We start from the raw sequence: 53,377 nt of genomic DNA on the forward strand, positions 1-53,377 counted from the left end.
ATAGGGCAGAGGTGGAAGCGTAGTAATACGTGAAGCTGACTGTTACTAATCGGTCGAGGGCTTAACCAAAAGGTTATGGTTAAGGATAGGTAAGAGGAAGTTATTTCCTAAAAGGATGAAAGATAGAAGTAGAAGAAATTCAGTGTGCAGTTTTGAAGGTATATAAAGAAGACCGTTGTACAGAAATGTACGACGGTTTTTTGTGTAATAGGAAATTTCTTGGAATTCCCTATTACACAAAAATGCACTAACGTGCCAATGATGCGCACTCGCGCGAAGCAGAAACATGTCGCAAGCGACCGCGCTCAGCGTGAGAATGTGCCAAGGTACATTTTTTGCCAAGATTATATGAGTTCTGAACCAGAAATTTAAGGATGCGTCATGCTGCTCATGCAGCGAGAAGACGGTAACATCCGATGAAAAGAATAGATTTTTCGATTTTTTTGAAAAAGTAGTTGACATTTAAAATATAATCGGTTATACTTATCTACGTTGTTGGAAAGCAATATTCCTCGATAGCTCAGTCGGTAGAGCACGCGGCTGTTAACCGCGCTGTCGTAGGTTCGAGTCCTACTCGGGGAGTTTTTTGATCCATATACTTTATGGACCTTTAGCTCAGTTGGTTAGAGCAACCGGCTCATAACCGGTCGGTCCCGGGTTCGAGTCCCCGAAGGTCCACTCTACCCAATATGAGGTAAATAAATAATTTAATATTTGGCCCGGTGGCTCAGCTGGTTAGAGCGCCGCCCTGTCACGGCGGAGGTCGTGGGTTCGAACCCCATCCGGGTCGTTTTGATACGACTGTTATAAATTGGTTCGCGTAAGCGGATTGAGGGACAGAGTATCGTAATGGGGTCTTAGCTCAGCTGGGAGAGCATCTGCCTTACAAGCAGAGGGTCACAGGTTCGAGCCCTGTAGGCCCCATTTCATTGTTGGAAAGTAAGAAGAATTTCTGGTTGTTATATCGATATAATTTGAAATGAATCAACAATAAAAGAAATTTAAAAAAATCTAAAAAACAGTTGACATTATTCAGAATGAGTTGTATAATATGACTTGTTCGTTAAGAATAAAAAGTATGTGTGTGTAGCTCAGCTGGATAGAGCACTTGGCTACGGACCAAGGTGTCGGGAGTTCGAATCTTCTCACGCACGTCGATTTCTCTGGTTGTCAGAGAGCAAAAAGCATCCTTTTGAGGGTGCTTTTTTTGTATAATAGGGAATTCCAAGGAATTTCCTATTACACAAAAATGCACTAACGTGCCAATGACGTGCACTTGCGCGAAGATGCAGGTTGTCGCAAGCGACGCGCTCGGCGCGAGAATGTGTCAAGGCAGCAACTGTTCACAGGTAGGAATTTTCTGAACTGAAAATTCCGTACGATACAGTTCTGGCAGCAGATTTTGTCGATTTAGAATGTGCAGTATCGGCAAAATCCCGTTGATGGGCACACGTGTGCGAACCGTAACCCTGAGCACATTCTTTATTCCGTTTACGACAGCCCGGAATTGACTTTTTACCGCATGACCGATATAATAATAGGGCTGTCCCTATCAAGGCAGATAGCTTTGCGGTTTCTATGAAAGACCGCGTGGAGGAATTATGAAAACAGAATATCTGATAAAAATTGGTTCTGTCGCTAAATGGCTGGTGCCGTTTTTTGCAGCGGTGGCGCTGCTGAACGCGTAGGTTTTAAGTGGGCAGAATAAAATAGAAAGGCTGGGAAGAAGCTGGGAGATGCATCACGGATTCTGACACAGCGGAAAGGAGAAGAGATGCAGTTAGTTCAGTTAGATATGAAGCAGATATCGAGCGAGGCAGAGATTTACGACTGCCTGGTCGGTCAGATGAATTTTACCAATGCCGATGAAAAACCGGAATGGATGAATGTGATTGAGATGAACGAGCGGGATCCGTATGAGATGGATACAGAAGAACAGCCGGAGGATCCGGAGTTTAAGAAAATTCTGGAGACACCGGAGAAGACATTGGATGGTCTGGTACAGATGCTGGCTGCCCGCCTGGCAGATGATTACTGCCTGGAAGTAATCCGGGATGAAGCGGCGGATGATGAGAAGAAAGAACTGGAAAAACGTCTGGAACGCGCACTGGAAGATGCGGCGCGCACAATCGATGAAAGAGACGGGAAATTGTATGCAATACTTGAGGATACAAAACCCATGGCATTCTCCGTTATCTGATGAGCCGGAAGAAGGATTGATTCCATGTGAGGTGGTTCGGTCTTCCCGGAAGACGATCGCCATCCAGATCACGGCGGAAGGACGCCTGGTACTCCGGATTCCGAGGAGGGCTTCGGTGCAGGCTGCGATGCGGTTTGCCGAGGAGCACCGCGACTGGATAGAAGTCCATTATAAAGAAGCGGTGGAACGCCAGAGGAACCGGAAAACATATGGAGCGGAAGAAATCCGAAATTTCACAGAAAAGCTGCGCCCGGTGCTCATGCACCGGGTTGCTTTATATGCGGCGTGCATGGGCGTAACCTATGGAAAAATCACAATCCGGAACCAGAAAACGCGTTGGGGAAGCTGCAGCGCAGCTGGAAACCTAAATTTTAACTGGCGGCTGGCACTTTTGCCGGAGGATCTGATGAATTATGTGATTGTCCATGAGCTGGCACACCGGCTGGAAATGAACCATTCCGCGCGTTTCTGGACGCAGGTGGAGAATATACTGCCGGACTGGCGGGAACGGCGCAGGCGGCTTAGGGAGTATGTGATATAGAAAAGAAGCACAGACATAGATGTACTCTCGGAATTTTTCTGTGCTTGATTTTGTGAGATGATTTTTTGTCAGTTGTGCCCAAATTTCTGAGGCGTTGGCGTTGCGTCCGCCTCTGAAATTCGGGTGCGGCTGGCGGAAAATCAGCCACAAAAGCAAGTGCAAAAAAGACTCCGAGAGTACATCTAGATAATAGGAGGAACAAAATGGCAGAAGAAGTCTGGATGCTTCAGACCAAGAAAGCAGATTTTAAGCAGATCGGGGCGCGGTTTCGGATCGATCCGGTTACGGCGCGTATTATCCGGAATCGTGGGATCGAAGGAGAGGCGGCGATCGACCGCTATTTAAATGGCACGCTGGATGATCTGTATGATCCGATGCTGTTAAAAGATATGGAGCATGCCGTTTCCATCCTGTGCGAGGCTGTGGATACTGGAAAGAAGATACGGATCGTCGGTGATTATGATATTGACGGCGTCTGTTCGACGTACATATTATTGCAGGCATTTGAACGGCTGGGCAGTGATGTAGATTTTGAGATACCGGATCGCATCAAGGATGGCTACGGAATCAATGAATCGATCATCGAACAGGCGCACGCGGACGGCGTGGAGGTGATTCTGACTTGTGACAATGGTATTTCCGCGTTCCATCAGGTGGAGCTGGCGAAGAAATATGGCATGACGGTTGTCATCACGGATCATCATGAGGTGCCCTTAGATGGGGAAAAAGAGAAGATTCCACCGGCGGATGCGGTGATCGATCCGAAACAGGCAGACTGTCCGTACCCATTTCCGGAGATCTGCGGCGCAGTGGTGGCGTACAAGCTGGTGCAGGTTTTATATGCCCGCCGGGGCGTGCCGCAGATGGAATGGCTGGATTTGCTTGAATTTGCCGCGATTGCGACGGTCGGTGATGTGATGAAGCTGCAGGATGAGAACCGGATTCTGGTAAAATACGGTCTTAAAAAGATGGCGCAGACCAAAAATCTAGGGCTTCGCAGACTGGCGGAGAAAAATAATCTTGATCTGGGGGCGATCACAGCATACCATATCGGATTTGTCATTGGACCGTGCCTGAATGCGGGCGGACGATTAAAAACGGCAAAGGAAGCGCTGGCGCTTCTGCGGGCGCAGAGTGAGGAAGAGGCGGAACGCCTGGCAGAGGAACTTAAGGAATTAAATGATACCCGCAAGGATATGACCGAGCAGGGGACTGAGGCGGCGAAGCTGCAGGTAGAGAGCTGGTACCAGAAGGACAAGGTGCTGGTGGTCTTTCTGCCGGAATGCCATGAATCGCTGGCGGGCATTATTGCAGGGCGTCTGAGGGAATATTATCAGAAGCCGGCGATCGTGCTGACGCGCGGCGAGGAGGCGGTCAAAGGCTCGGGACGTTCCATTGATGAGTACCATATGTTTAAAAAGCTGACAGAGGTCAGCGATCTGCTGCTCAAATTTGGCGGGCATCCGCTGGCAGCCGGGCTTTCGCTGGAAGAGAAGAACATTGACGAGTTCCGGCGCAGACTGAATGAAAATGCGGGGCTGACGGAGGAAGATTTTAAAGCGAAAGTCTGGATCGATGTGCCGATGCCGGTGGGATATGTGACAGAACGGCTTGTGAGAGAGCTTTCCTGTCTCGAACCGTTTGGACAGGGTAACGAAAAACCGCTGTTTGCAGAGAAATCACTCCGCATCCGGGCAAGCCGCGTGCTGGGGCGCAACCGGAATGTCGTAAAAATGACGTTGGAAGAGACAGACGGACACGCGATCGAGGCGCTATATTTCGGTGACGGAACGGCGTTTGAGGAAGAGCGCGCCGGACGGCGAGAGATCGACGTCGTGTATTATCCGGACATCAATGAGTACAATGGAAGAAAAACGCTGCAGGCGGTGATCCGCCGTTATAAATTCCGGGGGTAAATGGCATGATAACGAGAAAAGATGTGATGCCGGTCAATTTCCTGAAAAAAGAAAAATTTACCGGAAGTGATACCGGGATGCGCTACCGGATGGAGATGACAAAGCGCGAAGTACCGAAAGAAGACGGCGCAGATGGCGAGACGGTCGAGGAGACAGTCCTGACCGTGACATCGTGGCCGGAACCATATGGATACGACGCAACGCCGGAAGAGGAGAAGACCCGCGAGGAATTTCCATTTTCGGAAGAAGGAATTGTGAGCGGGGTAGAGTGGCTGAACGGGCAGCATGCGCGGTATGTGAAGCCTGAAAAATAGACGGTTGCGTGAACAGAAAGAGTGAAAAAGTAGAATGAGTTGGAAAAAGACATTTTATGAGGGGCTAAAGAGCGGTATCCCCATTGGACTGGGGTATCTGCCGGTCTCCTTTACGTTTGGCTTCCTGGCGGTGTCGGGCGGTCTGCCGGTCTGGGTAGCAGTTTTTATATCGCTGACGAACTTAACGAGCGCCGGACAGTTCGCAGGGACAAACCTGATTCTGGCGGGGGCTGGGTACTTTGAGGTGGCATTGACGACGTTTGTCATCAACCTGCGCTATATGCTGATGTCACTGTCCCTGTCCCAGAAGCTCGATGAAAAGACGGGAACCGGGGCGCGCCTGGCATTGGCATTCGGCATCACGGATGAGACGTTTGTCGTCAGTTCCCTGCATCCGGGCATTTTGAAAGCGTCGTATATGCTGGGACTTATCACGATGCCGATTCTGGGGTGGAATCTTGGAACCTGGCTGGGAGGCGCGATCTCGGCGGTTCTGCCGCAGGCGCTGCAGAATGCGATGGGAATTGCCCTGTACGCGATGTTTATTGCGCTGATTCTGCCGGCGGCACGCAAATCGCGGTCGGTGTGCTGCGTCATCATTCTGGCAGTTGTGATGGTGTGCATTTTAAAATATGTTCCGGTTTTTGCCGGTATTTCCTCCGGTTTCCGGGTGATTCTGGTTACGATCGCGGCATCGGCGTTCGGTGCATGGAAATTCCCGCATGATCCGGACGGTAAAGAAGCCGGTCAGGACGAGAGTCAGAAAGAGGGGGCAGAATGATGAATACAGCAGAGGCAGCAGGAGCAGCCGGAACACTCGATATGAAATACGTGCTGACCTGTGTCCTTTTGATGGCACTGGTTACATATATTCCACGTGTTCTTCCGGTTACGATTTTCCGGAAACAGATCCGTTCGAAGTTTATCCGATCTTTCTTAGATTATACGCCGTATGCAGTGCTGGGAGCACTGACATTTCCGGATGTATTTACCTCCACAGGACATCTCTATTCGGCGGTCGGAGGAACGATCGTAGCGGTGATTTTGGGATATAAGGGAAAGAGCCTGGTGGTAGTGGCGATCGCGGCGATTGTGACGGTTTACCTGCTTGAGATGGCAGGCGGAGCCGGTCTTTTGGCGTCGCTTTCATTTTAAGAAAAATTTAAAATGAATATGCGCGAAAGCGCGGGAAATTCATCATAAATAAAAACGAAAGGTGCAGACAAGATGATTACAATGAAGGGAGCCGCTGTTTCGGCAAAGCTGAAAGAGCAGGTGGAAAAAGGGCTGGAAACCCTGACATGGGTGCCGAAACTGACGATTATCCGGGTGGGCGAGAATCCGGATGATATTTCCTATGAGAAAGGCGCGACGAAGAAGCTGACATCGTTCGGGCTTGAGGTGGAATCGAAGGTATTTCCGGGAGATATCTCGGACGAGGCATTTAAGAGGGAGTTTGCGGCGATCAATGCGGATGCGTCGGTGGACGGTATTTTAATGCTGCGCCCGCTTCCAAAACAGATCAACGAGCAGGATATTGAAAAAATGATCGATCCGGCGAAGGATCTGGACGGTATTTCCCCAGTTAATATCGCAAAGGTGTTCAGCGGCGATACGAGCGGTTTTGCGCCGTGTACGGCAGAGGCAGTGGTATGCATGCTGAAAATGAACGATATCGCGCTTTCTGGCAAACGGGTGGCAGTCGTAGGAAGAAGCATGGTTGTGGGACGCCCGCTTTCGATGCTGCTTCTGCATGAAAATGCGACCGTGACCATCTGCCACTCGAGAACCGCCAACCTGCCGGAGGTATGCCGGGAGGCGGATATTCTGACTGCCTGCGTGGGAAAAGCAGCGATGATTAACCACACTTATGTAAAAAAGGATGCGGTTGTCATTGATGTTGGGATCAATGTAGATGAAAATGGAAAACTCTGCGGCGATGTGGATTTTGCCGATCTGGAAGGAACTGCTTCGGCGGCAACCCCGGTTCCGGGCGGTGTCGGCGGCGTGACGACGGCGGTTCTGGCACAGCATCTGGTGCGCGCAGCACGGATGAAACAGGAAAAAAATAGTAATAAATAAGCGAAAGAAAGTTAAGAGAAAAGCAATACATTTCCTCTCGTTTTCAGGTATAACTATAGTAAGAATGACAGTGTACCAGCAGTTGTTCCGGAAGGTCCGAACTCATTGTGGGGTGGAATTCACGGATGAAACAGAAAAACGGGAGGAATTTTTTATGAGAAAAATGGGGATGATGCGAAACAGGATGGCATTTCTGCTGGCAGCAGGCACGATGACAATGACGTCGGCGGCAGGTCTGGCAGGTTGTACGTCCGCACCGGCATCGGTAACGGTGCAGTCGGCGGAAAATACGGGGATCACGGTGACGAGCCAGGAGAAAATCAAGCGGAGCCGGATATTGCGGAAATTACCTACAGTGTCTATTCACAGGCGGCGGATGCGAGCACCTGCCAGTCGGAGAATCAGACGGATTTGGATGCGGTTCTGGCGCTTTTGAAGGAAAAGGGAATTGCAGATACCTCGGTGCAGACGAGCGGTCTGGGGCTGAATCCGATCTATGACTGGGACAACGGCAAGAAGATCACTGGTTATGAGATGACGACGGAGGTGGTTGTATCGGATGTTGCGATTGAGGATGCAGGGGCGATCATCAGCGATTCGGTCAATGCGGGTATCAATTCGATCGATTCGGTCCAGTACCAGTGCAGCAATTTTGATGAGATTTATCAGGAAGCGCTCAAAAAAGCCATTGAGTCGGCGCGCGTGAAAGCCGAAGCGATGGCGGAGGCAGGCGGCTGCAAGCTGGGAACGATGACGAATGTGCAGGAGTACAGCAGCGGGCAGCAGGCGCGTTATTATGACACTTCTTACAGCAGCGGCATGGCGATGAAGGAAATGGCGATGGAAGATGCGGGTGCAGGCAGAAACCTGATGCGGGGCAGGTGGATGTTGAGGCAGAGGTGTCGGCTACGTTTTCCATTCAATAGGGATCAGCTGCATGAAAGGTTGTCTGGTTTCGGAGGAAAAATCGGATTTTAAACAGGAAAAGGGAATAAACACAAATTGTATAAACCTTCGCATATCTGGGATACTAACAGTGTGAAATGAATGGTCGGAAACGGCTGCTGTTTCATGAGAATGTAGAACAGAATGCGGAGGTTTATTTTTTATGTGGGGAATGATAACCGCGCTGGTTTCCGGCGCACTCATGAGTATACAGGGCGTGTTTAATTCTGCCGTGATGAAGCAGACCAGCATGTGGGTATCGGCTGGCTGGGTGCAGATAAGTGCGTTTGTGGTTTGCCTGCTGATGTGGTTTTTTACGGGGCGCGGCGCGGTATCGGAGCTTTGGCAGATCGAACCGCGGTATATGCTGACCGGCGGCGTGATCGGGGCATTTATCACGTACACGGTCATCAAGAGCTTTGACGCGCTGGGACCGGCAAAATCAGCGCTTCTGATCGTCGTGGCGCAGATCCTGGTGGCGTACCTGATTGAGGTGTTTGGCTGGTTCGGTGTGGAGAAAGCGGGATTTGAGTGGCGCAAGGCGATCGGGGCGGCGGTTGCGATTGCGGGGATTGTGATTTTCAGATGGGAATAAAAATTTTCTGCTTGTGTTTAAAGGGGGTTTTGGTTAGAATAGAATTACGGACAAAACGCGCCTCGGAAAAAGAGGGGTGCAGAAGATGAAACAGACAAATCAAACAGTAAATCGGAAACGATGGATGCGAACAGGGGCAGTCGGCGTGGTATTTTTGGCGGCTGTTTTGTGTTTTGGTGTGCAGAGCCGGCGAGAGAAGCGGACGGTGGTGCTGGAGACGCAGAACAGTTTTTCAAAAGAAGTGGATGATTCGCAGGAAAGCTCCGAACGTCCAGCAAAACGGTCAAACGGTGGGGCAGTGGATGGGGATAATGAAGCAGCAGAGAACGCTGCGCCTGAGGAGCAATCAAAAGAAAATCCCCAAACGCCGGAATCGAGAATCCTATATATCCACGTCTGCGGCGAGGTAGCCGCACCGGGCGTCTATGAGCTTCCGGCGGGCAGCCGTATGTATGAGGCGGTTGAAAAGGCGGGCGGGATGACGTCGGAGGCGGCGCAGGAATCTGTAAATCTGGCGCAGGCGATCGAGGATGGACAGCAGCTTCGGATTCCGAGCCGGGAAGAGATTCGGAAATATCAGGAAACAGGGAAGGATGTCTCCGGGCTTCTGGGAGCCGGAGGCGCTGCTGGGAATGGCAGCGAGTCAGCTTCGCAGAAATCTGGAAGCAGTGCAGCATTGATTAATTTAAACACAGCTTCCAAAGAAGAGTTGATGACTTTAAACGGTATCGGCGCGGCGCGGGCGGAAGCGATTCTTTCTTACCGGGAGCAGAGGGGCGGTTTCCGGACGATTGAGGATATTATGAAGGTGCCTGGCATCAAGAACGCGGCATTTCAGAAGATAAAAGATAAGATTACAGTATAGAGAGATAGAAGCATAGTGGTTGAGGTGGAGAATGGCGAAGGTATTAGTGGTAGATGATGAAAAATTAATAGTAAAAGGAATCCGTTTCAGTCTGGAACAGGATGGATTTGAAGTTGCCTGCGCCTATGACGGGGAGGAAGCGCTTCAGATGGCGAAGGAGACGGAGTATGATATGGTTCTTCTGGACGTGATGCTGCCGAAGCTGAACGGATTTGAAGTCTGCCAGGCAATCCGGGAGTTCTCCGAGATGCCGATCATTATGCTGACCGCAAAAGGCGACGATATGGATAAGATTCTGGGGCTGGAATACGGCGCCGATGATTATATCACGAAGCCATTTAACATTTTGGAAGTAAAGGCGCGCATCAAGGCGATCCTGCGCCGCAATTCCAAGAAATCGAGACAGGAGCCGCAGCAGACAAAGAAAGTCATCGAGGCGGGCGATCTGACGCTGGATTCGGACAGCCGCCGGGTCTTTATCGCTTCCCGCGAGATCAATCTGACCGCGAAGGAATTTGACCTTCTGGAGCTCCTGGTGTGCAATCCGGGCAAGGTTTACAGCCGCGAGGAGCTGCTGCGCTTTGTCTGGGGCAACCGGGCGGCGGCGGGCGGCGATGTCCGCACCGTAGACGTTCATGTGCGGCGGCTGCGCGAGAAGATCGAGCCGAGTCCGAGTGATCCGAAATATGTACATACGAAATGGGGCGTGGGGTACTACTTCCGGATTCGGTAATGTAGAAAAGAACTCAGAAGAGGATGAAAGGGGCGCTGCAGGGGAGTGTGTATCCCGGCAGCAGCTCTTTTTCTTTAGGTGACAAAGGCAGATGGGGCAGAGAATGAACGAGGAAAACCAAGAACAGGATCAGAAGAATGAAATTGCAGGGAAGCAGGAAGAGCCGGGACAGATAGTTTCAGAAAAAGTGGAGAAGAAACGAGAGAAGAAACCAAAGAAAAAGCGTCTTCGCATCCAGGGCGCCGCGTGGAGGCGGCTGGATAACACGGCGAAGCTCTTTGCGGCGGTGTCGGGCGAGGATTTAAGCAGTGTATTCCGGATTTCGGCGGTTCTGAAAGAAAAAGTAGATCCGGAGCTTTTGCAAAGGGCGCTTGTGCGGACACTTCTGGAGTTTGAAAATTTCCGGGTGAAGCTGCGGAAGGGATTTTTCTGGTATTATTTTGAGACGAACAACCGGAATCCGGGCGTGGAAGAAGAACAGAGTGCACCGTGCCGTTTCATTGATCCGCACCGGGGGGCGCGGTTCCCATTCCGTGTGAGCTACTATGGATGCAGGATCAATTTTGAAGTGTTTCACGGGCTGACGGACGGACTGGGGGCGCTGCGGTTTGCTTCACGGCTTACAGAACATTATCTGGAACTGGTGAAAAAATTGCCGGTTATGGTGCAGGAGCGGGAGTTTTCGCCGCTCCGGGAGGACGATTATCTGCGACATTACCGGAAACTGCCGCATCGGCATTATAACAGCAGACCGGCGATTGCGATTCAGGGGGAATTTCTCCCATTTGATCAGATGGCAGTGCTGCAGGGGACGATTGAGGTGTCGGCACTGAAGACGGAATGCAGGAAGGTGGGGGTCAGCATCACCAAATATCTGGCGGCGGTGCTTCTCTGGGCGATCATCCAGACGGAGACGGATGGGAAAACGCTGAAACGTCCGGTGGCGCTCAATCTTCCGGTGAACCTACGGAGTTTTTTTGAGTCGGAGACGCTGGCAAACTTCTTTGCTGTCGTGAATATTTCGTGGGCGGCGGGAAAGGCGCCGGAGGCATTGGAAGAAGTGATTGCGTCTGTGAGCCGCCAGATGGATGAGCAGATCGTGAAGGAGCGGCTGGAGGAGACGATCTCCTACAATGTGTCGAATGAGAAAAAATGGTATGTGCGGGCGATCCCGCTATTTGTCAAACATCTGGCGATGCAGTTGATTTTTCTGCACACCAGCCGCGCCCACACGATGACATTTTCCAACATCGGACCGGCGCAGGTTCGGGAGGAATTGAAAGATTCGATCGAGGGCTTTCAGCTTCTTGTCGGCGCATCGCCGAAGCAGCGGATGAAATGCGGGGCGGTGGCGTATGACGGGAAATTATGCCTGTCGTTTACGAGCGCGATGGCAGAGAACCGGCTTCCGGAGTTTTTCTTTCACTTTTTGGAGGAAAAGGGCATCCGGGTAGAGAGAGAGAGCAATGGAATCACGGATACGAAGCATGATAAAGGACGTTATCCAGTGATTGCCCAGGATCGAGAGCGCGTGCGCCGTGCGGTGCGGGGATTTTATGTGTCATTGGTGCTCGTATCGCTTCTGGCGGGGCTTACGAATCTGGCGACTTATCATCGGATTCCGTTTAAATGGTCGCTTCTGACGGCGGGCGCGGCGGCATATGTGGCGATGACGCTGCGGTTTTCGGTCATGCGGCATGCGAGCCTGGCAGGAACGCTGGTGCGGCAGTCCCTGGGAATTCAGGCAATTTTGCTTCTGATTGACGCGCTTACAGGGCTTCGGGGGTGGTCGGTGGACTACGCGATCCCATGCGTCGCACTGTTTGAGGTGGCGGCGGTTCTTCTGATGATGTTAGTCAACCGGATGAACTGGCAGAGCTATTTTATGTATCAGATCACAATTACATTTCTGAGCTTTGTGCCGTTGATTTTCTGGAAAATCGGGTGGACGCATCATCGCGTCTGACGGTGCTGGCAGCAGGTGTGTCGGTGGCAGCGCTGGCGGCGACGGTGATTCTGGGCGACCGGAGTGTGAAGCGGGAATTGAAGAGGCGGTTTCATGTGTAAATGGCAGGAAAATCGGTCACAGTAAAGGAACGATCTATAAAAATACGAAGATTGAAAATTTGGATGAAAGAAAGGGAAGAAGCATGAGTCGGAAAACAGTCAGCATGATAGGCAATCTGACGCGTGATATGATGAGTGACGTGATGGAGACATCGTTAAAGAAGCCGATCCAGACCGGCGAATTCCGGAAAAATCCGGTCGAACCGGCGTGGAGATGTCCGGCGGAATATATTTATGAGCTGGTAAAAACAGAACAGTTTGTGATGGAATATTTGAAGCCGAAGCAGGCGGTGACGGGGCGCGTCATTTTGCAGCTGCACGGCGGCGGGTATATCGGTCCGATGAAAAATATTTACCGGCGGTTTGCGGTTAAGTATTCACAGATCAGCTTCGGCGCGGATGTTCTGACGCCGGACTACCGGGTGGCGCCGGAGCATCCGTATCCGGCGGCGCTGGAGGATGCGGTGTACGCGTACCGATGGCTTCTGGAAGAGAAGAAATACCAGCCGTCCCAGATCGTGGTAGCCGGGGATTCGGCGGGCGGCGGCCTGGCGCTGGCGCTCTGTCTGTATGCGAAAGATCACGGGCTGCCGCTTCCTGCGGGCATTATCACGATGTCGCCGTGGACGGATGTAAGTCTGAGCGGGGCATCGTATGAGGAAAATTATACGATCGATCCACTGTTTGGTAATTCGAAGGAAAATATGTTGTACCAGTGCAGCTACATCGGGAATGCCAATCCGAAAAATCCGTATCTGTCGCCGCTGTTTGGAGATTTTGAAGGATTTCCGCCGATGCTGATGCAGGTGGGCGCGTATGAGGTGCTTTTAGATGATACGAGGGCGGCAGCGAAAAAGGCGCGCGCCGAGGGCGTCAAGGTGCGCTGCTCGGTCTATGACGGGATGTTCCATGTATTTCAGATGGGACTCGACCTGATTCCGGAGAGCCGCGAGGCATGGGAAGAGGTCGCGGAATATCTACGGATCATCTACCGGATTCATCGGGAGCCGGAGGGAACGGTCGTGAAAAAGGTAAAAACGAGACGCAAAGAGACGGAAGACCGGGCGCGGCTGAATCTGTTGGCATTTTTAAAACGGGAGCTTAAAAAGTGAAGATTACGTTAGTGACAGTAGGAAAAATTAAGGAAAAATATCTGGAGGCGGCGATCGCGGAGTACAGCAAGCGGCTGGGGCGTTACTGCCGTCTGGAGATCGTGCAGGTGGCGGATGAAAAAACGCCGGATAAGGCGAGTGAGCTGCAGGAAGCGCAGATCCGCGACAAGGAAGGCGAGCGGATTCTGGCGCATATCAAGGAGGACGCGTATGTGATTGCACTTGCGATCGATGGAAAGCAGCGTTCCTCGGAGGAGATGGCGGCATGGATGGAAGACCTGGGCGTGCGAGGTGAGAGCCATCTGCAGTTTATCATCGGAGGTTCGCTGGGGTTGTCGCAGGCGGTGTTAAACCGTGCGGACACGAAGATCAGCTTTTCGCGCCTGACCTTTCCACACCAGCTGATGCGCGTGATTTTGCTGGAACAGATTTACCGGAGTTTCCGGATTATAAAAGGAGAACCGTATCATAAGTAGACATAATGCATGATGGGTGATTAAAAATTAGCTATTCATAATGCGCGAGAGCAGTTCGAGATCCTCTTTTTTGACCTTTAAGTTAGATGCCACCTCGGTTCCGTCCGGGGCGGTCACTTTTAGGGAAATGACGCTGTCCTCGCGCAGCGCGCGGGTGTAGGCGGCTTTCAGAAAAGGGGAAAATTTAGGGTGGCGGGCTTTGAAACGCGCCCACTCGTCCCGAAATTGCAGTAAGGATGAAAGATTCATGTGATTAAGTCCTTTCCGTTTTAATAACTGATGGTAGTGTATCATGCGCGGGGAAGGCATGTAAAGAGGAAAAATTATCAGTAACGAGAGGTAGACTGATAATTGTTCGCAGTAACGTAGACAGGAGAATCAAGATTCATGGAACAGGTACAGAAGAAAAATATACTAGGCACGGAGCCGATCGGCGGGCTTTTGCGGCAGTTTGCGGTGCCAAGTATTATCGCGATGCTGGTAGGCGCCCTTTATAATATCGTCGATCAGTTTTTTATCGGAAGAAGCGTGGGAGAGCTGGGGAATGCAGCGACGAACGTGGCGTTTCCGTTGACGATCTCCTGTGTGGCGCTGGCGCTTCTGTTTGGAATCGGCGGTGCGGCGTCCTTTAACCTGACGCTGGGAGGCGGCGATCGGGAAAAGGCGTTATTTTATATTGGAAATGCGGCGACGCTTCTGTTTGGAAGCGGTGTGATTCTGGGGACTGTGGCGCTTTTTTGCCTGACGCCGATGCTGCGCTTTTTCGGTTCGCCGGACAATGTGCTGGCGTATGCCAAAACGTATACGGGTATCACGGCTCTGGGATTTCCATTTCTGATTCTGACCAACGGCGGCGGGCATCTGGTGAGGGCGGACGGAAGCCCGCTTAATGCGATGCTTTACAATTTATCCGGGGCGCTGATCAATACAGTGCTCGATCCGCTGTTTATTTTTGGATTACATATGGGAATGGCGGGTGCTGCGCTGGCGACGATCATTGGACAGATTTTTTCAGGAATCCTGATTATCCGGTATCTGCGCCGTTACAAAAACGGACGGCTGACAGCGGCGCATCTTCGACCCCAGAGAACATATGTAAGCATGATTACCTCATTGGGGGCAGCGGCATTTTTCAACCAGCTTGCGATGCTGGTGGTGCAGATCGTGTTAAATAAATCCTTGACCTACTACGGTGCGCATTCGGACTATGGGGAATCGATTCCGCTGGCGTGTGCCGGCATTATCACGAGGTCAATCAGGTGTTTTTTTCGATCGTCATCGGTCTTTCGCAGGGCATGCAGCCGATCGCAAGTTTCAATTATGGCGCGAAAAATTATGCGCGCGTGCGGCAGGTGTATGGGTTGGCGCTCAGGTGGGGATTTGCGGTGTCGGCGGTGTCCTTTGCGTGTTTCCAGTTGATTCCGCGTCCGATCATCGGGCTGTTCGGGGAAGGATCGGAGATGTATTTCCAGTTTGCGGAAAAATATTTCCGGATTTACCTGTTTTTCACGTTCTTAAACTGTGTGCAGCCGATTGCGTCGAACCTGTTTACGGCGATTGGAAAACCGAAAAAGGGTATTTTCCTGTCCCTGACGCGCCAGATTCTCTTTTTGCTGCCGCTGATTGTGATTCTGCCACTGTTTATCGGCATTGACGGCATCATGTATGCCGGACCGATCGCGGACTTTGTGGCGGGCGTGGTGGCTCTTGCGATGGCAGGCGTGGAGGTGAGACGGCTGCGGCGGATGGAAAGTGCGTCCGTGCATGCATAGGCGGATGGTATATTTTAGCCAGTCCTTCATATATTGAGGTAAGGAGGACGGGCTGATGAAGGAGGAACAATCAAAGCAGGATGTGAGGGCGCTGTTTCATTTTTTCTCCCGGAATATCCGGGAGCAGCTTCTGGCGCTTCCGCTTGAGGCGGATGGAATGGAAGAGGTACGGCTGCGGGTTAGCGCGCCGCTGTATTACATATATAAAAATAAAGAGTACACAGCCGGAAGTGGATTCCGGGTCAGCCGGGAGGATGTGGACGAGACGCTGCAATGCGCGGCTCGTTCTTCCCTCTATGCTTACGGGGAGGAAATCCGGCAGGGGTTTCTGACCGTGCAGGGCGGACACCGGATTGGCGTGGCTGGAAGGACGATACTGGAAAACGGACATATAAAGGCGATTCATCCGATAACCTTTTTAAATGTCCGTTTTTCGCATCAGATGATAGGATGTGCAGCAAAAATACGGTCGATTTTGACGGATCCAGGGACGGGAAGTATCCGGAATACGCTTCTGATTGCACCGCCGAGATGCGGAAAAACAACACTTCTGCGGGATCTGATCCGGATGGTGTCGGATGGAGAAGAGGGAAAGGATAGGGGCTCTGCTTTGACGGGGAGCTTTGAACGGCCTAAGGCAGGTGCAGGACATGAAAATAAAGCTGGAAAAATGGTGGAGATGAGGAAGCAGCATGGTGGAAAAGTGAGGGCGCAGACGGTCGGGGTGGTGGATGAGCGTTCGGAGATTGCCGCCTGCTATCAGGGAATCCCGCAAAACGATGTTGGCTGCCGGACAGATGTGCTGGATGCCTGCCCCAAGGCGGAGGGAATGATGATGCTGATCCGCTCGATGGCACCGGAGGTGGTCGCGGTGGACGAGATCGGCGGTGAGAATGATTTGGAGGCGCTTCGCTATGTGATGAACTGTGGCTGCAGGATTCTGGCAACCGTACATGGAAATTCGATGGAGGACATCCGGGAAAAACCGGGCTTGTCCTCTTTTTTGCAAGAAAAACGGTTTGAGCGGTATGTGGTGCTGGGAAATAGACGCGGACCGGGAACGGTGGAGGCGGTATATGATGCAGCTGGCGAGGAGCTTATATGTGGATAAAATTGCTTGGGATCTGCCTTGTATGTGTATCGTGTGCGGGGATTGGCGGGGGTGAGGCATTGCGCCTGATTGGCCGGAGGCGTTTTTTGGAGGAAGTAAAACGGATTGCCGCGGGACTGCGGGGAGAGATTGGGTATACACAGGCAGTTCTTCCTCTGGTACTGTGCCGGGCGGGGGCACGCGGGGATGGAAAAGCGGGGAAGCTATTTTTGGTGGCAGGAGAGCGGCTGGAAGCGAATCCAGAGTGTCCGTTTGGGAGTATCTGGGAAGCGGTTCTGGAAGAGCAGGGGATTCGTCCGATGTTAGGAACAGAGGAATGGGAGCTGATGTGCCGGTTTGGAAACAGCATCGGGTATCTCGATCTGGAAATGCAGCAAAAGACGCTGGCACTGTATCTGGAAGAATTGGAACGGGCGATTGAGCAGCTACGGCGGGAAGAGCCGGAGAAGAAACGGCTGTGCTGGGGGCTTGGGATACTAGGCGGGCTGTTTCTGGCAGTGGTGTTGATGTAAGTGGGGGAAGAAAATGGGAGTTAATCTAATATTTCGGATTGCGGCAGTCGGTATCCTGGTTTCCGTCCTCTGCCAGATTCTCAAACACAGCGGGCGGGAGGAACAGGCATTTCTCACAAGTCTTGCGGGTCTTCTTTTGGTACTGTTCTGGATGGTGCCGTATATTTATCAATTGTTTGAGACGATGAAGGAATTGTTTGCGTTGTAATGTACTCTCGGAATCCTTCTATGCTTGATTTTGTGAGATGATTTTTTGTCAGTTGAGCCCAAATTTCTGAGGCGTATGTTGATGAAATTCGGGTGCAGCTGGCGAAAAATCAGCCGAAAAAGCGAGTGCGGGAAAGACTCCGAGAGTACATTGCAGGGAAGGACGGTAAAAAATGTCAATTTTAACCGTATCGGTTCTTGGGATCACGGCAGTTCTTCTGGCAGTCCAGCTCAAGGGAAAAGGCAGCGAGTATGGGACGTACATTGTGATGGCGGCGGGGTTGTGTCTCTTTTTCTATGCGGCGGGAAAGCTGGAAGTGATTCTGAAAACACTTCGGACGATGGAATCCTGCATCGGGATCAGTCCAGTGTATTTGTCGGCGCTTTTGAAAATGGCGGGAATCACTTATATTGCCGAATTTGCCTCCGGGATTTGCAAGGATGCCGGGTACGGTTCGCTGGGAACACAGATTGAGATATTTGCGAAGCTGTCCATTCTGGCGGTCAGTATGCCGATTCTGCTGGCATTGTTGGAGACGGTGAAGCAGTTTTTGGCGTAGGGAAGTGGTAAGTGCAGAAAAGCGGAGAGATGGTGAGAGCAGGTGACGGTGGGAACAAAGATGGTTGTGCGGGCAGTGAGCGTTATATTCTTGAGTGTATATTTGATGGCAGGAAATCATTTAACGGTGTCGGCGGCAAATGGTGAAAAGATATCTGAAGATTCGGATTTCAGTGTTTCTGGAGAGAACATGGATTCTCTTCTGAACTCACTGGATTTAAGCAGAATCGAAGCATTTTTAAGGGAAGCGGGAGGTTCGGCAGTCCCGGGGCTTTCATTCCGGGAAATCCTTTCGATGCTTCTCTCTGGCAATTATCAGAGAGTGGTTCGGATGCTGATGGATTTTTGCCGGACAGCCCTATTTCGGGAAATTTCAGAAAATGGCAGATGGATGGGGCAGGTCATCCTTCTGGGAATTTTAGGGGCGGTGTTCGCCAGCTTTTCGAGTCTCTTTGCCGACAGTCAGGTATCGGAGATGGGCTTTTATGTCACGTATCTTCTGATTTTTACACTGCTTGCCGCCAGTTTTTTGAATGGGGTGCGGATCACGCGGACACTGTTGGAGCAGCTCTTTGAATTTGTCCGGGTGTTGGTTCCTGCTTTTTTTCTGGCTGTTTCCTTTTCCGGGGGAAGTACCTCGGCAGCAGCCGGATATGCGTGGACACTTGCTTCTGTCAATGTGGCGGAATGGGTGTTTTTACGGTTGTTTCTGCCATGCACCCAGTTGTATGTCCTGCTGTCGCTGGCGGGACATTTAAGCTCGAAGGATTTGTTTTCAAAAGCGTTGGAATTGCTGGAACAGGGGATGCGCTGGGGCAGCAAGGCGCTTTTGGGAGTGGTGCTGGGCTTTCATGTGCTGCAGGGAATGATTGCGCCGTATACAGATTCGGTGCGCCAGACGGCGCTGCGGCGGGCGGTCAGCCTGATACCGGGAATCGGACAGGGCGCAGCGGCAGTGTCGCAGGTACTTCTTGGAAGCAGCGTCCTGATTCGGAATACGGTGGGCATCGGGGGAGTGCTTGTGTTGGCGGCGGTGTCGCTTCTGCCGCTTTTGAAACTTTTAATCCTCTATCTGGGGTGCCAGGGAAGCGCGGCGCTTTTGCAGCCGGTCAGTGACAGCCGGGTGGTGGAGGCAGTCGGCGCAGTGGCGAAAGGATTTTATTTTTTGCTGGCAGCAGCTGGTTCGGCGGTGGTGTTATTTGCGCTTTCGATCGCGGTGGTGTGTGCGAGCACGAACGCGGCTTATTTTGCGGGGTAGAAGATGGAAGTAATTACTCACTGGGCGGGGAATATCGTCAGTTATCTAGTGTTTCTGACCGTTCTGACCGGGCTTTTGCCCGCACATAAGTATGAAAAATATATCCGTCTGTTTGCGGGCTGTATCCTGCTTCTGATTGTGCTGAAGCCGCTGACGGACGGGCTGCGTCTGGAGGAGCGGCTGAATTATCTGTTTACATCTCTTTCGTTTGAAAATGAAGCGGGCGAGCTGAAAAGTGAGATGGATGAGATAGAGGTGCGGCGCAGAAATATGGTTTTGAGCCAGTATGAGGCGGAAGCGTCCAAGGAGGCAGTGCGGGTGGCAGCGGAAGCGGGATTTTCCGTGGAAAAGGCGGACGTAGAGCTGGAAAAAGATCCGGAGTCGGAGCAATTTGCCTCGGTGCGGAGTGTGACGGTGTATGTGGCGGGAAGTGAGGCGGGGATGGAAGCGGGGATGGAAGCGGCGGAACAGGAGGATCCGAGTTCGATGATTGAAATAGAAAAAATTTCCCCGATTGAAATTTCACTTAAACAGGAGCAGAAGCAGGGAGAACCCGCCGCCGCGCAGGCAGTTTCATGGATGAATGGGGAAAAGATTTGGGAGCTTCAGCAGCGGCTGGCATCGTTTTATCAGGTGGAGGCGGATCATGTGGAAGTCAGGATGGAACCTTGACAAGGAATGGGTCAAACGAAATGAAAAATGGCTGATTTTGCTGGTGCTTGGGCTGGCAATTCTGATCTTATATGCGCCGTTTGGGAAGAAGACGAGTGAGACGGGAGTCTTGCGGTCAGGGGAAAGATGGGCGGAGAGTGAAACAGAAACAAACTCTGGGCATAGAGCAGGGCAGGACAAAAATGGAAGTTCAGAAGAGAGTGGTTCGGATGTCGAAACAGGTTTGCCAAGCACTGCATCCAAGCAGGACACGAACCGCCTCTACGAGCTTCGCCTGGAGCAGCGGATCCGGGACGTTTTAAAGAAGGTGGACGGCGTGGGTGAGGTGGATGTGATGCTGACTCTGTTTTCTTCTTCGGAAAAGGTGCTGCGGGTGGATAAGGAGAGAAGCCGGGCGTCCACCTCGGAGACGGATTCTTCGGGTGGTACGCGGCAGCAGGCGGATGAATCGCTGCGGGAGAGCACCGTGCTGACGGGAAGTTCAGGCAGCGGGGAACCGGTAGTTGAAAAAGAGCTGGCACCGGAGATTTCCGGTATCGTGATCAGCGCACAGGGAGGAGGAAATGCGTCGGTACAGAAGGAAATTTCGGAAGCGATGCAGGCATTATTCGGACTGCCGGCACATAAAATAAAAGTATTAAAGCGGGTGGAATAAAGGAGTATGCAAATATGAGAATGAAGATGAAACGCGTTTTCAGGAGAAATCAAATCATCATCACGACGCTGGCGATCATGATTGCGGCGGCGGGGTATCTCAACTATGCGGGAAAATCCGATCTGCCGGGGGCGGATACATATGAAGCGGGGGCGACCAAGATTTCAGATAGCGATATATATTCGGAAAATCAGGCGGTGTCCGGAAGCGTGGCGGACGGTGAATATGAGGAGATTGCAAGTCTTGACGATCCGGGAGAGGGCGATCCGCTGGCAGCAGGCAGTGAGGAGGGCACAGCGCAGGGGGCGGCGGACGGAGAGGAGGCATCTGCGGACAATCCGGCAGTCGATAACCCGGGCGAGGCGGTTTTGACAGGCGGAACCGGCGTGGCAGAGTACATAGCAATGTACAGCTCAGCCGTGAACAGATCCGCGCCAAGAACCGCGAAGCGCTGAATGCCCTGATTAACAATGAAAATCTGGATGCGTCGGCAAAAGAGGCAGCCGTTCAGGATATGCTGGCACTCAATGCGATAGCGGAGAAGGAAAATGCAGCGGAAACGCTTCTGATGGCGAAAGGATTTGCCGATCCGGTTGTCAGCATCACGGATGGAAAAGTGGATGTCGTTGTCAACGCGCCGTCCATCACAGATCCGCAGCGCGCGCAGATCGAGGATATTGTAAAACGGAAAACCGAGATATCGGCGGAAAATATCGTGATTTCCCTTTTAAACCTGGGAGATTGAGGAAGTTCGGATGAGTTAATGTTCACGGGTAGGCACTTTTGGAACCGAAAGTGCCGTAAGAAAACGTGGTGGCAGCAGGAATTTGCCGTATTAAAATGCGAAGCCACGGCAAATTCCGTTACTGGGCACGTATGCGTGAACAGTAACTCGGATGAGATTCGAACCGGAAATGCCTTTGCAAACTCCTGTATTTTTGGTATAATAAAAACACTTAATTGAAATGTATTTCTGGAAGTATTCGAGCATCTGTTTTTTGTGGGAAGAGAAGATTCCGGGCGTACATGGAAGTGGTCAGGAGGGATTTGGAATGGCGAGAGAAGCAGAAGATAGAAGCACACATATCGTATATGAAAAGGACCGCATTGGAGAAGTGAAAATTGCCGATGAGGTAGTGGCGATCATCGCAGGTCTGGCAGCGACCGAGGTAGACGGTGTCGATTCGATGGCTGGCAATATCACAAATGAACTGGTCGGAAAGCTCGGCATGAAAAATTTGAGCAAGGGCGTGAAAGTGACCGTAACCGAGGATCACGTGGTTGTGGATCTGTCCTTAAATATGAAATATGGCTACAGCATCCCGGCAGTCAGTGAAAAGGTGCAGGACAAAGTAAAGACAGCGATTGAAAATATGACCGGTCTGATGGTTCTGGAAGTTAATATTAAGATCGCGGGTGTCAATATGCCGGCGGAAGCATAGCAGGTTTAGTGCTTTCGTAGCTTTTCATTTTCTTAACACAAAATACTCAGTTTGACCTTGACGGGGAAAAAACCGTATGATATGATGATCGCGTTAAAAGGGAGTAGTTATAACCATGTAACCAACAAACCCTGAGGATAGTAAACCTCATGGTTACATGCCTTGTGTAAGTCAGATGGCAGTGTGCTTTTGTAACAAAAAGCGTGTGCCGTATGATTCAAATGTGAGGAACAAGACTTTTAGCATATGTGGATGAAACGTATGCTGAAAGTCTTTTTTGTTTCATAGGAAATAGAGTCCTATGAAACAAAAAAACGCTCCGCGAGGATGCGCACTCGCGCGAAGCAGAAACATGTCGCAAGCGACCGCGCTCGGCGCGAGAATGTGCCAAGGCACATTCTTTTCATGTTTCATAGGAAATTGCGTCCTATGAAACAAAAATACTCACATGGATGTATACCTGGCGCGAAGCAAGACAGCTGCCAGAGCAGGTGTATCTTGGCAAGGGGCTCCAGGAAACAGAATATTTATGAAGGAAAACAAAATTAACAGGAGGAACAACATGGAATTTTTATGGGAAGGCGTCATGGCGATCACGCCGCAGCAGTTTGTGATGTATCTGATCGGCGGGCTTTTGATCTGGCTGGCGGTCAAAAAGGAATACGAACCGGCGCTGCTTCTGCCGATGGGATTCGGCGCGATCATGGTAAACCTGCCATTATCCGGCGTCATTAACCAGGTGACGGAGGGCATCGGGGAGACACAGGGTATTATACAGTGGCTGTTTGAGACGACGATCAGCGCGTCGGAGGCGCTTCCGATTCTGCTCTTTATCGGAATCGGGGCAATGATTGACTTTGGACCGCTTCTGTCACAGCCGATCATGTTTTTATTTGGTGCGGCGGCGCAGTTTGGCATTTTCTTTGCGATCTGTGCGGCATCGCTGATGGGATTCGAACTCAGGGATGCGGCATCGATTGGAATCATCGGTGCGGCGGATGGACCGACTTCCATTCTGGTTTCCCAGATCATGCATTCCAACTATGTGGGCGCGATCGCGGTGGCGGCGTACTCCTACATGGCGCTGGTGCCAATCATCCAGCCATTTGCGATCCGTCTGGTGACGACGAAAAAAGAACGCCGGATTCACATGACCTACAGTCCGAAAAATGTGTCCAAAACGACCAAGATCGCATTTCCGATTGTGGTTACTATCATTGTCGGACTAATTTCTCCGGCATCGGTGGCGCTGGTCGGATTTCTGATGTTTGGAAACCTGATCCGCGAGTGCGGCGTGCTTCCGGCACTTTCCCAGACGGCACAGAACGAGCTGGCAAACCTGATTACCTTGCTGCTTGGCATCACGATTTCGTTCAGTATGCGTGCGGATGCGTTTGTGCGGGTTGACACACTTCTGATTATGGGAATCGGTCTGATTGCATTTATCTTTGATACGATCGGTGGTGTGCTGTTTGCTAAATTTATGAACCTGTTTTTGAAGACGAAAATCAATCCGATGATCGGTGCGGCGGGCATTTCCGCATTCCCGATGTCCTCACGCGTGGTGCAGAAGCTGGCGATGGAGGAGGAAAAGGGAAATATTATCCTGATGCATGCGGTCGGCGCCAATGTATCGGGGCAGATCGCCTCGGTCATCGCGGGCGGACTGGTTATTAAGCTGGTAAGCCAGTATTTGTAATATAGGTCTGTCGGGCAGATAAAATGGAAAAGGAAGGCTGCACTTGAATGATGAAAAATCAAGAGACAGCCATTGCACTGATTGAGATGGAGGAAAATATCGGATGTGGAATAATTTTTTGATTTCGCTGGCAATTATGGGAAAAGGAATGGCGGGAATTTTCGTCGTTGTCCTGATTATTACGGCAGTGGTGCTGATTTTAGGTAAGTTAAAGTAAAATATAAATTGGAAAAAGTATCTTTCTTTTTTCTTTCAGTTTTATGCAGTTCGTTGACATTCGACAGAGGTAAATCTATAATAGAAACATTGTTTGTAAGAGTTTGAAAGGGCCAGAAGGAGACATGAGAATGAGTCAACGAAATAAAATTCAGCGCCTGCTGCGAAAAGGCGCTTTGGCAACTTGTTTATCCCTGTCAGTTGTGTGCAGCAGCTTATCGGCAGTTACAGCGTATGCAGGACCGGCGGATGATCCGGCAGCGGCAGCACCAGTGATCGGACCGGGCGGTCCGGGAACCACGAACGCGAATGCGGGACAGCAGGCGGATAATTCCTATTATAATCAGACGTTATCTAATCCGGTTGTCAATCCGGTGGACAAGTATTCCTATAGCCAGATGGTAAACGATATTTCGGCGCTGGCAAGCCGTTATCCGGGAACAGTGACCGTGAAATCGATTGGAAAATCGGCGGACGGACGTGATATCTACGATGTGATTGTCGGCAATCCGAACGCATCCAAGAAGATTTTGTTCCAGGGGGCGATTCATGCCAGAGAGTATATCGTTGTACCGCTGATGATGCAGCAGCTCGAGTATCTGGCAGCTGGATTTACGAATAATGGTACCTATATGACGCAGCCGCTTTCTAACATATTGGGACAGGTGGCATTTCATTTTGTGCCGATGCTGAATCCGGATGGAGTCACGATCAGCCAGATGGGCGAGAATGGTATTCAGTCGGAGGAACTGCGCCAGACGATGCAGGCGGCGTACGCGGCGGACAAGGCATCCAGCCGGACAACGGTCAGCTATGAAGAGTATATGAGACGCTGGAAGGCGAATGCACGCGGTGTCGATCTGAACTATAACTTTGCAGCAAACTGGGAGGGAATCAATGTGTCTTTAACCCATCCGTCTGCAAATGGTTATAAGGGAACCAACCCACTGTCAGAGCCGGAGAGCCAGGCAATCGCGAACTTGATTCAGGGAACGGGATTCAATGCGGTTATCAACTATCATGCGATGGGAAATGTGATTTACTGGGATACGCAGAACAACCAGAAAGCGGCAGAGTCCAAGGCGCTGGCAAACGCTGTTCATGCCTTGAATGGTTATTCCGTTCTTGGAAGCAAGGGCGTCGGCGGCTTGAAGGACTGGCTGCAGCAGGCAGCAGGCATCCCTGGTATCACGATCGAGGTAGGACGTTCCACCTGCCCGGTATCTTTCTCGGAATATCCGGCGATCTGGAACCAGAATAAGGCAGTCCCGGCAACGCTGGGATATTATGTGGCGACACATTGATGATGGAATAAAATGAAGATTAGATAGAAAAAGGATGTGCGACTGGAGTTGGAAGTGGTCGTGCATCCTTTTTTGTTTCAAGATTTGGAACGAATCAACAAAAACAGGAAGCTAAAACTATACAAAATGGAAAATACATTCTTTTTTCGAAAATATGGTTGACAAATTCTGCAACATGATCTAATATAAAATCACAAAAGGAACAAAAATTCCATAAACGACAAAAAAGAACAAATTAAATGAAATGGAGGATTTCAACATGAAAACAAGAGAAGTTGTATTCTACAGCGAAGGCGCAAAGATGGTAGGAGATATTTATCTCCCGGATGATTACAAAGAGGGCGAGAAGAGACCAGCAGTTCTGTGTAACTCTGGATGGACCGGCGTTAATAAGTGCTATCCGGCACTGTTTGCAAGAGCTTTAACAGCAAGAGGATTTGTATGCATGGGCTTCGATTACAGAGGATTTAAGCCGAGTGAGAATGTTCATCCATGCCTGCCGAAGTACACAACCCTTGAGACAGAGGTTGAAGACGTGGCAAACGCATTTACCTTTATGCAGATTCAGCCGGAAGTAGATCCGGAACGCTGCGGACTTCTTGGATGGGGTGTCGGCGGTGCTGTATGCGTAACCGTTGCAGCGCGTGACAAGGAAGTAAAAGCGATTGCAACCCTGAACAGCTTTGTAAATGGCGAGCGCTGGATGCGTGACGGCATGGGAAATGATAAGTTTGGAAAGAGCGTTGCACGCCTCAGAGAAGACCGTATCAAGAGAATTACAACCAACGATCCGGTTCTGATGCATCCGTACACCGATTATCCGAACATCACAGAGAGCGGCGATTTCTATACAGACCATGTATTAAAAGAGATCAACGGCGGTATCGGCGATTCTGTCAACAAGGATAATGGCGAGGAGTTCCCGACCCCGATGAGCACCGCAATCGGCGAGAGCTTCATCCGTTTCAACGTAGAAGACCTGCTTCCGAGAATCGCACCGCGTGCTGTCTTTGTAGGTCATGGCTATTATAACGAGCTGCATCAGCGTGTAGAGGCGGAAGAAGCATACCGTCTGGCACAGGAGCCGAAGCAGTTATACTATGTAGATGGCAAGCACAATGAGTGGATGTTCGACGACGATCCGAAGTTCCAGGCACTGGCTGACGCGCTGGCAGCATTCTACAAGGAGAATCTGAAAGCATTCCAGTTTGGTTTACAGAAATAATCTATGGACAGAGAAAAAGAGATTGCATATTTAATGCAGGGAGCGTATGACCTCCATATGCACGCAGCCCCGTCCCCCTTTCATCGAGTTTTGGATGATTACGGGCTGTTAGAAGAAGCCGGGAGAGCCGGAATGGCAGGAATTATGCTGAAATCTCACTATGAGTCCACGATTGCGCGGGCAATTCTGGCCAATATCCACTGTGCTTCGTGTACGAAAGCCTATGGCGGTCTGGTGTTAAACTGGCCAGTCGGAGGACTCAATCCATATGCGGTTGAAAATGCGATGAAGCGCGGATGCCGTATCGTGTGGATGCCGACCCGGGACGCAAAGAACTCTTTGTGTTCCGGGAATATGCCGGGAGATTTCTTTGACCGCTCTGGAATCTCTATCCTGACCGAAACAGGGGAGCTGAGGGCGGAAGTTTTGGAGATTTTGAGGATTGCCAGAAAGTATGATGCGGCAGTCGCGACCGGGCACATCAGCCCGGAGGAAAGTATTCTCTTGTGTCAGGAGGGAATCCGGCAGGGAAACCGTATGGTTCTGACACATCCAGAATTTCCGCGGACGCGTGTCGATGTAAAAACGCAGAAACAGCTGGCAGCTCTGGGCGTTTATATTGAAAAATGCTGGTATAATGTGGCAGAAAAGGAATGCACGGCGCAGGAGATGGCAGACCATATCCGGGTAGTCGGAGCAGAACACTGTTTTATGGTAACGGATCGGGGGCAGACTTCAAGAGAACACCCGGTGGAAGCGATGAAGTTGTTTATGCAGACATTGCTGGATGAGGGAATCACGGAAGATGAGATTTATGTGATGACGCATACGGTGCCCCGGAAGGTGCTGGGAGAGTTATAGTAAATTTGATAATTGAATATGAAAAAATAAAAAGGTCAAAAATCAATTATAAGTTTACTTATAAGAATTCTTGACCTTTTTATTTTTTTCGAGAAGTACTTTTAAGAAGGTAAGGGATAATATAGTGTACTGGAAGGAGGATATCTATGGAATATACCAATATGTCGTTTCTATATGATTTTGCATTTATGTCGCTGCTGCTGATTATAGCCCAGTTCCTGCGTTCCCGTATAAAATTTTTGCAGATGTTTTATATTCCAGCGTCTGTTCTGGCAGGTCTGATGGGACTTGTCCTGGGACCGCAGTTTTTAAACGTGATTCCGTGGAGCGGTAAAATAGGAAGTTATGCTTATATGCTGGTATGTGTATTATTTGGCGGTTTGTTCCTGGGAAAAAAAGATAAAACCAATGTAAAACAGATTCTGACAAAGGTGGGCGATTCCTTTTGTGTCAATATGGGAGCTGAATTTTTCTGTTTTGGTATTGCACTGCTGGTAGGCGGTGCACTGATGAAAATTTTGTTTCCAAATGTATTTACAGAAATTGCCCTGCTGATGCCATCTGGATTTTGCGGTGGACATGGCTATGCTTCAACGATTGGAACGGCACTTAACAATTCACTGGGACGTGAAGATGGCGTTGTACTGGGGCAGACGTTTGCAACCGTGGGCCTGTTAGTTGGTTTGTTTGTAGGAATTGCCTGTATTAACTATGCAACCAGACATGGAGGAACACGTCTGGTAGAAAAAGCGGAATCTCTTCCGGAAGAGTGCCGCACAGGAATCGTTCCAGTAGGTAAGAGAAATTCGATGGGAGAAGAAACCATCAATCCAATGAGTATGGATCCGTTGGCATTTCATCTTGCACTCACGCTGACTGCAACACTGTGTGGTTATAAGTTCTACGATTTTTATAAACAGTTCTTACCGAATGTAGAATTACCGGTTATGTGCCTGGCAATGATATTTGGTGTCATTATTAACACGATTATAGGGCATACTCGTTTTAAAGACAGTATTGATGAGCATGTGGAAGGACGGATTGGTTCGATGGTAACCGATTATCTGGTTGGCTTTGGTGTGGCATCTATTTCGATTTCCATTGTACTTGAATTTGCAGGTCCGATTTTAGTTTTATGTGTATTAGGAATGCTGACATCCCTGTTTTTAGTATTTGTAGTTGGACAGAAGCTGTTCCGCAATTTCTGGTTTGAACGATCAATTTTTGTATTTGGATGGACAACAGGAGTGGTGGCAATCGGTGTTACGCTTCTTCGAATTGTAGATCCGGAAGGAAAGAGCGGCACATTGAATGACTATGGATATTCGTATACGCTGCAGTCCGTGATTGAGGTCTTTATCATCGCATTTACGCCAATTTTGACGGTTTCCATGGGATGTATTGCAGTTGGTGTGATTGAAACGGGAATTGCTGTGGTGCTCTTCTTGATATGTGCAAAATGCTTTGGTGTACATAATGAGAAGATGAATGAGCTTCGGGAAGGTGAAGCAGAGGTCATAAGTAAATAAGTCTTTGTATATTCTGAAAAATGTGTGGTTGGACATGAAAATGAACAGCCACACATTTTTTATTGATAGAAAGTTCGCCTCGGACTAATGTAGGTGAAATAGAGGAGAATGATGAGAGAAAGAAAATCTCTCATTTTTATGGTGAAGTGCATTGACTCCCCAGATTCCCAGAAGGACGAGAGCAATACCGAAAAATTCATGGAAACCGAAAGGCTCGCTAAGAATAATAACGCCTGTAAATACAGCTGTAACAGTGGAGATGCCGCTGAAGCTGGATGCAGTAGCCATGGACATATGGGTAAAAACTATGTTCCGCAGTGCTGAAGCATAAAGTGAGGACCCGATGGATAAGGCAAGAAGACAGCCAACGATAACAGGATCCGCGAGCGGACGAAATAACTCGATGGGATCGTTGGAAACAAGGTGCGTTATCAGAGAAATGCTTCCATAAACGGCGAACATAGCGAAGCTCATAGCATAGGTAATGTCCAGAGGTGTCAGATGTTTTCCGAGCTTCCGGATACAGAGATTTAAGGAAGAGGACATAAAGGCAGCCATTAACAACAGGAAAAAGCCCCATACGGTTGCAGCCTTATCCTCAGAATTTCCGGCAACAATGAAAATACCTAAAAAGCTAAGAAGAATAAAGAAAAATTGTCCTGCAGAGGGCTTTTCGTGAAAAAACGGAATGGCAAGCAAGGTGGTGATTAGCGGGATTAATGCCAGAATCACACTTGCTTTCCCAGAAGGATAGAAGCACATGCCGGTGGTTTCAAAAAAGCCATTAAGCAACTGGAAAATACAGATAGGAAGAATACATATGCCCATATCACGAAGAGAACGTAGATGAATTCGTTCGGTATGTTTTAAGGCGTAAAGTAGCACAAGACAGATTGCAAAACGAAGTGCAATTAGTAGTGCGGTATCTCCATTTAGGCGTGCAGTTAAGATTTTTAGCGGTAAATAAGAAATGCCAAATAAGAAGTTGTATAGGATAGCTCCTAGGATTGGATTAGTTTGTGCAAATTTCATGACGTTCCTTTCAACATGATTATATGATAAATGGTTCAATATAGGAAATATATGTCAAAGAAACCTCTGTAATCAAGGAAGAATTGCAGAGGTTTCTTTAATTTTTATATGTTTTTATATTTTGTGCGAACGCTTTTAATTTGAAAAGCTATACCTTATCGGAACTGCCAGATCCTGTTTTATCAAATTTTTTATAATTTTTAATCAGAATTCCCAGACTGGCGGTGGCGCCGATCATGATGAGGGCGGCGAACATTCCGCCGAAGTTTGCGATGATCTTGACACCATTGACACCAACGGTTGCGATCATGATGTAGCCGACTGCCATCGGAACGACACACCACACAAGCTTTAACCACATCGGGGAGTCCGGGGAATCCGGGTTGATACCCTGAGTGGAGATGCCTGCCATAGCGATACAGTTGGAGTTGCAGGCGGTAATGGTGCTGAGGAAGATCAGAACAACGAATAATGGGATGATCAGATTTCCAAGCGGAAGAGCTCCTAACATATCATAAGGAACATTCTCAACGCCGCGGTCATAAGATGCAACGAGGTCGAACAGTCCAGAAGTCTGAACCCACAGAGAGGTACCGCTGACTAAAACCATCCACAGGGCACTGACAGAAGCACAAAGACCTACATATAATCCAAGCACGTGTTTTACCTTGCGTCCATAAGCGATCTGTCCCATGAAAGCGCCAGAGGTAGGTGCCCATGCCATCCAGCTGAACCAGTAGAAGGTGGTCCACCACTGCGGCCACTGGGTTCCAACGGATTCACCAGTAATCAGGATACGTTCAATAAAGGTACCTGCGAAACCGCCCAATGCCTCGGTAGAGAGGTTGAACAGGAAGGAGGCATTTGAAAATACCAGCAGGAAAATCAGGAAAATAGCAAAGCCGTATACGTTGATATTGGAAACATGCTTCATGGCTTTCTGGATACCGGAAACAGCCGTAGCAACCGTGACAGCGGCAACGACAATACCGACCATAAACCAGAGGCGGGCATTAGATGGAAGTCCAAGCATTTTAGAGATACCACCGGAAATATTCATGAATGCCTGTGCAACAGAACCAGCCATACCGGCACCGATGGCAAATAAGGTGATTGCGTCGATGGTCTGCATCCAGCGAGGATGGTAGCAGCGGTCACCCAGAAGAGGGGAAACTTCACTGGCGATGGAATACGGCTTTTTCGCGTTGTAATACATGAAAGCAAATACAACCGCCGGAACCGTATACATACAATATGGAACGATCGTCCAGTGAAGGAACATGGTTTCCATGGCAAATTTCAGGGAACCGCTGGTAGAAGGTTCAACGCCGTATAATTCAGTCGGCGGGTACGCGTAATGCGCGATCGGCTCCCCCGGTCCCCAGAAGAGGACACCGGCTGCCATGGTTGTTGTGAGGGCGATAGTAAACCAGGAAAAATTGCTTAGTTCTGGTTTGGCGTCCTCACCGCCGATTCGTACATCGCCAAATTTGGAAAACATGGCAACAACGGCGACGATTACGATTGCAAGGGCGAGAATGCTGGCAGCCCAGCCGAGATTTTTGATGATCCAGTTGTTGATATTATTGATGATTCCCAGAAAAGTTTCCTGATCGACAAGGCTTAAAACAAGGAACGCGACCAGAATAATAAATGGCGGGAAAAAGGTCATGATGCGAATTTTTGAGTTTTCATTTTTAGCATTTTTATCAGTCATTTATGATTCCTCCTTGTAGGGTGTATCCCAGATAGGACGATAGTCCTCCGGGTGGCGGTCGGTCAGAACGGTATTAAAATCACGTTCTTTTGCAATCCGGTTTAAATCAACGCTTCCATATAAAATAGCTTCTTCCTGGACGTCGCAGCTGTCAATCCGTTCTCCAATAGGACTTACCAGCTGGCTTTTTCCTGCGAAGATCTCATCGCCGGACAATCCACAGCGGTTGACTGCGGCTATGTATACAAGATTGTCCAGGGCACGGCACGCAAGGTTTAAATCCCACCATTCTTTGAAATAGTAGCTGGCGCGCCATGCGGCCGGGACTAAAACCAGTTCGGCACCGGCCAGTGTCAGCAGGCGGACGGTTTCTGGAAAGCATACGTCGTAGCAGATGACGACGCCGATCTTTCCGAGTTTTGTCTCAAAGACCGGGTACTGGGTGCCGCGCTGCAGATAAGTTCGTTCGTCTCCGACGGGATGCGTTTTTGAATAATGCCCGAGAATCGTGCCGGTATCATCGATCAAAAAAGCAGAGTTTTCGACTCCAGATGGGGTGGAAAAAAGAATCGGAGCCAGAATAAAGACTGAAAGTTCCTTTGCCAGACTACGCATCCGTGTCAAGGAAGGTCCATCTTCGATTTCGGCGAGCTTCATCATATCTGGGATGCAGGTGCCGAGATAGCCGACATTAAATACCTCTGGCAGACAAATCAATTTTGCCCCGTGAGCGGCTGCTTCCCGGATCTGTTTCTCTGCTTTGTCAAGATTATTAGAAACATGGAACAAATCGCAGTCCATCTGGAGCATGGCGATTTGGTAAGGTGATCGAGTTTGTTGCATTTGAGTATCCCCTTCCTAAAATAGAATATTTATTCCATAAACGACATTTATGATATAATTATAGAATTTATAAAGGAATAAATCAACCAAAATACAATAATAAAGAACAAAATTTACCTTTTTTACAAAGAAATCCTCCGAAATTTGTCTGCTTTGACGAAAAACAAATGTCAAATTGACGAATTTCTAAGGAAAGTATATAATAAAACCAAACGAAAATCGAGTGAGAATCTTGGAATGAATGAGGATAAACGATGGGCAATGAAGTATTGGAACAGATCATAAAAATCAAGGACGCCGTACCGAAAAAACAGAGAATTCTCTGCAATTATCTGGCGCTGAATTATGAAAAGATCGGCGTGATGACGGTGGCGGAGCTGGCGGAAAATGCGGGTGTGGGAAGCACGACGGTCATGCGTCTGGTACAGCTTCTGGGCTTTGACAGCTACACTACATTTAAGAAAGCATTGGCACAGGAATCGCTTTTGAAAAATACAACGCCGTACCGCAGCCTGCGGCAGGAATTTTCCCGTACCTCGGAGACGGCGAGCCGGGATACGTTCCATATGCGATCGCGGACGGAATCCAGGTGCTTGAAAATCTCTGTACGCCGTCAAACATTTCCCAGTTTGAGGCGGCAATCCAGCTGATGCTGGAATCAGATCAGCTCTATATATTGGGAATGCGTTCCAGCAAGGCGCTGGCGCTGTATTTTGAGTATGTGGCAGAGCGCTTTTATCCGCATATCCGCCAGCTCAGCCGGGAGGAAGAGTTTGTCTATGACCGGATTGCAATCAATACGACGCCGAAGGATGTGCTTTTAGTGTATTCGGTCTGGCCATGTACGAAAAAGACGATTCGTGTGGCAGAGTTAGCACATAACCTGGGAATCCCGATGATACTGATCACAAATACAAGCTTAAATCCATTGGTAAAGATCGCAGATGTAGTGATTGATACGAATTCTGTGAACCATCCGAGCGGTGATACTGCTTTGATGCTGGTAACGGAGGCGCTCATGAGTGAACTGGGAAGACGGACCGCACCGGAATCCACGAAGAATATTGAAAAGATCGAACAGGCATTGAATGACAATGGACTGATTCTCTGGGAGAATTAATCGAAGATGTGCAACTGAACACCCGATAAAACAGGGCTGCCGTTATTCCTCAAACGGCAGCTCTTCTTTTCGCAAAAATGTCCGGATCGACTCGTCCCACTCGCGTTCCAGCGTCTTGTCTAACGTAAATTGGTTGAGCGACAGCCCGGTGACACAGCTTAAATGCTGGTTTTCATAATGAATATTTAAGAACAGTCCGCCGACCTGCTCCGGGAGCCATTGGCTTTTGCGGGCGGTCAGAAACTGTTCGGTGGCAGCTTTTGGAAGCTTTAAAATGATGGAGAAGCGCTCCGGAAGCTTTTTTCCTTTTATGAGGGAAAAACAGAACGGGCGCAGAGTTTTCCAGGTTGAATATTCTTCAATCTGCCCCTCGGCACGCTCTTCTTCGGAATAAAAGCTTTTATGGACGCGTCCGTCGATGGAGAAGGTGTTGAACGTCACGATCTCCGCTTCCTTGAGCAGAAAGCGGTCAAATGTCTCTCCGATGAACAGTTTCTTGGTAAATAATTTTATATCACAGATATTGCAGGCAATCATATGTGTCCTCGCTGAGATGGTAAATTCGTTATTTTCTGTGTAATGTAGAAACAATAACGTAGATTCTATTTTATCGCAGGCGGGAGGGGGACGCAAGTGACTTCTTATTGGCAAGACGGAGAATTTTAAAATTTATTAGCACTCAACAAAAATGAGTGCTAATTTTCTATTGACATCTTGGAATGCTGGTATTAAAATAAGAGTCACGGTGATGGAAAATCACAAAAAAAGAATTTTACAAGCGTATATTTATGTAGCTGGATAGCAGGATTGGACGCGGCAGAGTGAAACTGCCAGACTCCATTTCCGGGAGCGGATATCCACTGTATTTTGCAATCAAAAGGAGTGTATAGATATGGCAGCAAAAACAGGAAGTTTATCAATCAACAGCGAGAATATTTTCCCGATCATTAAGAAATGGCTTTATTCCGATCATGATATTTTCTATCGTGAGCTGATTTCCAACGGATGCGACGCGATCACGAAGCTGAAAAAGCTGGCGCTGATGGGCGAGTATGAGGAGCCGGGGGAGACGGAGTATAAGATTCAGGTTACCGTTAATTCTGAGGACAAGACGATCACCGTCGAGGATAATGGTATCGGTATGACTGCCGAGGAAGTGGAAGAGTACATTAACCAGATCGCATTTTCCGGTGCACAGGATTTCTTGGCAAAATATAAGGACAAAGCAAACGAAGACCAGATCATCGGTCATTTCGGTTTGGGTTTCTATTCTGCATTCATGGTAGCGGACAAGGTTACGATCGATACTCTTTCTTATAAGAAAGACGCAGAGCCGGTTCACTGGGAGTCTGAGGGCGGCACTGAGTTTGCGATGGATAAGGGCGATAAGGAAGGCAATGGTACCAAGATTGTCCTTTATTTAAATGAAGACAGCACTGAGTTTTGCAATGAGTATCGCGCACGTGAAGTCATCCAGAAGTACTGCTCTTTCATGCCGGTTGAGATTTACCTGAAAAATGCAACGGCAGAGCCGGAGTATGAGACGATCGAGAAGGATCAGCTGACCGACAAGGACACCATCGTTGAGACGGTGGTCGAGGAAGCAAAGACCGAGGAAAAGGAGAAAGAGGACGGCACGAAAGAGACCGTGGAGGTATCTCCGAGAACCGAGAAATATAAGATCCTGAAACGTCCGGTGGCACTGAATGACATTCACCCGCTGTGGAACAAGCATCCGAACGAGTGTACCGAGGAAGAATACAAAGAATTTTACCGCAAGGTATTTATGGATTACAAGGAACCGCTGTTCTGGATTCATCTGAACATGGATTATCCGTTCAACCTGAAAGGTATTCTGTACTTCCCGAAGATCAACATGGAGTACGAGAGCATTGAGGGCACCATCAAGCTGTACAACAACCAGGTATTTATCGCGGATAATATCAAGGAAGTTATTCCGGAGTTCCTGATGCTCTTAAAGGGCGTGATCGACTGCCCGGATCTGCCGTTAAATGTATCGAGAAGTGCGCTGCAGAATGATGGATTTGTAAAGAAGATTTCCGATTACATCACCAAGAAGGTAGCGGACAAGCTGACCGGTATGTGCAAGACAGACCGTGAGACCTATGAGAAATATTGGGACGATATCGCTCCATTTATCAAATTTGGCTGCTTAAAGGATCAGAAATTTGCTGAGAAGATGGATGACTACATCATTTACAAGAATCTGGACGGAAAATATCTGACGCTGAAAGACTGCATGGATAAGGCGAAAGAGGAAGGTCATGAGAACCAGATCTACTATGTAACAAATGAGAAAGAGCAGAGCCAGTACATCAACATGTTCAAGGCAAACGGACAGGATGCGATCATCATGTCTCACAGCATTGATAATCCATTCATCAGCCAGGAAGAGCAGAAGCATGAGAACCTGAAATTCCTGCGTATTGATGCCGATGTCAATGACACGCTGTGCGAGGAAGTGAAGGAAGAGGACAAGGAAGCGCTCAAGAAACAGGAAGAGACGCTGACAGAGACCTTCAAGAAAGCACTGGGCGATGATAAGCTGCAGGTAAAGGTTGAGAAGCTGAAGGATGCTGAGATTTCTTCGATGATCACCCTGTCGGAGGAAACACGCCGTATGCAGGATATGATGAAGATGTACAACATGGGCATGGACGCGTCGATGTTCGGCGGCAGCGGTCAGGTGCTGGTACTCAACGCGAACAACAAGCTCGTTCAGTACGTCTTAGAGCACACGGATGGCGAGAATACGCCGAAGATCTGCGAACAGCTCTACGACCTGGCACAGCTCAGCCACGGTTCCCTGACATCGGAGCGCATGACGAAGTTTATCGCACGGTCGAATGAGATTATGGGTATGATGCTGAACTAAGGGCGTCTGGTTCACGACTGTTTTATATAGGAAAATATGTTAAAATATCATATATGATATAATGACGGAGCTGCTGCACGTAAATGTGGCAGCTCTTTTATTACCTGTCGTAAGAGAGCAAATGGGATTCACTATTTCACGAATTTAGGATTTATGATAGAATAGGAGCACTTAGCAAGGTTTTTTCAGATTTGACGGGGAGGTGCGTGTATGTTTGGAATCGGAGGATGGAAACAGGTTGGCGCGACGTTTGATATGAAACGGCAGGCGGCGATCAGGGAGCAGCTGGAACAGGAGGGAATTGAGTATCAGGTCAAGGTGCAGAACCGTCTGAAATCGGGCGTGCTTTCCGGCAATCAGCGGGCGAGGCTGGGAAGTGCGGGAGAAAATGCGGCATCGGAACGGGAATATCTGTTTTATGTGCAGAAAGCAGAGGAGGAAAAGGCGCGCCGTGTGATAGAAAGCGCCGGAAGATAAAACAGGTATTTTCTGAGAATGAAAGGCCTGAATGACGAAGGAGAGAAAATGGGAGAGGGAAACTGGAACGAATCGGATCTTTGGCAGCGGGAGGCAGAAGAAAATGGTCTGCAAATGGAACCTGAGCTGCAGAATGCGGTTCAGAGTCCGAAACAAATCCGAAAAAACTGCCGCCGCGAGGTGCGCCGTGTCTGCAATGTCCTCGGCTGGGCGCTGGCATTTTTCAGCGTGATGACGGTACTTGTCAGCATACTTCTGGAAGTGGCTGGCAACGTATGGGCGGACGGAGGCGTGATCAGTACGTTTTTGAACCGGATGGTAAATGCAGCGTGGTATGAGGACGGCGGAAGCACGCTGGTCATCTATGCGCTGGTTCTTCCATTCGTATTTTTAATTCTGCGCCTTGTCCCGGAAGAACGGGCAGAGAAAATGAAGATTAGTTTCCTGCAGTTCTGTATGTTTTTTATTTTGGCACAGGGATTTGGAACTATCTTTAACCTGCTGGGAAATGCAATCAATGATGCGGTGGCGGCAAGTAGCGGCGGCGATGCATCCGCGATGAACCCGGTCAACGAGATGCTGGATTCGCTCTCGCCGGTAATGATTTTATATGTAGGGTTTTTAGGACCCATTATTGAGGAATATATCTTTCGATGGAAACTCTTAAACCGATTGCGCCGTTTTGGCGATAAGGCGGCGATTACCTACACGGCGCTGATGTTTGGTCTGATGCACGGAAATGTGACGCAGTTTCTCTATGCGGCGGTGATTGGCGTGGTTCTGGGATATGTGGCGGTGAAGACGGGACGGATGCGTTATAATTGTCTGCTGCATATTCTGATCAACAGCTGGTCGTTAGTGATAGCGATGCTTGGAACACAGGATACGCTGCTGCCGCTGTTTATCACGTTTCTGATGACCGGGTTTATGGGCTGCACGATCATCGGGGCGTTTGTTCTGCTGATTTTCAATTTCCGGAAAATCCGGCTGTCCGATGGGCACTCCCAGAGGGAGTGAAATTCCGCAATATATGTGGGGCAATGTATGGGAATCTCGGAACAGTGGCATTTATTCTGGTAAGTTTGATTACGATGGCGTTTTTCTTGTCGAGATGATGTGGTGGTCAGTTGCTGTTCACAAGTAGGCACTTTTGGAAGTGAAAGTGCCGTAAGATAACGTGGTGGCAGCAGGAATTAGTTGTATTTAAATGCGAAGCCACGGTAACGCTGTTCATGTGTTTGTCGTGTATTTCACGGGATTCTGCTTGACTTCCTACTGTGTGATTACTATAATAAATAGTAATGAATACTACGTGATGTAAATTGCGTAACGGGAGGACGTTATGTTATATAAAATTATTGGTGACAGCTGCATGGATTTGACGGAGGAACTGAAATTGGATCCGCATTTTCAGATGATTCCGCTGACCCTGCAGATAGGGGATTACAAGGTAACGGATGATGAGACATTTAACCAGAAGGAGTTTCTGGCAAAGGTAAAGGCAAGTTCCGAGTGCCCGAAGACGGCGTGTCCATCGCCGGAGAGCTTCAAGGAAGCATTTGAGGGCGAGGCAGAATATATTTTCGTGGTAACGCTTTCGAACCATCTGAGCGGCTGCTACAACTCGGCGGCTTTGGCAAAACGCCTTTATGAGGAAGAGAACGGAACGGACGGGAAGAAGATTGCAGTCATTGATTCCCTGTCGGCGTCGGCGGGCGAGTTAAATATTGCGCTGTTCATCCGGGATCTGTGCGAGAAAGGTCTTCCGTTTGAGGAGATCTGCAGGCAGACGGAGGCATATCGGGATTCGATGAACACGTATTTCGTCATTGAGACACTTGATTTCTTAAAGAAAAATGGCCGTCTGACCGGTTTGACGGCTTTTATCGCGTCGGCGCTGAATATCAAGCCGGTTATGGGCGCGGACAGCGGTACGATCATCAAGCTTGATCAGGCGCGCGGCATGACCCGGGCGCTCGACCGGATGGCGGAGATTGCGTGCAAAGAGGGCGGCGATACCACAAGCAAACGTCTGGTGATCGCACACTGTAATAACCCGGAACGTGCTGAGCACGTGAAAGAGATCATGTGTAAACGGGCAAACTTCCGTGAGGTAGTGATCACGAATACGGCTGGCGTTGCAACCGTATATGCGGGCGACGGCGGAATCATTATGACACTGTAGGGAGAAAGAGTGGGTGATGACAGCTGGAAAGGTGGAAAACGCCGGACAGCTGCGATTGATTGAGGAAAAATGAAGCATACATTTTTTAGTAAATGCACGAAAATGCCGTTCAGATACCGGACGGCATTTCTTTTATCCAGAATTGGAAATTTGACAATTTTGGCAGGAATGACGCTTTTGCTTGGCGGATGCCAGGCGGGAGGTTCCATATGGAAAGAGACAATCTCATTGGAGCCAAAAGACAAAACGGTATCGGAAGAAACGCTTGATCCGGAAACAGATATAGACGGGCAGATGGAGTCAGAACAGGTAGATGGCGCGGAACTGGGGGTGGAAATGCAGGGGCAGGACGAATCTGGCAAACTTGAGGCAGAACCGGGAGAAAATGATTCAAATGAGTGTTCGCTTCTGTTTGCCGGAGATATCTATTTTTCCAACCATGTTTTAAATGCCTACGACCGTGTGGGAGGTATCGGTGGCGTCCTCGGAGAGAGCTTGCGGGAGACGATCGCAGAGTCTGATATTTTTATGGCAAACCTGGAATTTCCGTTCAGCGACCGGGGAACACAGGCGGCGGATAAACAGTTTACGTTCCGGGTATCGCCGTCCCGCGTGTCTATTTTACAGGAGATCGGACCAGACATCGTGACGGTGGCGAACAACCATGCGCTAGATTACGGCACGGACGCACTGCTGGACACGTGCGATACGCTGGACAGTGCCGGGATTTTGCATGTTGGGGCGGGAAAAAATCTGGAAGAGGCGAAACAGCCGCAGATCATTGAGAAAAATGGAAAAAAGATTGGTTTTCTGGGCGCGTCGCGCGTCTTTCCGACGGGCGGATGGGCGGCAGGATCGTCGCATCCGGGCATGTTTTCGGCGTATGACACGGCTTCGGTCGTGCAGGAGATCCAGAAGGTAAAGAAAGAGTGTGATTATCTGGTTGTCTATGTCCACTGGGGTATCGAGCGGAACACGCAGCCAGAGGCGTACCAGCGGGAGATGGGACATCAATACATCGACGCGGGCGCTGATCTGGTGGTTGGCAGCCATCCACATGTGCTGCAGGGGATTGAGCTGTATCATGGAAAATGGATTCTGTACAGTCTTGGAAATTTTGTGTTCGGAAGCTCGATTCCGGAGACAATGCTGGTGCAGGCGTCGGTAGATGCACAGGGAGAGACGGCGCTTTCGATTGTGCCTGCAACTTCATCCGCCGGATATACGAGAGAGCTGGACGTGGGGAAGAAAGAGGCGTTTTACCAGAAGATACAGGGGCTTTCGGACGGCGTGCAGATTGATGAGAATGGAAAGGTGCAGGTGCAGTAAAATCAATTCGTGAAATCCTGCCCCTGAAAACACCCGCTTTCCCTCAGTGCCTTGGAAAACGTATTCAAAAACGCCCGCTTATTTCCACTCCATTCCGGTGCGACCAGCAATTTTTTCGGTCCATCGCCGCTGATCCGGTGGATGACCATATCGGGCGGCAGCAGGCGGATACATTCGATCAGCAGCTCAATGTATTCGTCCATTGAAAAGATCGGAAAAGGTGCTTGTTCGTAGAGCTCTGCCAGCTTCGTGCCGCGTAAAATGTGGAGAAGCTGAAGTTTGATGCCGTCGATGGCGGGCTGGAAATCGGCCAGATAGCGGACGGTATCGAGCATCTGGGCTTTCGTTTCATCAGGCAGCCCCAGAATGACATGGACGATGACGGTCAGACCGGCGGCTTTCAGTTCACGGACGGCATTTTCAAAGACCGGGAGGGAATAACCGCGCTGGATGCGCGCGGCACTTTCCTCATGGATGGTCTGAAGTCCCAGTTCCACCCAGACCGGTTTTCGACGGTTTAAGCGGGCGAGAAGCTCCATGACATCCGGCGGCAGGCAGTCCGGGCGAGTTCCGATGGACAGAGCAGCCACATCCGGGTGGGCGATTGCTTCGGAAAAAAGCGGCTCCAGATAGGAGACAGGCGCATAGGTATTTGTGTAGGACTGGAAATATGCGACATATTTTCCACCCTTTATTTTATTTGCGACACGCGTCTTTGCCGCTTCGATCTGTTCGGTCACGGAGGTGTGAGCCGGCTCTGCAAAATCGCCGGAACCGCCGTGGCTGCAGAAAATGCAGCCGCCCGTTCCCAGCGTACCGTCCCGGTTGGGACAGGTCATGCCGCCGTCGAGCGCCAGCTTGTAGATTTTCTGCCCAAATTGGTCTTTCAGCCATGCATTTAACGAATAGTAAGGGCGGCCGTCGGAGTAGCGGCGGGGTGGAACAGAAAATGACCGACCATTGGAGGCGGCGGGGGTATGATGAAATTTTCAGGTAATGATATATGGGATTGAGTCGTTGATTTCATAGGAACTCCTGTGTTTTAATCAAAAATAGTAACTGAACAGTTGCCAAAAATATTACATATAAATGAAAGCTTACCAGAACCACAGCATTTTGTAAATACACGAAAGAATATCGTATTGAGGCATTTTGAGGAAAATGATATAATGAGCGCAGAAGAAAAGAATGCGGCTGCGAAGCAGACATATTCTTTTCTTGCGCCATTAACGAACGAACAGCCATGCGAAGCAGGGCGGTAGAGCGCGATAGCGCAGGTTCGTGAGTTATGATATAATACATACAAGAAGTCAGATTGAATCAAAATATCTGAAATCATAATCATATAAAGGAAACAATTGTTCACGGGTAGGCACTTTTGGAACCGAAAGTGCCGTAAGAAAACGTGGTGGCAGCAGGAATTTGCCGTATTAAAATGCGAAGCCACGGCAAATTCCGTTACTGGGCACGTATGCGTGAACAGTAACAAACAATTTGGGGAAAAGGAGAATGGATATGTCAGTCAAAGAAACACTGAAACAGCTGGAATCTGAGAAAACGAAAGTGCTGATGGCAGAATTATACGGGGCAGAGAAAGCGGAGGAGAACCGGGCGCGTTACCGCTATGTGGCAGAGCGCTTTGAGAAAACATATGGGGAACGTGATATCAAGCTGTTTACTTCCCCGGGACGGACGGAGATCAGCGGCAACCACACCGATCACAATCATGGCAAGGTGCTGGCGGGCAGCATCAACCTGGACTGCGTCGGCGCGGCGGCACCGAACGGAACCGACACGATCCGCATATTAAGTGAGACATTTCATCAAAATTTCAGCATCCATTTAAGCGACTTGAAACCGAGCACGGGTATGAGCGGCACCATCGACCTGACAAAGGGCATTTTAAAGGGCTTTGAGGAGAGAGGATACAAGGTCGGCGGATTTGACGCATACATTACCAGCAATGTTATCAGCGCGGCGGGCGTCAGCTCTTCGGCTTCCTATGAGATGCTGATCTGCTCTATGTTAAATACGATGTTTAACGAGGGAAAGATGGATGTTGTCACCTACGCCCACATCGGAAAATATGCAGAAAACAAGTTCTGGAACAAGGCGTCGGGTCTGCTCGATCAGATGGCGTGCGCGGTCGGCGGTCTGATTACGATCGATTTTAAAAATCCGGAAGCGCCGGTTGTGGAGAAGATTGATTTTGATTTCGGCGCGCAGGATCACAGCCTGATGATTGTAAATACGGGAAAAGGCCACGCGGATCTGAGCGCAGATTATTCTTCCGTTCCAAACGAGATGAAAAAAGTAGCACAGTACTTTGGAAAAGAGGTCTGCGCGGAGATTTCCGAGGAAGAGGTGATCGCAAACCTGGCGAAAGTGCGTGCATTTGCGGGAGACCGTTCCGTGATGCGTGCGTTCCATTTCTTTGAGGAAAATAAGAGAGTGGAGCAGGAAGTAAAGGCTCGGGAAAATGATTTTGCTGCCTTTTTGGAGGGAATCACAGCTTCGGGCAATTCTTCCTGGAAATGGCTTCAGAATGTATACACGACTGCAGACGTGCAGGAGCAGGGCATCAGCATTGCACTGGCGCTGACGGAATTGTTTATCGCGAAAAAAGGACGCGGCGCGTGCCGGGTTCATGGCGGCGGCTTTGCCGGTGTTATCATGGCGATGATTCCGAACGATCTGGTGGACGAGTATACAGAATACATTGAAAATGCGATCGGAGAGGGCAATGTATACCGCATGAGCATCCGCCCGCACGGCGCGATCTGCGTGAGCGAGCGCATCTAAAAATTGGGATCTGGAAAGGCGGTGGAGTTTATGGGAAATAAAAATTTGATTATCACAATCGAGAGGGAGTACGGAAGCGGCGGACGTATTGTGGGACGCAAGCTGGCAGAGGAGCTGGGGCTTCATTTCTACGACGATGAGATCTTAAAGATGGCGTCGGAGAAGAGTGCGGTCGGAGAGGAATTTTTCCGTTTAGCGGATGAGAAAGCGGGAAACAACCTGCTTCACCGTCTGGCTGGCGCGAAGAAGGCAGATGTGTTCGGAAAGCCGTCCCTGAAAGGCGATGTGACATCGCCGGATAACCTGTTTAAATTCCAGGCGATGGTGATGCGGGAGCTGGCAGAACAGGAATCGTGCGTATTTGTAGGCCGTGCGGCTGGCTATGTGCTGGATCAAGACGAGGAGATCGAAAATCTGGTCCGCATCTTTGTCTATGCCGACCGTGTGCGCCGCGTGCAGCGCGTTATGGAAGTAGACTGCATCAGTGAAGAAAGAGCGAAGAAGCGCATCCGGAAGATTGAGAATGAGCGGAAGAATTATTATAAATATTTTACTGGAAATGACTGGAAAAACATGAAGAACTACGATCTTCCGATCAATACGACCCGCCTCGGACTGGACGAGACGGCGGAGCTGATCAAGGAATATGTGAAGCTGCGCGGGTATATGAAGTAGGGGAAAATGAAAACAACCTGTCTGTGATGCAGGCTAAAAATTTCAGTTGAAGATTGCAGGAAGCAGGGCAGATTTGTAAGATGAGAAGTACCAGCGGATCGCCAGCTCAATCAGCTCCCAGAATGCTGGGAGAGTGATTCCGGCATTCTGAATTTGCCTTTGACGACAGTAGAATCATTACGACCTTATTACAAATTATTTACGGTTTGAAGCGGTATATTGACGGTCAAGATAGAAAAATGATACAATGATTTCAGAAAGAAAGGGGGCGAAAGAATGAGAAGTGCATCTGAATTTAGGCAAATGGCGCGTGAGACACTGCGCGGAAACTGGAAACTTGCGATGGGAACGGGATTAGCAGCGTCCCTGATCGGTGCGGAGATTGCCGATACGGCGCCAAATGGAATATCAGAGCTGCAAAAAGTGATACAGGCACGACCGGAAGTGAAGAATGTGCTGACGCAGGTATTTCCGATGCGCAGCATGCTTCTGCCCTGGGTGCTTTTGCTTATCTGGGGCTTGATGGTGGTTATTATTGGAGGTGCGGGGCAGATGGGATACGCCCGTTTCCATCTGAATCTGGCAGAGAAAAAGGAAGCGTCCTTTTCTGATTTATTTTCCCAGTTTTCGCGGATCACAGATGGCGTGGCGATGGTATTTGTGCGCGGCTTTTATATATATTGCTGGACCTGCCTGTTTTTCGTTCCGGGGTTTATAAAGACGTACAGCTATGCGATGACACCATATGTGCTGATGGAACATCCAGAATATTCCGCTAACGAGGCGATCACCGAGTCGCGCCGCCTGATGGATGGGAAAAAATGGAATTTATTCTGCCTGACCTTTAGCTTTATCGGCTGGCGGCTGATCTGCAGCATTCAATATATAATACCAGCGGTTCTTTTGTATACACAGGGAAGGCTCAGTGGTGTGACCGTGCTGTTTCTGGCAGTGCTGTTTCTGGCAGTGCTAATGAGACCGCTCAATATTGGCTATCTGTTTCTGCGCCCATATGAGGAGGCGGCATTTGCGGCATTTTATAGGGACGTGCGGGATGAGAAGAGGCAAATAGAAGAGATAGAAATGCAGGATAAGTGGAGTGAGAATGAGCCGGAGAAAAGTGAAAATGCGTGAACTCTGTCTGTACAAAAATGAAATCATTTGCATAGAACTGTGCTTGTGTAAGGATAGACGGAACAATAAAAATCTTTGAAAATCAAATTGGCGAAAGCCCAAAATAAGAATCTGCAATCAAAAATTTCCTCAGAAAGTGGTCAAAATGAAAGCTTTCTGAGGAGTTTTTTTGAGTTGTATTATTTATTTTGTTTTAGTCCATCCGTGCTTTCTCAGACAGCAAATGTTTCTGGCAATAGAAGAATGCCGGAATCAGAAATGCATCGGCGAGCAGCCATGCAAGCGGCGAGGCAAAACAGATGATGATGTAGCCAAAGATCGGCACCAGCAGGAAGCCGACCATGGCGCGGGCGATCATTTCGCAGACACCTGCCAGGATGGCGAGCAGGCTGTAGCCCATTCCCTGAATCGTGAAACGCCATACATTGACGATTGTCAGAGGTATGTAGAACAGGGAGTTGAAGGTCAGGAACTGGTGCGCCTGATGGATTACAACTGTTTCCGAGGCATCGACGAAGAGAAGCGGAATCACGCCGCCAAACACGGTCAGCACGATGCACGCCGCAATGGAGTAGATGCCGCCGATGAGAGTCGCGGACCGGACGCCCTGGCGGATGCGGTCTACCTTTCCGGCACCGGCGTTCTGTCCGGCGTAGGTTGCCATCGTGCCGCCCAGTGCGTCAAACGGGCAGCAGAAGAACATGCCGATCTTCTGACCTGCGGTGACGGAGGCAACTGCGATGGAACCTAAGGAGTTGATGGCAGTCTGGATGACAACCGAGCCGATCGCGGTGATCGAGTATTGGAGTCCCATCGGCACACCCATTTTGCAGAGAATGTAAATGTGTCTGCCGCTGATGCGCGTTTCCTCACGGTGCATATGCAGAATTTCAAATTTTTTCTTCATATAGATCAGGCAGAGAATACCGGATACTGCCTGAGAGATAACAGTTGCATAGGCAGCTCCGGCGGTGCCGGTTCCGATCTGTACGATGAAAAGCAGATCCAGCGCAATGTTTAAAAGGCTGGATAAAATCAGGAAATAGACCGGCGTTTTGGAGTCGCCGAGCGCACGGATGATGCCCGCCAGCGTATTGTACAGGTAGGTCGCCGGGATGCCTGCAAATACGAAGAAAATGTAGCTGTACGCGCCGTCGATGATATTGTCCGGCGTCTGCATCCAGACGAGAATCTGGCGTGTCATCAGGCAGACGATCACGGTCATGATCACGGCAAAACAGGAGGCGACCCATCCGGCATTGGCGACGAAACGGCGCATATCCTTGTAATCCTGTGCGCCGAACCGCTGTGCAACCGGAATGGAAAAGCCGGTGCAGACGCCGATGACGAAACCGTTAATCATAAAGTTGATGGCAGAGGTGGAACCGACCGAAGCCAGCGCATCAACGCCGAGAAATTTTCCAACTATGATCGTATCGACCATGCTGTAAAACTGCTGGAATAAAAGTCCCATCAGCATCGGAACCGCAAAGCCCAGAATCAGCTTCGCCGGGTTTCCATTTGTCATATCTTTTATGGTAGAGCGTTGCGAAGAGCGGCTCATGGAAAAATCATCCTTTCTAAAAAACGATTATAAAACTCTGAGAGTAGATTTTATAAGAAATACATAAAATTGGCAATCCGAAAAATCACGAAAAAAAGAAAAATAGAGGCACTTTTTTTGTGATATAGAAGCGGGCTGGTCAGCACGCGGTATTTTACAATCAGTGACATACATGGTATCATAACGGGTAGAGTGATTTTTATTTCATAGGAAATTGCGTCCTATGAAACAAAAAAACGCTTCGCGAGGATGCGCACTCGCGCGAAGCAGAAACATGTCGCAAGCGACTGCGCGAGACGCCCGAATGTGCCAAGGCACATTCTTTTTCATATAGAACGGAAATGAGGGTAACATACATGAAGAGACTGGCGGTGGGAATCCTGGCGCACGTAGATGCGGGGAAGACAACATTATCAGAGGCGATGCTCTATGCGGGCGGCATGATCCGCCATCTGGGGCGGGTGGACAAGGGCGATGCGTTCCTGGACACATATGAATTGGAGAAAAAGCGCGGAATCACGATTTTTTCCAAGCAGGCGCGGCTTGCATGGGATGATATGGATGTGACGCTCTTGGACACGCCGGGACATGTGGATTTTTCAGCGGAAATGGAGCGGGTGCTTCAGGTGCTGGACTATGCGGTGCTGGTCATCAGCGGTTCAGACGGCGTGCAGGGGCATACAAGGACGCTGTGGCGGCTGCTGGCGCGCTACCAGATTCCGGCGTTCCTTTTTATCAATAAAATGGATCTGGCGCCGGGACGGGAACAGGAGGTCCTGCGCGACCTAAAAGAGTCGCTGGGCGGCAACTTCGTTGATTTTGGTGCGGACGGGACGGAAAGTTTCTATGAAGAGGCAGCAGTCAGCGGCGAAGCGGAATTGGAGGAATTTCTGGAGACGGGACAGGTGTCTAAAGATGCGATCCGCAGCCGGATTGCCAGCCGGGATCTGTTTCCGTGTTATTTTGGTTCGGCGCTCAAAAATACGGGCGTGGAAGAATTTATGCGCGGTTTGGAAGAATATACGCTGGAACCAGTGTATCCGGACGAATTTGGGGCGAAAATATTTAAAATTGTGCGCGACAACCAGGGCGAACGCCTGACTTATATGAAGATCACGGGCGGCGTGCTGCATGTCAAAGACCGGATCGGCGAGGAAAAGGTAAATCAGCTCCGCCTGTATTCAGGCGATAAGTATGAGGCAGTGAGCGAGGCACCGGCGGGCATGATCTGTGCGGCGACGGGACTTTTGCACACGAAACCGGGCGAGGGGCTGGGAAGCTGTGAGATGGGAGCAGAACCAGTGCTGGAGCCGGTTCTTACCTACCGGGTGGAACTTCCGTATGATGTAGATGCGGCGGCTATGCTTCCGAAGCTTCTGCAGCTGGAGGAGGAAGAGCCGGAGCTGCATATCGTGTGGGAAGAGGAGAAAAAGGAGATCCACGCCCAGATCATGGGCGAGATCCAGATGGAGATCTTAAAAAGCCTGATTGCGGAGCGGTTTGGAGTCGAGGTGCGCTTTGGCGGACGCAGTATTGTATACAAAGAGACTATCACCGATACGGTGGAGGGCGTCGGTCATTTTGAGCCGCTGCGCCATTATGCGGAGGTACATCTGCTTCTGGAACCGGGAGAGCCGGGCAGCGGGCTGGTGTTTGATACCGATTGCAGCGAAGATATTTTAAGTAAAAACTGGCAGCGGCTGGTGCTGACGCATCTGGAAGAAAAGGTACACCGGGGCGTTCTGATCGGGGCGCCGATCACGGATATGAAAATTACGCTGAAATCGGGACGTGCCCATGTGAAACATACAGAAGGTGGCGATTTCCGACAGTCCGTGTATCGGGCGGTTCGTCAGGGGTTGATGCAGGCGCATTCGGTGTTGTTGGAACCGTTTTATGCTTTTCATTTGACGATACCGGACAAGATGGTAGGACGTGCGATGACTGATCTGGAGCGGCGGTTTGCCGTTTTTGAGGGACCGGTGCTGGAGGACGGGGAGGCAATATTAACCGGACGTGCCCCAGTATCGGCGCTCGATGGATATCAGACGGAGGTGACGGCGTACACGGGCGGATTGGGACAGATGATCTGCACGCTCGATGGCTACGGACCATGCCACAATGAAGAAGAAATCATTGCGGCAGCCGGGTATGATGCGGATGCGGATTTGGCAAACCCGAGCGGATCTGTTTTCTGTACGCACGGAGTGGGATTTGTCGTCAACTGGGATGAGGTCAAAGACTATATGCATCTGGAAAGCTGCCTGGGTGCGTCCAATGGAAAGCGGCGGATGGAGGCGATCCCTGAGCTGGGTGCGCGCTCCTCGGATGGACAGGGCGGCGGCGCTTCGGAAGAAATGTGGATCGGAACGGACGAGGTCGATGCGATTCTCGCTCGCACCTACCATGCAAATAAAAAGGAAGACGGCGGAAAACGCCGGTGGGGCGGAAAGAGCAAACGCCCGGCGGAAACCTATGGTGCCGGAGTGTACGGAGAGACGGCGCGGAGGCAGGAAGCGGTGAGACAGAAGAGCGATTCGAAAGTCGGGACAGCTGAAACTTTGGCATCTGGAAGTGAAGGAAAATCGGGAAGTTCTGTGGCTGGAAATGCAGGAAAATTGGAACATGCAGGCAAAGCGCCGGAAAGTGGCGGAGCGGGCAGCAGAACCGGCGGCTCCAAAGGGAAAATGGCATCGGCGGTACGGGAATACTTGCTGGTAGATGGCTACAACATTATTTTCTCCTGGGATGAGTTAAATGAGCTGGCGAAGATCAACATTGATAGCGCCCGTGGTAAGCTGCTGGATATTCTCTGCGATTATCAGGGAAGCCGCGGTATCGAGGTGATAGCGGTGTTCGACGCCTACCGGGTGCAGGGACACCGGACGGAGGTGACGGATTACCACAACATTCATGTAGTCTTTACGAAAGAGGCGGAGACAGCTGACCAGTACATCGAGAAATTTGCCCATGAAAATGGGCGGAAATATACGGTGATGGTAGCGACCTCCGACCGTCTGGAACAGATCATCATCCGTGGGCAGGGCTGCGGGCTGTATTCGGCGCGGGATTTTGAGGAAGAGGTAGACCGTGTGAAGAATCAGACACGTGAGCATACCAACCGACCGCATAGCGGACATAAAAATTATCTGTTGGATTCGGTGCCGGAGGAGGTGCTGCGGCAGGTGAAGAAGGACGAATAATGTATAAAAAGCGGATGTTCGTATAGATTACTCGAAGGCATGAATCAGATCCTTCTGCATAAATTTCATCAGTTCTGCTGCCGCAGGCGACTGCATTTCCCATACGGGGGCGGCGATGCCGATCTCAAAGGACGGGGAAGTGTCGAGAGGCAGTGTCACAACCGGTCCATCCCATTGTCGGGATAAAATGCGGTTGATCAGGGTAACGCCCATTCCTGCGGCGACCATCGTCCATGCAGCCGGGACATCGGAAGTCGAGGCGCAGATATGGGGCGTGATGTGGTGCTTTGCCAGAAGCCGGGAATTATCTGTTTCCATGTTGGGGTGAATGGAAATATAATTTTCATTGGCAAGATCCTGAAGCGGATAAATGCCCATCTCAACCGCCGGGTGTGACTGCGGAACCCAGATGCAGATTGTGTTCTCGCAGAGTGGAATGAAGGTATCGATCCCATCGCGGCGGCTGATGATACAGAAATCAAGCGCCTGTTCCTGAAGCAGGCTGCACAGATGGGAGCTAAGAGTATCAACAATATCGAATACATATTGGTTGGAGATTACTACATCCCGGATCGGAAGCTTCCCAATGAGGAACGCCCTATCGGGAAATATGGGTGGATGCACCGAGAGTATCTGAAGGAGCACAATTCAATGATGTTCAATGATTTGGTTCTGGACGGCCAGCTCTGGACTTACCTTGCCGATTTGAACGAGCAGGCAGAGAACAGATTACAGTTTATTATTAAGCAGATGCAGGAAGCGGAGAATGTAACGGACGAATTGAAAGAACAGAATCAGATGGCATGGGTACAAGCTATGAACAACATTTACAACCGGGCAGAAGAGATTGTGATTCATGAGTTGGTTCTGTAATAAAGAGTAAAATAAGCAAGACTGGATGTTATTCTACGGGAGATTGCATCCAGTCTTTTTTGAAAAAAGCTTACTTTTTTGTATGTGAAATATTTTAATGCGAATTAATGCAAAATTTCACTTACAAATCTTGAATAAATGTGCGTAAAATTATTGCTTATTAAAGTACATCTGTTATAATAAATACATACACAGAAAGAAAACAAATGTGAGTGATTTTAAAAACGAAAGTTGGTGAACACGTGGATATTAGAACGATAGCAAAACAAGTTATTATAGAAAAGGATGGCATTGCCAAAGCAGCAGATTTTGTTCAGGCAGGAATTCATGCTGCTGATGTAGTAAACATGTGCAATGCCGGATACCTTGATCGCATTCGACACGGATATTATCAACTTGCTGAGGCGGATACATCTTCTGAAGAACAACTCATTGCAGCGTTGATTCCAAAGGCAATTATTTGTGTGGAATCGGCTCTTTTTCATTATGGCTATAGTGGCTTTGCACCTCGTAAATGGTCTATTGCTGTACCGAGATCTATGTCCCGGACAAAGCTGGATGTAGATGTACTGGCTTTGCAAACGTATTATGTTCAACCAGAAATATATGAGCTGGGGAGAGTAACGGATGATTTTTACGGGGTTAAGCTCTCCGTATATGATCGAGAGCGTACGATTTGTGATTGCTTCAAATATCGTTCAAGGCTTGATCATGAAATATTTAGTAAGGCATTGAACGCTTATGCAAAGGATGAGAAGAAAAATTTGCAAAATCTTTCCATATATGCCAAAAAACTAAGAGTGTACAAGAAGGTCAATGAATTGATGTCGGTTCTGTTGGAGGGCTGATATTGTTGTATCTGTGCTCATGTGGTTACCTGAATTATTTAAAAATTGTTTATGAGCATCTTATATAGAGAAAATAATGATAGGAATTATGTGAAAGCGAGACGATGAGTATGTTAATGAATACGGCTGAGTATATTTCCATTATTGAAAATATTAAGAGTGAAATTACTGCGGCACAATATCGTGCGGCAGTTCATGTAAATGCAGATATGCTGCTTCTTTATTATGATATTGGTTGCGTAATCAATGAACATAAATCATGGGGAAACAAGTTTATTGATAACCTTGCAGCAGATATTCGGATTGCTTTTCCAGAAAGCAAAGGATATTCTGTTCGTAATTTGAAGTATATGGCAAAATTCGCAGAGATTTATCCAGACCGAGAATTTGTGCAACAGGTTGTTGCACAAATTCCATGGGGTCACAATATAGTTCTTCTGGATAAGGTCGCTGATATGGATGAACGTAAATGGTATATTAAAAAGTCAGCGGAAAACGGCTGGTCTCGAAATGTTCTTGTCCATCAGATTGAAAGCAACTTGTATCAGAGACAGGTTCTGGCAGATAAAGTTACAAATTTTGATCACCGCTTACCGTCTCCGCAAAGTGAACTTGCGGTGCAGACAATGAAAGACCCATATGTATTTGATTTTATTCCTTTCCGGGAAGATATGCTCGAACGGGATATTGAGCAGGCACTTGTTAGGGATGTCACCAAGCTCCTTCTGGAGCTTGGAACAGGGTTTGCATTTCTGGGGAATCAGTATCACCTGAATGTGGGCGGTGATGATTTTTACATTGATTTGTTGTTCTACAACCTGAATCTTCGCTGTTATGTAGTTATCGAATTGAAAACCGGTGATTTCAAGCCGGAATATGCTGGTCAGCTAAACTTTTATCTGTCAGCCGTGGACGGCATTTTGAAAAAAGAGCAGGATAATCCGTCCATTGGTTTGCTTCTGTGCAAAAGCAAAAATAATGTGGTCGCAGAATATTCACTCAAGGATATTTCAAAGCCGATTGGTGTAAGCGAATACAAAATAACCAGTAGTTTGCCGGATAATCTGGAAAAGCAACTGCCATCTGTTGAAGATATTCAGAAACGGATTAAATAAACCTAAGAATCGAAAAACAAAGCAAGATAAAAAGCTAAAAAATTCTTAGTAGTAACACTTTATATTTTACTACCAAGTTTACTACTAACAGGTAGTAACAACTTGCAGGGTTCTGCTCCAATCTGCCACAATTTGTAATTTCAAAGCATATCACAATAACCCCAGAAACCCTTGCAAAACAGGGCATTACTGGGCAAAACAAGGAGAAACAAAACAATGATAAAAATACTTTTCATCTGCCACGGCAGGACTTTGAGTACAGCTATAAGTGGCGATGAAGTGCGATAAAACGGAGCAAATCGTGGTGGAGTGATAGGAAAGGGACTACGGTTTTTATACGGATGACAAGGTGGAGGGAAAGAAAATATCTTATAAAAGTTCAATAATGTAGAATGAATTTAATCTATATAGTTTGTGCTGAACATTACAAGAAAAACGCTTGTATTCACAGTAACTGTTAAACACATAGTAGGTATGTGAGATACCTCTAGAGTTTGTGTGTGTGAATGAATTAATAGTGTTTTGCGTAAGTGATTCAGGGTTTTTAATGTGTCTATTCTTTAATAATAATATTACAGCATTTTTCATGTTTTGATTTATAATTCGTGATTCTATAGTAATCTCCTTTCATTGACCAATGAGTAAAATGTTGTTATAAATCCTTTGACCAATGAGTAAAATGTTGTTATAAATCCT

At 49.1% G+C, this 53,377-nt stretch carries 51 protein-coding genes, 5 tRNA genes and 2 pseudogenes; 50 read left to right on the top strand and 8 right to left on the bottom strand.

Going from position 1 to position 53,377, the window contains the following annotated elements:
* Positions 1-509: 509 nt before the first annotated feature.
* From DWZ16_RS12085 to rlmH, 19 genes and pseudogenes are all read left to right on the top strand, one after another.
* Positions 510-582: transfer RNA gene (locus DWZ16_RS12085), tRNA-Asn, on the top strand.
* Positions 583-604: 22 nt separating this feature from the next.
* A tRNA-Ile gene (locus tag DWZ16_RS12090) sits at positions 605-678 on the top strand.
* Between the two features lie 38 nt (positions 679-716).
* A tRNA-Asp gene (locus DWZ16_RS12095) sits at positions 717-790 on the top strand.
* A gap of 61 nt (positions 791-851) precedes the next feature.
* Positions 852-924: transfer RNA gene (locus DWZ16_RS12100), tRNA-Val, on the top strand.
* Positions 925-1,080: 156 nt separating this feature from the next.
* A tRNA-Arg gene (locus DWZ16_RS12105) sits at positions 1,081-1,154 on the top strand.
* 620 nt (positions 1,155-1,774) lie between these two features.
* Positions 1,775-2,200, top strand: a complete 426-nt coding sequence (locus tag DWZ16_RS12110; RefSeq protein ID WP_022358685.1) for a hypothetical protein — start codon at positions 1,775-1,777, stop codon at positions 2,198-2,200.
* Complete coding sequence (locus DWZ16_RS12115; RefSeq protein WP_333491457.1) at positions 2,163-2,741, top strand: M48 family metallopeptidase; 579 nt, start codon at positions 2,163-2,165, stop codon at positions 2,739-2,741. The genes DWZ16_RS12110 and DWZ16_RS12115 overlap by 38 nt, the downstream gene beginning before the upstream one ends.
* Before the next feature lie 203 nt (positions 2,742-2,944).
* Positions 2,945-4,657 (top strand): single-stranded-DNA-specific exonuclease RecJ, encoded by a 1,713-nt coding sequence (gene recJ / locus DWZ16_RS12125; RefSeq protein ID WP_117796866.1) that lies wholly within the window; start codon positions 2,945-2,947, stop codon positions 4,655-4,657.
* A gap of 5 nt (positions 4,658-4,662) precedes the next feature.
* A complete protein-coding gene (locus DWZ16_RS12130; protein ID WP_107001309.1) occupies positions 4,663-4,971 on the top strand; it encodes a hypothetical protein in 309 nt (102 codons plus the stop codon).
* A gap of 34 nt (positions 4,972-5,005) precedes the next feature.
* Positions 5,006-5,752: an AzlC family ABC transporter permease gene (locus DWZ16_RS12135; protein ID WP_117796867.1), complete on the top strand. Its 747-nt coding sequence runs from the start codon at positions 5,006-5,008 to the stop codon at positions 5,750-5,752.
* 41 nt (positions 5,753-5,793) lie between these two features.
* Positions 5,794-6,126, top strand: coding sequence for an AzlD domain-containing protein (locus DWZ16_RS12140; RefSeq protein WP_117796890.1), 333 nt, complete (start codon positions 5,794-5,796; stop codon positions 6,124-6,126).
* A 72-nt stretch (positions 6,127-6,198) separates the two neighbouring features.
* On the top strand, positions 6,199-7,053 hold the full coding sequence (locus tag DWZ16_RS12145; protein WP_117796868.1) for a bifunctional 5,10-methylenetetrahydrofolate dehydrogenase/5,10-methenyltetrahydrofolate cyclohydrolase: 855 nt from the start codon (positions 6,199-6,201) through the stop codon (positions 7,051-7,053).
* Between the two features lie 243 nt (positions 7,054-7,296).
* Positions 7,297-8,031 (top strand): SIMPL domain-containing protein, encoded by a 735-nt coding sequence (locus tag DWZ16_RS12150; protein ID WP_182427362.1) that lies wholly within the window; start codon positions 7,297-7,299, stop codon positions 8,029-8,031.
* Between the two features lie 130 nt (positions 8,032-8,161).
* Positions 8,162-8,593, top strand: a complete 432-nt coding sequence (locus tag DWZ16_RS12155) for a DMT family transporter (RefSeq protein ID WP_117796869.1) — start codon at positions 8,162-8,164, stop codon at positions 8,591-8,593.
* Between the two features lie 85 nt (positions 8,594-8,678).
* Complete coding sequence (locus DWZ16_RS12160; protein ID WP_118522938.1) at positions 8,679-9,458, top strand: helix-hairpin-helix domain-containing protein; 780 nt, start codon at positions 8,679-8,681, stop codon at positions 9,456-9,458.
* Positions 9,459-9,489: 31 nt separating this feature from the next.
* Positions 9,490-10,191: a response regulator transcription factor gene (locus DWZ16_RS12165; RefSeq protein WP_022359279.1), complete on the top strand. Its 702-nt coding sequence runs from the start codon at positions 9,490-9,492 to the stop codon at positions 10,189-10,191.
* Positions 10,192-11,581: 1,390 nt separating this feature from the next.
* Positions 11,582-12,258, top strand: a pseudogene (locus tag DWZ16_RS16285) (DUF6320 domain-containing protein).
* Between the two features lie 83 nt (positions 12,259-12,341).
* Complete coding sequence (locus tag DWZ16_RS12175) at positions 12,342-13,370, top strand: alpha/beta hydrolase (RefSeq protein ID WP_107001314.1); 1,029 nt, start codon at positions 12,342-12,344, stop codon at positions 13,368-13,370.
* Positions 13,367-13,846 (top strand): 23S rRNA (pseudouridine(1915)-N(3))-methyltransferase RlmH, encoded by a 480-nt coding sequence (gene rlmH, locus DWZ16_RS12180; RefSeq protein ID WP_022359275.1) that lies wholly within the window; start codon positions 13,367-13,369, stop codon positions 13,844-13,846. Before DWZ16_RS12175 ends, rlmH begins: the two co-directional genes overlap by 4 nt.
* A 27-nt stretch (positions 13,847-13,873) precedes the next feature.
* Here the strand turns inward: rlmH and DWZ16_RS12185 are convergent, their stop codons facing one another.
* Positions 13,874-14,095 (bottom strand): hypothetical protein, encoded by a 222-nt coding sequence (locus DWZ16_RS12185; RefSeq protein ID WP_107001315.1) that lies wholly within the window; start codon positions 14,093-14,095, stop codon positions 13,874-13,876.
* Between the two features lie 138 nt (positions 14,096-14,233).
* On the opposite strand from DWZ16_RS12185, the gene DWZ16_RS12190 reads away from it, so the two are divergent.
* The 17 genes from DWZ16_RS12190 to DWZ16_RS12260 all read left to right on the top strand — a co-directional run bounded on the left by DWZ16_RS12190 (position 14,234) and on the right by DWZ16_RS12260 (position 28,868).
* The gene (locus tag DWZ16_RS12190; protein WP_412694343.1) at positions 14,234-15,265 is read left to right on the top strand and encodes an MATE family efflux transporter; all 1,032 of its coding nucleotides are present in this window, start codon (positions 14,234-14,236) and stop codon (positions 15,263-15,265) included.
* Positions 15,151-15,618: an MATE family efflux transporter gene (locus tag DWZ16_RS16965; protein WP_412694344.1), complete on the top strand. Its 468-nt coding sequence runs from the start codon at positions 15,151-15,153 to the stop codon at positions 15,616-15,618. Before DWZ16_RS12190 ends, DWZ16_RS16965 begins: the two co-directional genes overlap by 115 nt.
* A gap of 55 nt (positions 15,619-15,673) precedes the next feature.
* The gene (locus DWZ16_RS12195) at positions 15,674-16,729 is read left to right on the top strand and encodes a stage III sporulation protein AA (protein WP_118482583.1); all 1,056 of its coding nucleotides are present in this window, start codon (positions 15,674-15,676) and stop codon (positions 16,727-16,729) included.
* Positions 16,720-17,241, top strand: a complete 522-nt coding sequence (locus tag DWZ16_RS12200) for a stage III sporulation protein AB (protein WP_118522939.1) — start codon at positions 16,720-16,722, stop codon at positions 17,239-17,241. The genes DWZ16_RS12195 and DWZ16_RS12200 overlap by 10 nt, the downstream gene beginning before the upstream one ends.
* 13 nt (positions 17,242-17,254) lie before the next feature.
* Entirely contained in the window at positions 17,255-17,449 is a 195-nt protein-coding gene (spoIIIAC, locus tag DWZ16_RS12205) for a stage III sporulation protein AC (RefSeq protein WP_022359269.1), read from the top strand.
* A gap of 172 nt (positions 17,450-17,621) precedes the next feature.
* Positions 17,622-18,008 carry a SpoIIIAC/SpoIIIAD family protein gene (locus DWZ16_RS12210; RefSeq protein WP_107001319.1) on the top strand — a complete coding sequence of 129 codons (387 nt, stop codon included), beginning with the start codon at positions 17,622-17,624 and terminating at the stop codon, positions 18,006-18,008.
* 48 nt (positions 18,009-18,056) lie between these two features.
* Entirely contained in the window at positions 18,057-19,265 is a 1,209-nt protein-coding gene (locus tag DWZ16_RS12215) for a stage III sporulation protein AE (protein WP_118522940.1), read from the top strand.
* A 3-nt stretch (positions 19,266-19,268) separates the two neighbouring features.
* Positions 19,269-19,937: a stage III sporulation protein AF gene (locus DWZ16_RS12220; RefSeq protein WP_118522941.1), complete on the top strand. Its 669-nt coding sequence runs from the start codon at positions 19,269-19,271 to the stop codon at positions 19,935-19,937.
* On the top strand, positions 19,912-20,592 hold the full coding sequence (locus tag DWZ16_RS12225; protein WP_118482588.1) for a stage III sporulation protein AG: 681 nt from the start codon (positions 19,912-19,914) through the stop codon (positions 20,590-20,592). Before DWZ16_RS12220 ends, DWZ16_RS12225 begins: the two co-directional genes overlap by 26 nt.
* Positions 20,593-20,606: 14 nt before the next feature.
* Positions 20,607-21,047 (top strand): SpoIIIAH-like family protein, encoded by a 441-nt coding sequence (locus DWZ16_RS16970; protein WP_412693875.1) that lies wholly within the window; start codon positions 20,607-20,609, stop codon positions 21,045-21,047.
* Complete coding sequence (locus DWZ16_RS16975) at positions 21,044-21,337, top strand: SpoIIIAH-like family protein (RefSeq protein ID WP_412693878.1); 294 nt, start codon at positions 21,044-21,046, stop codon at positions 21,335-21,337. Before DWZ16_RS16970 ends, DWZ16_RS16975 begins: the two co-directional genes overlap by 4 nt.
* Positions 21,338-21,644: 307 nt before the next feature.
* Positions 21,645-22,034, top strand: coding sequence for an Asp23/Gls24 family envelope stress response protein (locus tag DWZ16_RS12235; protein WP_118468531.1), 390 nt, complete (start codon positions 21,645-21,647; stop codon positions 22,032-22,034).
* Between the two features lie 562 nt (positions 22,035-22,596).
* Positions 22,597-23,733 carry a sodium ion-translocating decarboxylase subunit beta gene (locus DWZ16_RS12240; protein ID WP_118522942.1) on the top strand — a complete coding sequence of 379 codons (1,137 nt, stop codon included), beginning with the start codon at positions 22,597-22,599 and terminating at the stop codon, positions 23,731-23,733.
* Between the two features lie 347 nt (positions 23,734-24,080).
* Positions 24,081-25,253, top strand: coding sequence for a M14 family zinc carboxypeptidase (locus tag DWZ16_RS12245; RefSeq protein ID WP_107001325.1), 1,173 nt, complete (start codon positions 24,081-24,083; stop codon positions 25,251-25,253).
* 259 nt (positions 25,254-25,512) lie between these two features.
* A complete protein-coding gene (locus DWZ16_RS12250; protein WP_107001326.1) occupies positions 25,513-26,478 on the top strand; it encodes an alpha/beta hydrolase in 966 nt (321 codons plus the stop codon).
* A gap of 3 nt (positions 26,479-26,481) precedes the next feature.
* Positions 26,482-27,339, top strand: a complete 858-nt coding sequence (locus DWZ16_RS12255) for a DUF6282 family protein (protein ID WP_118293910.1) — start codon at positions 26,482-26,484, stop codon at positions 27,337-27,339.
* A 146-nt stretch (positions 27,340-27,485) separates the two neighbouring features.
* Positions 27,486-28,868 carry a sodium/glutamate symporter gene (locus tag DWZ16_RS12260; protein ID WP_118468528.1) on the top strand — a complete coding sequence of 461 codons (1,383 nt, stop codon included), beginning with the start codon at positions 27,486-27,488 and terminating at the stop codon, positions 28,866-28,868.
* Positions 28,869-28,952: 84 nt separating this feature from the next.
* Here the strand turns inward: DWZ16_RS12260 and DWZ16_RS12265 are convergent, their stop codons facing one another.
* The 3 genes from DWZ16_RS12265 to DWZ16_RS12275 form a co-directional block, all read right to left on the bottom strand.
* Positions 28,953-29,900 (bottom strand): DMT family transporter, encoded by a 948-nt coding sequence (locus DWZ16_RS12265; protein WP_118522943.1) that lies wholly within the window; start codon positions 29,898-29,900, stop codon positions 28,953-28,955.
* 148 nt (positions 29,901-30,048) lie between these two features.
* Entirely contained in the window at positions 30,049-31,617 is a 1,569-nt protein-coding gene (locus DWZ16_RS12270) for a BCCT family transporter (protein ID WP_118522944.1), read from the bottom strand.
* Entirely contained in the window at positions 31,618-32,460 is an 843-nt protein-coding gene (locus tag DWZ16_RS12275; protein WP_243022020.1) for a carbon-nitrogen hydrolase family protein, read from the bottom strand.
* 254 nt (positions 32,461-32,714) lie between these two features.
* Between DWZ16_RS12275 and DWZ16_RS12280 the strand changes: the two genes are divergently transcribed.
* Positions 32,715-33,110, top strand: coding sequence for a MurR/RpiR family transcriptional regulator (locus DWZ16_RS12280; RefSeq protein WP_118492494.1), 396 nt, complete (start codon positions 32,715-32,717; stop codon positions 33,108-33,110).
* Complete coding sequence (locus DWZ16_RS12285) at positions 33,110-33,580, top strand: MurR/RpiR family transcriptional regulator (RefSeq protein WP_118492492.1); 471 nt, start codon at positions 33,110-33,112, stop codon at positions 33,578-33,580. Before DWZ16_RS12280 ends, DWZ16_RS12285 begins: the two co-directional genes overlap by 1 nt.
* A 42-nt stretch (positions 33,581-33,622) precedes the next feature.
* Here the strand turns inward: DWZ16_RS12285 and DWZ16_RS12290 are convergent, their stop codons facing one another.
* Positions 33,623-34,117: a DUF5721 family protein gene (locus DWZ16_RS12290; protein WP_107001332.1), complete on the bottom strand. Its 495-nt coding sequence runs from the start codon at positions 34,115-34,117 to the stop codon at positions 33,623-33,625.
* A 355-nt stretch (positions 34,118-34,472) separates the two neighbouring features.
* On the opposite strand from DWZ16_RS12290, the gene htpG reads away from it, so the two are divergent.
* From htpG to DWZ16_RS12315, 5 genes are all read left to right on the top strand, one after another.
* Positions 34,473-36,476, top strand: coding sequence for a molecular chaperone HtpG (gene htpG, locus DWZ16_RS12295; protein WP_118522945.1), 2,004 nt, complete (start codon positions 34,473-34,475; stop codon positions 36,474-36,476).
* Between the two features lie 210 nt (positions 36,477-36,686).
* Complete coding sequence (locus tag DWZ16_RS12300) at positions 36,687-36,953, top strand: DUF2007 domain-containing protein (RefSeq protein WP_118522946.1); 267 nt, start codon at positions 36,687-36,689, stop codon at positions 36,951-36,953.
* 48 nt (positions 36,954-37,001) lie between these two features.
* A complete protein-coding gene (locus DWZ16_RS12305; RefSeq protein ID WP_182427363.1) occupies positions 37,002-37,970 on the top strand; it encodes a type II CAAX endopeptidase family protein in 969 nt (322 codons plus the stop codon).
* A gap of 325 nt (positions 37,971-38,295) precedes the next feature.
* Positions 38,296-39,138 (top strand): DegV family protein, encoded by an 843-nt coding sequence (locus DWZ16_RS12310; RefSeq protein WP_117796881.1) that lies wholly within the window; start codon positions 38,296-38,298, stop codon positions 39,136-39,138.
* A 69-nt stretch (positions 39,139-39,207) separates the two neighbouring features.
* Complete coding sequence (locus DWZ16_RS12315; RefSeq protein ID WP_243022021.1) at positions 39,208-40,467, top strand: CapA family protein; 1,260 nt, start codon at positions 39,208-39,210, stop codon at positions 40,465-40,467.
* 2 nt (positions 40,468-40,469) lie between these two features.
* Here the strand turns inward: DWZ16_RS12315 and DWZ16_RS12320 are convergent.
* A pseudogene (locus DWZ16_RS12320) lies at positions 40,470-41,399 on the bottom strand (TIGR01212 family radical SAM protein); the annotation flags it as partial.
* 583 nt (positions 41,400-41,982) lie between these two features.
* Between DWZ16_RS12320 and DWZ16_RS12325 the strand changes: the two are divergent.
* From DWZ16_RS12325 to DWZ16_RS12335, 3 genes are all read left to right on the top strand, one after another.
* The gene (locus DWZ16_RS12325) at positions 41,983-43,269 is read left to right on the top strand and encodes a galactokinase (protein WP_118522949.1); all 1,287 of its coding nucleotides are present in this window, start codon (positions 41,983-41,985) and stop codon (positions 43,267-43,269) included.
* 30 nt (positions 43,270-43,299) lie between these two features.
* Entirely contained in the window at positions 43,300-43,944 is a 645-nt protein-coding gene (locus DWZ16_RS12330; protein ID WP_118522950.1) for an AAA family ATPase, read from the top strand.
* Positions 43,945-44,220: 276 nt separating this feature from the next.
* Positions 44,221-45,078 carry a DUF975 family protein gene (locus DWZ16_RS12335; RefSeq protein ID WP_118522951.1) on the top strand — a complete coding sequence of 286 codons (858 nt, stop codon included), beginning with the start codon at positions 44,221-44,223 and terminating at the stop codon, positions 45,076-45,078.
* Between the two features lie 193 nt (positions 45,079-45,271).
* On the opposite strand, the gene DWZ16_RS12340 is transcribed toward DWZ16_RS12335, so the two are convergent.
* Entirely contained in the window at positions 45,272-46,642 is a 1,371-nt protein-coding gene (locus DWZ16_RS12340; RefSeq protein WP_118522952.1) for an MATE family efflux transporter, read from the bottom strand.
* Positions 46,643-46,998: 356 nt separating this feature from the next.
* On the opposite strand from DWZ16_RS12340, the gene DWZ16_RS12345 reads away from it, so the two are divergent.
* Positions 46,999-49,845 carry a translation factor GTPase family protein gene (locus DWZ16_RS12345; protein ID WP_118522953.1) on the top strand — a complete coding sequence of 949 codons (2,847 nt, stop codon included), beginning with the start codon at positions 46,999-47,001 and terminating at the stop codon, positions 49,843-49,845.
* 27 nt (positions 49,846-49,872) lie between these two features.
* Here DWZ16_RS12345 and DWZ16_RS12350 read toward each other — a convergent pair whose 3' ends face one another.
* Positions 49,873-50,490 (bottom strand): LysR family transcriptional regulator substrate-binding protein, encoded by a 618-nt coding sequence (locus DWZ16_RS12350; RefSeq protein WP_243022022.1) that lies wholly within the window; start codon positions 50,488-50,490, stop codon positions 49,873-49,875.
* Here DWZ16_RS12350 and DWZ16_RS12355 point away from each other — a divergent pair.
* From DWZ16_RS12355 to DWZ16_RS12365, 3 genes are all read left to right on the top strand, one after another.
* Positions 50,392-50,718, top strand: a complete 327-nt coding sequence (locus tag DWZ16_RS12355) for a TnpV protein (protein ID WP_243022023.1) — start codon at positions 50,392-50,394, stop codon at positions 50,716-50,718. The two genes, DWZ16_RS12350 and DWZ16_RS12355, sit on opposite strands and share 99 nt — an antisense overlap.
* A gap of 212 nt (positions 50,719-50,930) precedes the next feature.
* Positions 50,931-51,566 carry a type IV toxin-antitoxin system AbiEi family antitoxin domain-containing protein gene (locus tag DWZ16_RS12360; protein WP_243022024.1) on the top strand — a complete coding sequence of 212 codons (636 nt, stop codon included), beginning with the start codon at positions 50,931-50,933 and terminating at the stop codon, positions 51,564-51,566.
* Positions 51,567-51,676: 110 nt separating this feature from the next.
* Entirely contained in the window at positions 51,677-52,681 is a 1,005-nt protein-coding gene (locus tag DWZ16_RS12365) for a PDDEXK nuclease domain-containing protein (RefSeq protein ID WP_333489841.1), read from the top strand.
* Positions 52,682-53,377 lie beyond the last annotated feature (696 nt).

It is taken from the genome of Clostridium sp. AF29-8BH, assembly GCF_003478145.1.
Classification (GTDB): domain Bacteria; phylum Bacillota; class Clostridia; order Lachnospirales; family Lachnospiraceae; genus Otoolea; species Otoolea fessa.

Coding starts and splice junctions, on each gene's coding strand:
- DWZ16_RS12110 (WP_022358685.1), top strand. CDS start 1,775: ATGCAGTTAGTTCAGTTAGATATGAAGCAGATATCGAGCGAGGCAGAG.
- recJ (WP_117796866.1), top strand. CDS start 2,945: ATGGCAGAAGAAGTCTGGATGCTTCAGACCAAGAAAGCAGATTTTAAG.
- DWZ16_RS12130 (WP_107001309.1), top strand. CDS start 4,663: ATGATAACGAGAAAAGATGTGATGCCGGTCAATTTCCTGAAAAAAGAA.
- DWZ16_RS12135 (WP_117796867.1), top strand. CDS start 5,006: ATGAGTTGGAAAAAGACATTTTATGAGGGGCTAAAGAGCGGTATCCCC.
- DWZ16_RS12140 (WP_117796890.1), top strand. CDS start 5,794: ATGAAATACGTGCTGACCTGTGTCCTTTTGATGGCACTGGTTACATAT.
- DWZ16_RS12145 (WP_117796868.1), top strand. CDS start 6,199: ATGATTACAATGAAGGGAGCCGCTGTTTCGGCAAAGCTGAAAGAGCAG.
- DWZ16_RS12155 (WP_117796869.1), top strand. CDS start 8,162: ATGTGGGGAATGATAACCGCGCTGGTTTCCGGCGCACTCATGAGTATA.
- DWZ16_RS12160 (WP_118522938.1), top strand. CDS start 8,679: ATGAAACAGACAAATCAAACAGTAAATCGGAAACGATGGATGCGAACA.
- DWZ16_RS12165 (WP_022359279.1), top strand. CDS start 9,490: ATGGCGAAGGTATTAGTGGTAGATGATGAAAAATTAATAGTAAAAGGA.
- DWZ16_RS12175 (WP_107001314.1), top strand. CDS start 12,342: ATGAGTCGGAAAACAGTCAGCATGATAGGCAATCTGACGCGTGATATG.
- DWZ16_RS12185 (WP_107001315.1), bottom strand. CDS start 14,095: ATGAATCTTTCATCCTTACTGCAATTTCGGGACGAGTGGGCGCGTTTC.
- DWZ16_RS12190 (WP_412694343.1), top strand. CDS start 14,234: ATGGAACAGGTACAGAAGAAAAATATACTAGGCACGGAGCCGATCGGC.
- DWZ16_RS12195 (WP_118482583.1), top strand. CDS start 15,674: ATGAAGGAGGAACAATCAAAGCAGGATGTGAGGGCGCTGTTTCATTTT.
- DWZ16_RS12200 (WP_118522939.1), top strand. CDS start 16,720: ATGTGGATAAAATTGCTTGGGATCTGCCTTGTATGTGTATCGTGTGCG.
- spoIIIAC (WP_022359269.1), top strand. CDS start 17,255: ATGGGAGTTAATCTAATATTTCGGATTGCGGCAGTCGGTATCCTGGTT.
- DWZ16_RS12210 (WP_107001319.1), top strand. CDS start 17,622: ATGTCAATTTTAACCGTATCGGTTCTTGGGATCACGGCAGTTCTTCTG.
- DWZ16_RS12220 (WP_118522941.1), top strand. CDS start 19,269: ATGGAAGTAATTACTCACTGGGCGGGGAATATCGTCAGTTATCTAGTG.
- DWZ16_RS12225 (WP_118482588.1), top strand. CDS start 19,912: ATGTGGAAGTCAGGATGGAACCTTGACAAGGAATGGGTCAAACGAAAT.
- DWZ16_RS16970 (WP_412693875.1), top strand. CDS start 20,607: ATGAGAATGAAGATGAAACGCGTTTTCAGGAGAAATCAAATCATCATC.
- DWZ16_RS12235 (WP_118468531.1), top strand. CDS start 21,645: ATGGCGAGAGAAGCAGAAGATAGAAGCACACATATCGTATATGAAAAG.
- DWZ16_RS12240 (WP_118522942.1), top strand. CDS start 22,597: ATGGAATTTTTATGGGAAGGCGTCATGGCGATCACGCCGCAGCAGTTT.
- DWZ16_RS12245 (WP_107001325.1), top strand. CDS start 24,081: ATGAGTCAACGAAATAAAATTCAGCGCCTGCTGCGAAAAGGCGCTTTG.
- DWZ16_RS12250 (WP_107001326.1), top strand. CDS start 25,513: ATGAAAACAAGAGAAGTTGTATTCTACAGCGAAGGCGCAAAGATGGTA.
- DWZ16_RS12255 (WP_118293910.1), top strand. CDS start 26,482: ATGGACAGAGAAAAAGAGATTGCATATTTAATGCAGGGAGCGTATGAC.
- DWZ16_RS12260 (WP_118468528.1), top strand. CDS start 27,486: ATGGAATATACCAATATGTCGTTTCTATATGATTTTGCATTTATGTCG.
- DWZ16_RS12265 (WP_118522943.1), bottom strand. CDS start 29,900: ATGAAATTTGCACAAACTAATCCAATCCTAGGAGCTATCCTATACAAC.
- DWZ16_RS12270 (WP_118522944.1), bottom strand. CDS start 31,617: ATGACTGATAAAAATGCTAAAAATGAAAACTCAAAAATTCGCATCATG.
- DWZ16_RS12275 (WP_243022020.1), bottom strand. CDS start 32,460: ATGCAACAAACTCGATCACCTTACCAAATCGCCATGCTCCAGATGGAC.
- DWZ16_RS12280 (WP_118492494.1), top strand. CDS start 32,715: ATGGGCAATGAAGTATTGGAACAGATCATAAAAATCAAGGACGCCGTA.
- DWZ16_RS12285 (WP_118492492.1), top strand. CDS start 33,110: ATGCTGGAATCAGATCAGCTCTATATATTGGGAATGCGTTCCAGCAAG.
- DWZ16_RS12290 (WP_107001332.1), bottom strand. CDS start 34,117: ATGATTGCCTGCAATATCTGTGATATAAAATTATTTACCAAGAAACTG.
- htpG (WP_118522945.1), top strand. CDS start 34,473: ATGGCAGCAAAAACAGGAAGTTTATCAATCAACAGCGAGAATATTTTC.
- DWZ16_RS12300 (WP_118522946.1), top strand. CDS start 36,687: ATGTTTGGAATCGGAGGATGGAAACAGGTTGGCGCGACGTTTGATATG.
- DWZ16_RS12305 (WP_182427363.1), top strand. CDS start 37,002: ATGGGAGAGGGAAACTGGAACGAATCGGATCTTTGGCAGCGGGAGGCA.
- DWZ16_RS12310 (WP_117796881.1), top strand. CDS start 38,296: ATGTTATATAAAATTATTGGTGACAGCTGCATGGATTTGACGGAGGAA.
- DWZ16_RS12315 (WP_243022021.1), top strand. CDS start 39,208: ATGAAGCATACATTTTTTAGTAAATGCACGAAAATGCCGTTCAGATAC.
- DWZ16_RS12325 (WP_118522949.1), top strand. CDS start 41,983: ATGTCAGTCAAAGAAACACTGAAACAGCTGGAATCTGAGAAAACGAAA.
- DWZ16_RS12330 (WP_118522950.1), top strand. CDS start 43,300: ATGGGAAATAAAAATTTGATTATCACAATCGAGAGGGAGTACGGAAGC.
- DWZ16_RS12335 (WP_118522951.1), top strand. CDS start 44,221: ATGAGAAGTGCATCTGAATTTAGGCAAATGGCGCGTGAGACACTGCGC.
- DWZ16_RS12340 (WP_118522952.1), bottom strand. CDS start 46,642: ATGAGCCGCTCTTCGCAACGCTCTACCATAAAAGATATGACAAATGGA.
- DWZ16_RS12345 (WP_118522953.1), top strand. CDS start 46,999: ATGAAGAGACTGGCGGTGGGAATCCTGGCGCACGTAGATGCGGGGAAG.
- DWZ16_RS12365 (WP_333489841.1), top strand. CDS start 51,677: ATGTTAATGAATACGGCTGAGTATATTTCCATTATTGAAAATATTAAG.